We start from the raw sequence: 54,462 nt of genomic DNA, 5'->3' as shown, positions 1-54,462 counted from the left end.
GGTGCACCAGCGCCAGAACGGTGCCCGCTTTGTCACGCACGGGCCAATTCACCGGGCGCCAGTAGCGCTTTGTCCACTGCCCCTCGGGATCGATCACATCGTAGCGTTGGACGTTCATGATTTGCCGAGAACCGGAGGCGCGCGCCTCGGTCAGCGATTGCCTAAGGTTGGCGACGCCGTCTGCGCCGGGAACAGCAGGATTGTCCGGAAAGGCCTGGAACATGTCGCGTCCGGCCAGACTATCGCGCTGCCGCATGGTCGCCGCGAGGTACGCGTCATTTGCATCGATGATCTCGAACTCGGGCGTCATCAGGAGGAACGGCGTCGGTGCCCCGGAATAGACCTCCCGGTAAATCAGCTGGGCCATCCGGCGCTTCCCGTTCGATGTCCGAAAGTGGCGTTGCGCGCTCGCAGTGGTCATGATCCAATACTCGGTGCTGCTTCTATCAGCCTGCCCGCGCCACATTTTCTAGTCAAACGGGAATGTCGGCACTCCACCCACTTGCGGACACCGGCGGCAGTCAGCCGATCGCCTCCAGCATCATCTCCAGCGCGACGCGCGTCGCCTCTTCGCGCACCTTGCCGCGTCCCACGTTTCCAAAATGCTCCTCGCGGTGGAACGCCGGGCGGCCGCGGCGGGCGCAGCCGAAATGGACCAGGCCGGGTTCGTCGTCGGGACCCGCCGGCCCGGCAAAGCCGGTGACCGACGCGACCACGTCCGCCCGGCTGTGCGCCAGCGCGCCTTCGGCCATCGCGAGCGCCACTTCCTTGCTGACCGCGCCGTGCGTGTCGATCAGCGGGCGCGGGATGCCCAGCATGCCGGCCTTGGCCTCGTCGGTATAGACGACGAAGCCGCGCTCGAATGCGTGGCCCATTCCCTCCACGTCGGTCAGCAGCGAGGCGATCAGGCCGCCGGTGCAGCTCTCCGCCGTGGCGAGTGTCAGCTCCCGGTCGCAGGCGCGCGTCAGCAGCCGAATCGCCAGCTCTTCCACCTCGGGCGGCAGCGCGCCGCTCAGCGTCTCCGCGCCGGCCATCAATTCCTACTCCGTTCGCTTCGAGCGCAGTCGAGAAGCGCCTGCTCCGAGCTGACGGTTTCTCGACTTCGCTCGAATCGAACGGATGAAAACGAAGGCTGCATTCCTTTCAGTCGATCAGCTCGACCGCAACCGCCGTCGCTTCGCCGCCGCCGATGCAGAGCGAAGCGACGCCGCGCTTCAGCCCGCGATTCTGCAGCGCCGCGATCAGCGTCGCCATGATCCGCGCGCCCGAAGCGCCGATCGGATGGCCGAGCGCGGTCGCGCCGCCGTTCACGTTCACGCGCTCGTGATCGATGCCCAGATCGCGCATCGCGATCATCGCCACGCACGCAAAGGCTTCGTTGACCTCGAACAGGTCCACCTCGTCCGCCGACCAGCCGGCTTTGGCGAGCACCTTGCGGACGGCATCGACGGGCGCGGTCGTGAACTTCGCCGGCTCGTGCGCATGGGCGGCGGTCGCGACCAGCCGCGCCACCGGCTTCAGCCCGCGTTCGGCGGCGACGCTCGCGCGCGTCAGCAGCAGCGCCGCCGCGCCGTCGGAAATCGACGAGGCGTTGGCGGCGGTGATCGTGCCGTCCTTGGCAAAGGCGGGCTTCAGCGACGGGATTTTGGACGCATCGCCCTTCAGTGGCTGCTCGTCCTTGTCGATGACCTCGACGCCCTTGCGGCTTTTCACTTCAACCGGCACGATCTCCCGGTCGAAGCCGCCGCTCGCCTGCGCCGCCTGGGCGCGGGTCAGCGATGCGACCGCGTAATCGTCCTGCGCGGCGCGGGTGAACTGATATTCGCCCGCGCTTTCCTCGGCAAAGCTGCCCATCGCGCGGCCGGGCTCATAGGCGTCCTCGAGCCCGTCGAGGAACATCGAATCCATGATCCGGTCATGCCCGATGCGCGCCCCGGCGCGGTGCTTGGCGAGCAGATAGGGCGCATTGGTCATGCTCTCCATGCCGCCCACGACCAGCATGTCGACCGAGCCGGCCGCAAGCGCCTCCGCGCCCATGATCGCCGCCTGCATGCCGGACCCGCACATCTTGTTGACCGTCGTCGCCTCGACCGAGCGGGGAAGCCCGGCCTTCAGCGCCGCCTGCCGCGCCGGCGCCTGGCCCAGGCCAGCCGGCAGCACGCAGCCCATGTAAATGCGCTCGACATCGTCGCCCTCGACGCCCGCGCGCTCCACCGCTGCCTTGACTGCGGTCGCCCCAAGATCGGTCGCGGATGCCCCAGAGAGGCTCCCCTGGAACGATCCCATCGGCGTGCGGGCATAGGACAGGATAACGATCGGGTCGGCGGTCATGATTCTCTCACTCAAATGGATGCTCCCCATATCCGTTCGCTTCGAGCGAAGTCGAGAAGCGTGTCTCGACTTCGCTCGACACGAACGGCACTAGGACGAAATGTGGGGTGCGGCAGGCCTCGCAGGAAAACAGGGACAGTCCCTATTTAAAAATCGGGACTGTCCCCATTTCTTGCACTGCCCGGCTTCTCGCGCGCCAGCCGACCCCTGCAAAGCCAAGGATCATCAGCGCCCATGCCGCGGGTTCGGGGACGGTGGCTCCGACGAGGCTGAACGCGGCGTTGAACGGGCCCTGGCCGGTAATATCCGTCCCGATCCGCAGCCAGTCCGGTGCCAGGTCCTCGTTGCGGATCCAGCTCTGCAGGTCCGGCGTGAACGGGGTTCCGGGCGCCACGATCGGCTTGGGCGCGGACAGCCACAGGAAATTTCCGCTGCCGTCGATGCCTACCTGCGGCACGAAGAAATAATGGCCGGCCTCCAGGATCAGCGGCGTCGCGAAGGTGAACGAGAACTGGACCTCCTCTCCGCGAACCGCCCCTTCGCCGCCCGTGAACTGGTTGGGCGCGGCGTGGATACCGTTGATGACCGAGTTGGCCGCGGTCGCGTCGGCAGCAAGCAGGGCCGGCGTGAAGCTCAACTCGCCCGCTGCCGAGTCGCGCGATGCGAGCGCGTTGTCGGACGGCGAGTTGTTCCGAGTCGGCACATGGCGGGAAGGCGGATTGGTCGAATCGAGCGGGAACACCCGATAGATCTCGACAGTCACATCGTTGATTCCGCTCAACGAAAAGCCGTCCGGCAGCAGGCCGGTGAAGGTGCCGCCGGTCAGCTGCGTCTTTCGCGACAGGATGAAATCGTCCGCGCTCTCGGTCTCGATCTTGCCGGCGCTGGCTTGCCGCGTCGCCGTCGCGATCCGGTCATCGGGATTTCCGGTGCTGAAGAAAAAGCTGTCGGCTTGCGCATTTGCGGAAAACAACAGGCCCGCAGCAATGGACGTCAACGCGTAAAGGAAGTCTCGCCTCATGACACGATCTCCTCTGGCGGAAACAATTCCCCTCGCTCGCAACGCTACGGCTGGATTGTGACTCCTTTTCGGTTGCGCGTCGAGCGTCGCGTTGCGGGCTCGACACCGCCGCTTGGCGGCGGCAGGAGAGGGCGATGTGGGGGCTCGCCGGTTTCTTCCTGGGTGCGATCGCGGGGAGCTTTCTCGCCACTGCCGTGATCCGCTGGCCGGCAGGGCGGCAAGTGACGCGCGGCCGATCGGCCTGCGACCGGTGCGGCCGCATTCTCGGCCCGCTCGACCTGATCCCGATCGCGTCCTTCCTGATCCGCCGCGGCCGCTGCGCGACCTGCGCCGGCGCGATCGACCGCCGGCATCTGATGGTCGAAGTCGCCGCCGCGCTGATCGGCGCGATCTCGTTCGCGATCGCGCCCGGGGCGGTCGGTGTCGCCGGCGCGCTGTTCGGCTGGATGCTGCTGCTGCTGGGCGCGCTCGACGTCGAGCATTTCTGGCTTCCCGACCGGCTGACCTGGCTGCTCGCGCTGATCGGCATCGCGCTCGGCGCGGCCGGCCTGCCGCCGGTCCCGAACGACCGATTGATCGGACTGGTGCTCGGCTTCGCCGGCCTGTGGCTGGTCGGCGCGCTCTACAAGGCGATCCGCAACCGGGAAGGCCTGGGGGGAGGGGACCCGAAGCTGCTCGGCGCGATCGGCGCCTGGCTCGGCTGGGCGGCGCTCCCCTATGTGCTGCTGCTCGCCGGCCTGGTCGGCATCGGCGCGGTGCTGATCGCAAAAACGCGGGGCGAGGACGTCAGCGCAACGACCCGCGTGCCGTTGGGAGCGCTGATGGCGGTGGCAGCGTGGCCGGTGTGGCTGTTCCAGAACGGAATGCCGTAAACACGGGTCACGAATTCAGCGCCTCAGTCCCGCTGCCGCCCGCGCACCCGCCTCGACGTCGGCCATGCTCATGCCCGGCTTCACCAGCCAGCTCCCGCCGACGCACAGCACCGCCTCCTCGGCCAGCCATTCGGGTGCGGACTGAAGCGTGATCCCGCCGGTCGGGCAGAAGCGCACATCCCCGAACGGCCCGGCTAGCGCCTTCAGCGCCTTCAACCCGCCGCTCGCTTCGGCGGGAAAGAATTTGAACCGGTTCAGTCCCAGTTCCAGCCCGCGCATGATGTCCGACGCGTTCGCGATGCCGGGCAGGAAGCAGGCGCGGCGCGCGCTCGCCGCCTGGGCCAGCCGCTTCGTCAGGCCGGGGCTGACGATGAACCGCGCGCCGGCATCCAGCGCAAGATCGAGCTGCGCTTCGTCAAGGACCGTGCCCGCGCCGACGATCGCGCCCTCGATCCCGGTCATCGCCGTCATCACTTCGAGCGCGCGGCGCGTGCGGAGCGTCACTTCCAGCACATTGAGGCCGCCTTTGACGAGCGCGGTGCCGATCGCGACCGCCTGGTCGGGGTCGTCGAGCACCAGCACCGGGATCACCGGCGCGGTCCGCATGATCGTTTCGATGTCGTCCATTCGCCCTGCTCCTGCGGCGTGTGCCCTTGCGATTAGCGGGATTTTCACTTCCGCCAAGTAGAAGACTGACTCATATTAGGTTTCGCGAATCCGCGGGGGATTCGTTTCCGTTCGTTTCGGTCGGGGGGCCGATAAGCCTTGCGTTTGTTGCTGTTCCTGTTCGGCCTGCTGGCCTCGGTTCCCGTCTCTGCCCGTCCTCTCGTCGCGATCGTCGACAGCGGCATCTCGCGCACGCCTCAGCTCGCGAACGTGCTGGTGGGCGAATACGACATGGCGGGGAAGCGTCCCCTTTATCACCCGCGCTACGATCACGGCACGATGGTTGCGACCATCCTCAACCGCGAGGCGCAGGGCGCGGTCGATATCGTCTCGATCCGGATCGACGATGCCGCCGGCTGCCCGTCGGACCGCTCGCCGCCGTGCCAGCCCTCCTCGCGCCCGATCGTGGCGGCGATCGACAAGGCGGTCAGCCTTGGCGTGGATGCGATCAACCTGTCGCTCGCGCTCGCCGACGATCCGGCGATCACCGACGCGGTGCGCCGTGCGTCCGACAAGGGCATCATCGTCGTGATGGCCGCCGGCAATGACGGCCGCAACCATCCGGACAACACCGCGATGGCACGCGCCGGCTTTCCCCGCGCGGTGCTGGTCGGCGCAACCGACGAAGCCGGCAATCCGTGGACCGGCAGCAATCGGCCGGATGCCGACGATTATCTCTATGTCTGGCGCCGCGGCGTCGACGTGCCGACGATCTCGGCGACCGGACAGAGGGTGTTCGGCACCGGCACCTCCTTCGCCGCGCCGATCGAAACCGCCCGCCGCGTGCTGGCGAAGACGCACGAGATGGCGGCGCTCGCGGGCACGCACTAGGGTGTTCACCTGAGCAGCGGGCTCTGGCTCGCAAGGTCGTTGCGGATCGTCGTCGCCGCGACGCCGCCTTCGCCCATCGCGTGGCTGATCTGGTCCAGACCCTTCACCACGTCGCCGGCCGCATAGACGCCCGGCACCGATGCGCGCTGATGCGCGTCGACCTTGATGCAGCCGTCCGGCGCCAACGCGACGCCCAGCATCTTCGCCAGCCCCGAATGCACGTCCGATCCCAGCGCCGGATAGACGCTGTCGAACTGGTGTTCGCCGGCCGCGGTCACCAGCACGATCGCGTCCCGCTCCAGCCGGACATCGGTGACCGGCCCATCGGCCGCGCCGATCCCGAATTCCTCCAGCCGGTGCCAGTCCTGCGCATCCAGCTTGCGCTGCCTTGTGTCCGGCGCGACCAGCGTCAGGTCGGCCGTGAAGCCGCGCAGGAACATGGCTTCGGCAACGCCGTGGCTGTCGTCGCCGATCACGCCGACCTTCTTGTCGGTCACTTCATAGCCGTCGCAGATCGGGCAATAGCGGATCAGCCCGCGCGCCAGCGCCTCGTCGTGCAGCGCCTCGTCCATCGGCGGCCGCCGGTTGGTGACTCCGGTCGCCAGCAGAACCGTGCGGGCGTTGACCGGCCCGCACCCCCATTCCGCCTCGAACCCGCCGCCGATCGCCGCGAGCCGCGTGACCCGGCCTGTATCGATCGCCGCCCCATATTTCTGCGCCTGCGCCGTCATCCGCGCGATCAGCTCCTCGCCGCTGATCCCGTCCGGAAACCCGGCATGGTTGCGCGTGCACGGGATCAAGGCGGCCCGACTGTTCCCCGCATCGACGACGCGGATCGAAAGGTGGAAGCGCGCCAGGTAAATGGCCGCGGTGAGGCCCGCCGGCCCCCCGCCGACGATCAGGCAATCGAGCATGTCAGGCATCCGAGCGCGAAGACCTGAGAACGGCGGAAGTTCCTTGAACATCCAGGCGAGAGATGTATATCCCAACTAGATATACGAGGATCGGCCATGGTCGAGTTTACAACGAGAGTTTTTAAATCAGGAAACTCGCTTGCGATCCGGCTGCCAAAAGCTCTGGGTTTTCGCGTCGGCGAAGACGTGAAGTTCGCACCTCACAGAGACGGCAGTTTTTCCGTCTGGCGGGAGAGCGACGCTGCCAAGGTTCTGGATAGTCTGTATGGCGCATTTTCGCCGGGGTTCATGGCCGGCGGCCGAGGCGACATTGAGCAGGAAAATCGGGATTGGAGCAGGTCTGGTCGAGATCGCGCGGCCTGATCATGTACCTTCTGGATACAAACGCCTGTCTAGATTTCACGCTGGCCAGAAGCGACAAGTTGCGGGCTAGAGTGCGTGCGCAGGAAGCGCGTGACATGGCAATCTCCTCTGTTACGTTGGCCGAGCTTCGCTTTGGCGCGCAACGGCCCGAAGCCGATCCGGAAGATGAACGCCGGTTAGACGTATTCGTCAGCGTGCTTACAACCTACCCCTTCGACGATACTGCCGCTGAGGCCTATGGGCGATTGGGCGGGAAGGTTGCCGTTCGCCGGAATAGTTTCGACCGGCTCATTGCGGCGCATGCGCTTTCGCTCGGCGCCACGCTGGTCACGAACAACGAATGGGACTTCGCCGGCATCCCCGGTCTCCGCGTCGAGAACTGGACCAAGTGACCTTCGCCGCCACCGTCCTCACCCTGTACCCGGAGATGTTCCCCGGTCCCCTCGGCGTCAGCCTTGCCGGGCGGGCGCTGGCGGAAGGCGTGTGGTCGCTGGACACGGTGCACATCCGGGATTTCGCCGCCGACAAGCACCGGACGGTGGACGATACCCCGGCCGGCGGCGGCGCCGGAATGGTGTTGCGGCCCGACGTGCTGGCCCATGCCGTCGACCATGCCCGCGCGCGGCAGCCCGACGCGCCGGTGCTCGCGATGAGCCCGCGCGGCAGCCCGCTCACCCAGGCCCGGGTGCGGGCGCTGGCGGCGGGGCCCGGCGTCACCATCCTCTGCGGCCGCTTCGAAGGGTTCGACGAGCGTATTTTCGAGGGGCGCGACGTCGAGCCCATCTCGATCGGCGACTATGTCCTGTCCGGCGGCGAAGTGGGCGCGCTGGTGCTGCTCGACGCTTGCATTCGACTGCTCCCCGGCGTAATGGGCGCGGCTTCCAGCGGGATCGAGGAGAGCTTTGAAAGCGGGCTGCTCGAATATCCGCATTATACCCGACCAGTCGACTGGGAAGGGCGCACGATCCCCGAAGTGCTGCGATCGGGGGATCATGCGAAGATCGCCGCCTGGCGGAAGCACCAGGCGGAGACAGAAACACGGCTAAGGCGGCCGGACCTTTGGGAGCGCTACAGGAGCGCTCGGGTCGATCGCCCTCTGGCGCGCGGCGACGATTAAGGGACGAAGACCAATGAACCTGATCCAGCAGCTCGAGGCCGAGCAGATCGCCAAGTTCAACGAAGCGAAGAAGATTCCCGAATTCCGCCCCGGCGACACGCTGCGCGTCGGCGTGAAGGTGGTCGAAGGTGATCGCACCCGCGTCCAGGCCTATGAAGGCGTCTGCATCGCTCGCGCCAACAAGGGCATGGGCTCCAGCTTCACCGTCCGCAAGATCAGCTTCGGCGAGGGCGTCGAGCGCGTCTTCCCGCTTTATTCGCCAAACATCGAATCGATCGACGTGGTCCGCAAGGGCGTCGTCCGCCGCGCCAAGCTCTATTATCTGCGCGGCCGCACCGGCAAGTCGGCCCGCATCGCCGAGCGCCGCGACACCCGTCCCGAGAAGACGGCGGCCGAGACTGCCGCGGCCGAATAATTCGGGCGAGTAGCGAAAAGGAGGGCCGGCGGCGCAAGCTGCCGGCCTTTTTCATGCCATTCGTTCGGCTGAGCGAATTCCGAAAGGCGCCGAAGCTCAACTGCCCCCCAGCAGCAGCACGCCGCCCAGCAGCACCGCGCATCCCGCCAGCCGCGGCGCGCCGACGCGCTCGTGCAGGATCAGCATGCCGAACAGCGCGCCGATCATCATCGACATCTCCCGCGCGGGCGCGACGATGCTGACCGGCGCGCCCAGGCTCAACGCGCCCAGCACCAGGATATAGCCGAACGGAGAGAGGAGCCCGACCGCGATCGCCAGCGGCCAATGGCCGCGCATCGCCGCGACGGCGGCGGCGCGATTGCGCAGCACCGCGGGCAGCAGCAGGAAGAAGCGGAGCGTGTTCGAGCACCAGTCGAGCACCACCGGCGGGATCAGCAGGGCTTTGACGCCATACGCGTCGACCAGCGTGTAGCCGGCGATCAGCCCGCCGGTCGCGCCGCCCCAGCGTACACCGTCGCGCGCCGCCGGCCGATGAAAGGCGGCCAGCCGCCCGTCGGTGGCGATCAGCGCGATCCCGATCACCACCGCGATCAGCCCGGCCGCCCGGAAATAGGTGACGTGCTCGCCCAGCAGCAGGAAGGCGCCGATCGCCGACAGCATCGGTCCGGTCCCGCGCGCGACCGGATAGACCACCGACAGGTCGGCAAGCTGATAGCCGCGCTGCAGCGCCAGGCTGTAGGCCAGGTGGATCAGCCCGCTCGCCAGCAGGCAGCCGAAGACGGGCGCGCCGATCGGCAACGCCCCTTTCGCGATCAGCCAGATCGCCCACGGCGCATAGGCGATGCAGGCGACGAGGTTATACGCGAAGATGAATGCGGCCCCCGCATCCGCCGCCCGCTTGGCGAGCAGGTTCCACGTCGCATGACAGATCGCCGCCAGGATGACGAGCGCGAACGAGGCGAGAGGCATTGCGGGCGACTGGACCCGACTTCCTCAATCCTGTCCAGCGATTTGCCCGCGGGTGCTGGCAGAGAGAACGGCCCCAGGGGCAAATTTGCTGGCGAACAGAAGAACATGATGGAATAGGGGCTCCGTCATTCGGGAGCTGCCGCCAAGGCACTCGCAAAAATGGGGAGGATAAACATTGCGCAAATCGACCTGGCTGTGCGCCGTAGTTGCTCTTTCGTTTCCGGCGCCGCTGTTGGCCCCTGCCGTCGCGCAGACCACGCAGGCCGCACCTGCAACTGAGGACGCGCGGCTCTATGCGTTCCTCGATCAGGAATTTGCCGAGCAATTGCGGCAGGAGCCGCAGCTCGCGACGCGACTGGGCATAAAGGAAGGCGAAGACAAGCTCGACGACATCAGCGATGCCGCCGAACTCCGCCAGCTGGAATGGCGTCGTGGCAGCGTCGCGCGCATGAAGGCCCAATTTGACCGCGCCAAACTGTCGCCCGATGCGCAGATCAACTACGACATCTGGGCGCTCGAACTTGATCGCGCGGAGCTCAGCTACCGCTATCGCCGCTTTGCGCCGCCCTTCTACTCGTTCCTCTATTCGGTCCATTCGCGGCTGCCGGACTTCATGATCAACACGCACACGGTTCAAAACGCAGCCGACATGCACGCCTATGCCTCCCGGCTACGCGCCATGCCGGCGGTTCTGGACGTGGCGATCCTGCAAAGCCGCGCGTCCGACAAGGCGGGCGTGCATGCCCCCAAGTTCGAGATCGAGCGCGTGATTGCCGGCAGCCAGGCCATCATCACCGGTGCGCCGTTCGACAACCGGGCTGCATCGCCGCTCTGGGCGGACGCCCAGGCCAAGGTCGGGAAGCTCAAGTCCGGCGGAAAGGTCTCGGCTGACGAGGCGGATGCGCTGCTGGCCGAAACGCGCACCGCGCTGCTCTCGATCAAGCCGGCCTACGAACGCGTGATCGCCTGGGCAAAGAGCGACCTGCCGACGGCGCCGAGCGGCCGCGTGGGCATGGTCTCCATTCCGGGCGGCGCGGAATGGTATGCCGCCGCGCTGAAGCTCAACACGACCACCGATCTCACCGCCGACCAGATCCACCAGATCGGGCTTTCCGAGGTCAAGCGGATCGAGGGCGAGCAGGACGCGCTCGCCCGGCAGGCCGGCTTCAAGGATCGGTTCGCCTATTATGCCGATCGCCAGCAGCGCCATCCGCCGGTGCCGTGGACCGACGAAAACCGCGCTGAATATCTGCGCAAGGCCAATGCGGTGATCGCTCATAACCGCACGCTGCTGCCCAAATATTTCGGGAAGCTGCCGGTCCACGCGATGGAAGTCGTGCGCGAACCGTCGTTCAGCGAGGTCGCCGGCGGCGCCGCCCATGCCGCGGGGCCTAGCCCTGACGGCGTCCGGCCCGGCCGCGTCTATGTCCATCTGCTCGGCACCACCGACGATCCCGCGCCGGATGCGATGGTCGACCTGATGTGCCACGAAGGCGTGCCCGGACACGTCACGCAGGGCGATATCCAGGTCGGGCAGCACGGCGGGCCGAAATTCCGCCAGGTGGCCCGCTACGTGGCGTTCAGCGAAGGCTGGGGCCTCTACTCCGAAGCTTTGTGCAAGGAGATGGGCGCCTATCCCGATCTCGCCAGCGATTTCATGCGGCTGGAAGCAGAGCTGTTCCGCGCCGCGCGGCTGGTGGTCGATACCGGCATCCACGCCAAGGGTTGGACCGAGGATCAGGCGGTCGACTATATGGTCAAGACCGGTCGCGCCTCGCCGGACCAAGCGCGGTCGGAGGTTCGCCGCTACATCACGCTGCCGGGCCAGGCGACCGGCTACAAGATCGGCATGCTCAAGATCATGGAGCTGCGCCACAGGGCCGAGCAGCAGCTTGGGCCCAGGTTCGATATCCGCGCCTTTCACGATCTGCTGATCGGCTCGGGCTCGCTGCCGCTGCCGATTCTCGAGCGTCGCGTGGACGATTGGATCACCGCGCGCAAAGCGTAAGCCTCTGCCTCCCCGGCGGAACGGACACCCCGTTCCGCCGGGCACCGGTTCAGCGCGTCGTTGATCAGCGTCGGCGCGAGACCAGGATCAGCACCACGCCGACGATGGCCAGGATCCCGCCGCGGGTGGCCCAGGGGCGCTGATCGAGCATGAAGCTGGACGCCGGCCAATGGACGAGCCCGGTGCCCTGCCCGATCCACAGCAACCCCATCAAAACAGCGGCAACACCCACGATCGCGATGATTGTCCTCATTGCACCCCCCATCAGCTCCCAACGCACAGCTTCGCAGCTCGCCCCTGGCCGAGCAACGGCGGGAATGGACCCATGGCGGACCAAGCCCCTCTCCCGCTTGCGGGAGAGGGAGGGGCCCACCGCAAAGCGGTGGGAGGGTGAGGGTCTGGGCTCTCACGGTCGCTGCGCTTCGCTCTGGCCTCCTCACCCCGCTCGCGCTGGCGCGCGAGTCGCCCTCTCCCGGTCGGGGAGAGGGGCTGGCCGCTAACCACCCATTGCGGATCTTAGCTGAACCCGGCACATCCCGCTGACCCATGCTTTTTCCGCCATCTGGCCCCGATCCACATATCCTGCGGCGCGCCGCCATGGCGTCTCGGGCCGCGGGCCGTGCCGAGGACGCCGAGCGGCTGGAGCTTGCCGCGATCGACGCCTCGATCGCGAACCCGGTGCTGATCGAGGCGGGTGCGGCGCTCGTCGCGAACGATCTGCGCACCGCCGAGCGGCTGCTGCGCCCGCATCTTCGCGACGATCCGTTCGATGTCGCCGCGATCCGGATGATGGCGGAGCTGGCCGGCCGTCTCGCCCGGTATCGCGACGCGGAGGCGCTGCTCAGGCGGGCGCTGGAGCTGGCGCCCGGCTTCCGCCCGGCACGCTCCAATCTGGCGACCGTGCTGCACCGCCAGAACCGCTCGGCCGAAGCGCTGGCTGAGCTCGACACGCTGCTCGCCGACGATCCCGCCAACCCGACCCACGAGAATTTGAAGGCCGCGGCGCTCGGGCGGATCGGCGAGTTCGACGAAGCCATCGAGCTCTATGAAAGTGTCCTCGAAAAGGCGCCCGATCAGCCGAAAATCTGGATGAGCTACGGCCATGTGCTGAAGACGGTCGGCCGCCAGCCCGACTCGATCGCCGCCTATCGCCGCGCGATCGCGATCCGTCCCGGCCTCGGCGAGGTCTGGTGGAGCCTCGCCAATCTGAAGACGGTCAAATTCTCCGACGACGACGTCGCCGCGATGCGCGCGGCGCTCGACGGCGCCGGCCTTTCCGATGACGACCGCCTCCACCTTCATTTCGCGCTCGGCAAGGCGCTGGAGGACCGCGGCGAGGCGGAGCCGTCGTTCCGCCACTACGCGCAGGGCAACGCGATCCGCCGCCGCCAGCTTCCTTACGATCCCGCCGATACCGACGCGCAGGTCGCGCGCGCAGAGGCGATCTTCACGCCGGAATTCTTCGCCGCCCGCGCCGGCTGGGGCTGCCCTGCGCCGGATCCGATCTTCATCCTCGGCATGCCGCGCGCGGGCTCGACCCTGATCGAGCAGATCCTCGCCAGCCATTCCCAGGTCGAAGGCACGATGGAGCTGCCCGACATTCCCGCGCTCGCCGCGCGGATCGGCTCGGGCGACACGCCGATAGACAAGCTTACCGCCGCCGAGGTGCGCGCGCTGGGCGAGGAGTATCTCGATCGCACCCGCATCCAGCGCAAGACAGGCCGGCCCCTGTTCATCGACAAGCTGCCGAACAACTGGATGCATGTCGGCCTGATCCGGCTGATCCTGCCGAACGCGACGATCGTCGACGCGCGCCGCCACCCGCTCGCCAGCTGCTTTTCCAACTTCAAGCAGCATTTCGCCCGCGGCCAGAGCTTCACCTACGGGCTGGAGGATGTCGGCCGCTATTATGCCGCCTATGTCCGGCTGATGGCGCATTTCGACCGTGTGCAGCCCGGCGCCGTCCACCGCGTCATCTACGAACGGCTGGTCGACGACACGGAGCGCGAAATCCGCGCCCTGCTCGACGCCCTGGGCCTGCCGTTCGAAGAGTCCTGCCTCCGCTTCTGGGAAACCGAGCGCGCCGTCCGCACCGCCAGCTCCGAACAGGTCCGCCGCCCGATCAACCGCGAGGGCTTGGAGCCCTGGAAACCCTTCGACCCCTGGCTCGCTCCGCTGAGGACGGCTCTGGGCGATGTGCTGGATGTCTATCCAAATTCCCCTCCCTTCTAGGGAGGGTTTGGGGTGGGTATCGGCCGAAGGCCGAGCAAATCACCGCCGCTGGAAAGGAGTGAAGGTCAACGCAGCCGCGGCTTCCGAACGCGACCGGCGCGCGTCGCGATCACCTCCGGCGCAAACCCCAGTCGTCTCTCGGCAGCGGCGACGATAGCTGCGGCCACACCATCGGCATTCTCCCGCACCTCATTGTTCCAGAACCGGATCACGTGCCATCCGAGCGCCCCAAGGTGCGCGGTCCGCGCTTCGTCATATGCAGAATCGGCGTGCTGGCTCCCATCAAGCTCGACCACGAGCCGTGCCTGCCGACAAGCCAGATCGGCGACATACAGGTCGCTGATTGTAAGCTGCCGCGTGAAGCCCGGTCGAAAGCGGGACAAGCGGCGCCAGATCATCCGCTCTTCCGGCGTCGCTTCTTGACGCAGCCGGCGGGCAAACGACGTCTTTGCGGGGTCGACGCGCTTCATGCGATCTCCTTAAGCTGTGGCATTTAGCTCGGCCTTCGGCCGAACCCACCCCCAGCCCCTCCCTTGCAGGGAGGGGAGCCTCTCCAACCGTTGCATAAGCGCAACAGCCGTTCAGGAAAGCGCGCGGGCGCCTACGCTGGCTCTTTTACCATGCCCTGAAACCGGTGAAGCTCCGTTCCGGGATATTGGGGGAGGACAGTTCGTGCGTCGGAAGACTTTCACTCCGGTGATGGCGGCGTTGCTCGGCAGTTCGATGCTGGCCGCGCCCGCGCTTGGCCAGGACCAGGCGACACCACAGGCGACACCACAGGCGGCGACCGGCGGCAACGAAGCGATCGGCGACATCATCGTCACCGCGCAAAAGCGCGAGGAAAGCCTTCAGAACGTGCCGATCAGCGTGCAGGCGCTCGGCACGCAGAAGCTCGAGCAGATGAACATCTCGAACTTCAACGACTATACGCGCCTGCTGCCCAGCGTCGCGTTCCAGACGTCGATCCCCGGCACCGCGACCGTCTATATCCGCGGCGTCGCGAGCGGCGGCGACGGCAACCATTCGGGCTCGCTGCCCTCGGTCGGCTTTTACCTCGACGAACAGCCGATCACGACGATCGGCGGCACGCTCGACGTCCACATCTACGACATCGCCCGCATCGAGGCGCTGTCGGGCCCGCAGGGCACGCTCTACGGCGCATCGTCGGAAGCGGGCACGGTCCGCATCATCACCAACAAGCCGACGACCGCCGGTTTCGAAGGCGGCTTCGACGTGGAGGGCAACACCGTCCACAAAGGCGGGCAGGGCGGCAAGATCGAGGGCTTCGTCAATGTGCCCTTGAGCGAGACGGTCGCGGTCCGCGCGGTCGGCTTCTACCAGCACGACGCCGGCTATATCGACAACATCCCCGGCACCCGCACCTTCATCAAGGGCTCCAACCCTGACGGGTCGATCAACCCGAACGGCCTGTCGATCAGCAATTCGAACCTGGTCAAAAAGGACTATAACGACGTCGACACCTATGGCGGTCGCATCGCGCTCGGCATCGACCTGTCCGACGACTGGACGACGACCTTGTCCATCTTCGGTCAGGACCAGAAGGCGAATGGCTCGTTCGGCTATGACCAGAGCCTGGGCGACCTGAAGGTCCAGCGCTTCTTCCCGGAGTTCAACAAGGACAAGTGGATCCAGGCGGCGCTGACCGTCCAGGGCAAGATCGGCAATTGGGACCTGACCTATGCCGGCGCCTATCTCGACCGGAAGCGCAACAGCTCGTCGGATTACACCGACTATGCCGAAGCCTATGACCAGCTCTACGCGAATTACGACCTGGGCGACGGCAATTTCCTGCACGGCCTGAGCGAGGTGTTCTACTACCAGGACAACGCCGGCAACACGATCCTGCCGCTGCAGCACATCGACGGCAGCGACCATTTCAAGCGCATCAGCCAGGAACTGCGCGTCTCGTCCCCGGCCGAAAACCCGTTCCGCATCGTCGGCGGTCTGTTCTATCAGCGCCAGTCGAACATGATCCACCAGGATTACAAGATCGACAATCTGGGCGCCCAGGTGTCGGTCAACGGCCTGCCCGGCACGCTGTGGCTGACGCAGCAGAAGCGCGTCGACCGCGACTATGCGATTTTCGGCGAGGCGAGCTGGGACATTCTCCCGACCGTGACGCTGACCGGCGGCCTCCGCGGCTACAAATTCGACAACACGCTGGGCGGCTTCTTCGGCTTCGGGCGCAATCCGGCTGCCGATCCGGACGACGGACGGCCGTTCACCGCCACGCCGTTCAACGCTGCGGCCAGCTCGCGCACCGGCGTCGCCGGCTGTTACACGACCGACGGCCGCACGCTCCGCGAGGTGATCAACAACAGCAGCGACCCCGTCACGCTGTTGCCGCCGATCACCCGAGGCAGCCCGTGCACCAACCTCGCCGATTTCAAGAACGGAACGCTGGTGCCGAAACGCACCAAGGACACCGGTTTTCTCTACCGCGCGAACGTCACCTGGAAGCCGGCCGAGGACAAATTGTTCTATGCGACCTGGTCGAAGGGCTTCCGTCCCGGCGGTATCAACCGCCGCGGCACGTTGCCGCCCTATGCGCCCGATTTCCTCGTCAACTATGAAGTCGGCTTCAAGACGACCTGGAACAATGTGTTCCGCTGGAACGGCGCCTTCTTTTGGCAGGATTGGAAGCATTTCCAGTTCAGCTTCCTGGGCCAGAACAGCTTCACCGAAATCCACAACGGCCCGAATGCCCGGATCAAGGGCATCGAGACCGATTTCGCCTGGAACCCGGTCGCCGGCCTGACCCTGTCGGGCAGCGGCGCCTATACCGATGGCAAGATCAGGCGGAATCTCTGCCTGTTCGACGATCCGACCTTTACCTGCACCACGCCCGGACCGGGCGGCGAGGCCAATCGCGTGTCCTCGCCCAAGGGAACGCGGCTGCCGATCACGCCGCGGTTCAAGTTCAGCGCGACCGGTCGCTACGAATTCCAGGCGGGAACCGACGTCAAACCCTATTTCCAGGCGACGGTCACGCACTCGAGCTCGGCCGCATCCGATATCCGCCAGAGCGTCGACGGCCCGAACGGGTTCATCTTCAACCCGGCGCTGCAGCTCGGCCGCCTGCCGGCGTGGACGACCGCCGATTTCGCGATCGGCGCGAAATGGCAGCATTTCACGACGGAGCTGTTCGTCCAGAACGCGTTCGACGAGCGCGCGCAGATCACGCGCTTCGTCCAGTGCGGCAGCTGCTATCCGTCTGCGGACGGGTTCCAAGGCTTCAGCCGGTCCTACGCGGTCGTGCAGACGCCGCGCACGATCGGGATCAGGGCAGGGTATCGGTTCTAGGTCGAAAGCTGAGTCCTGGCTTGAATCGGCGGACCCCGCTCGTCCCGAGCGAAGTCGAGGGGCGCTGCTCCGGACCCAAGCCCCTCTCCCGCTTGCGGGAGAGGGAGGGGGCCGCCGCGAAGCGGTGGGATGGTGAGGGTCTGCGACTCTCACGCTCGCTGCGCCTCGCTCTGGCCTCACTTCACTCGCCGCGACTCGCGAGCCCCTCCTCTCCTTATGGAGAAAGGCTTTGTCGGCAATCGGCTCAAAGGGGACCTGAGCTTCTCTCCCCTTGCGGGAGAGAATAGCTTTGCTTGGCAGCTTGCTGCCTAGCAAAGCTTAGAGAGGGGTGCGGCGCTTTGCGCCGCGCGAGCCTGCGGCTCGCCCCCCTCTCCCCGCTCGGCTGCGCCGAGTCGCCTCTCCCGCAAGGGGAGAGGGAAACGTCCGGTTTTCACCCTTCGCGGACATGGATCAGTGCGGAGCGACTCCGCAGAACTTGTTGATCCAGCGATCGAAGGATGGCGCGATGACATCCGCACTGTGATCGTCATGATCGAAGAACACGACCGGCAACTTGTCCGAAGCGTCGGTCTGAGTCGGGAAGCAGAATAGGTTTCCCGTACAATCGGTGGCGAAAGCAATCAGACCGTCGGGCAACCCCAAGTCGCGCCAATCCTCAGTGACGGTCACCATCTCGGCTGGCGTAAGGAAGTCACTCACGTCCCTCAGTCCGAGTTGGCGATTCACGATAGCGTTCAGTAACTCGATGGTTGGACGCGGCAGGCCGAACTCAAGCAGGGCGTTCCGGTAGTCGGCGGGGAGTCGCGTTTGGAGGCGTCCTTCCGCGCGTGCAAGTTCGTCTTCTGTGACAACGTCAGCGATGGAGCTGGGATGCATCCACAGCGAAATGAAGCGGCCTAGGCTCATCGTTTCTGCTTAGCCGCTCGTCCTGCACTTGAGAAAGGTGCGAACTTCCGCAAACCACCCAATTCAGACAAAACCCTGTCCTACGCGCCCCACTCTGTGCCAAACCGCGCCGTGTCGGCAGACCGGCCGTGGGGAAGGGAAAATGTTCGTGATTCCATGTGAATGTCGTCCATGTCGTCCAGATCGTCCAGATCGTCCATTTCGCGCATGACGCGCGCTTTGCTCGCCGCGCTCGCGGCGCTGTCGCTTTCCGCTCCCGCCATGGCCCAGCAGACACTCACCCTCGAACGCATCTTCGGCAATCCGCCGCTTGCCGGCCCGACACCGCGCCTGCTGAAGCTGTCGCCGGACGGCCGCTGGCTGACCTCGCTGCGCAATCGTCCGGACGAAAAGGAACGGTTCGATCTCTGGGCGCTCGACACCAGAACGGGCGCCGAGCGGATGCTGGTCGATTCGAAAAGCTTCGGCACCGGCGCGACGCTGTCGGAAGCCGAGCGGATGCAGCGCGAACGCGCCCGCATCGCCGACCAGAAAGGCATCGTCGCCTATGACTGGAGCGGCGATTCCCAGACTCTTCTCGTGCCCCTCGACGGCGATCTCTACCTCGCTTGGCTGGACGGCAAGGTCCGCCGCCTGACCGACACCAAGACCAGCGAGCTCGACGGCACCGTCAGCCCGAAGGGGCATCTGGTTTCGTTCGTCCGCGACCAGAATCTGATCCTGCTCGATCTCGCGACCGGCAAGGAGCGGCCGCTGACGCAAGGCGGCGGGGGCACCGTCAGCTGGGGCACGGCGGAGTTTGTCGCGCAGGAGGAAATGCACCGCAATCGCGGCCATTGGTGGTCGCCCGACGATCGTCTGATCGCGGTCGAACGGTCGGACGAAGCGCCGGTCGCGATCGTCACTCGCGCGGCGATCGGCGCCGACGGCACCCGCGTCTATCAGCAGCGCTACCCCAAGGCCGGCACCGACAACGCAAAGGTCGATCTCTACGTGTTCGACGTCGCGACCGGCAAGAACGTGAAGGTCGATCTCGGGCCCGATCCCGACATCTACCTCGCCCGCGTCGACTGGACCAAGGACGGCAAGATGCTGCTCGTCCAGCGCGAAAGCCGCGACCAGAAGCGGCTCGACATGCTGCGTGTGGACCCCGCGACCGGCAAGTCCGCAATCCTGTTCACCGAAACGGCAAAGACCTGGATCAATCTCAACGACAATCTGAAGCCGCTCAGCGACGGCAGCCTGATCTGGACATCGGAGCGCGACGGTTTCAGCCACCTTTATCGCTGGAAGGACGGCGCCTGGACCCAACTGACCAGCGGGCCGTGGGACGTCCGCGACGTCGCCGGCGTCGATGAGGCGAAGGGGCTCGCTTATATCGTCGCCAATCGGGAGACGCCGATCGAATGGCAGCTCTATGCGGTGCCGATCAATACGCCCGGCACGCCGAAGCAGCTGACCGATTCGGGCTTCAACAACGCGGTCGAAATGGACAAGGGCGCGACCCACGCGATCGTCACCCGCTCCAGCACCGCGCAGCCGCCGCAGACCTATCTCGCCGATGCGAACGGGCAGGGCCGCCGCTGGGTGGAGGAAAACAAGCTCGCCGGCGATCATCCTTATGCGCCGTTCATGGCGTCGCACGTCGCGCCCAGGTTCGGGACGATCAAGGCGGCGGACGGCGTCACCGATCTCTATTACAAGCTCTATGTCCCGACCGGCTTCTCCGGCCCGCGCCCGGTGCTGCTCTGGGTCTATGGCGGCCCCGGCACCGGCGGCCAGGCGCGGAACGAATGGACGCGCGACCTGCCGGTCCAGCAATATCTGGTCTCGAAAGGCTGGGTGATCTTCTCGGTCGACAATCGCGGCACCGCCGATCGCGGCAAGGCGTTCGAGGATGCGATCTACCACGCGATGGGAACGGTCGAGGTCGCCGACCAGCTCGCAGCCGTCGACTGGCTGAAGAAACAGCCGTTCGTCGATCCGAAGCGCATCGGCGTCTATGGCTGGTCCTATGGCGGCTACATGACGCTGAAGCTGCTGGAGGCTGCGCCCGGAACGTTCGCGGCCGGCGTCGCGGGCGCCCCGGTCACCCGCTGGGAGCTTTACGACACCCATTACACCGAACGCTATCTCGGCGATCCGCGCAAGGTGCCGGAGGTCTATCAGCATGCCGACGCGCTGCCGAATGCCACCGCGATCCGCGATCCGCTGCTGCTGATGCACGGCATGTCGGACGACAATGTCGTGTTCGACAACTCGACCGCGCTGATGGCGAAGCTGCAGGTCGCCGCGATCCCGTTCGAGACGATGGTCTATCCCGGCTTCGGCCACGGCGTCCGCGGCCCCGGCGTCAGCGTTCACCTTTGGCGGACGATCGAGAATTTCCTCGATCGTCAGGTGGAGCAGGCACGATGACCACGCCGCCGCGGATCGACGGCCTCGTGCCGGACGCGCTCCAGCCCCAGAGCTTTCGCATCTTCCTCGAAGACTTCGACCTGCCGGTCGATATCGGCTTCCACGATTTCGAGGTTGGCACGCCGCAGCGGCTGCTGGTCAGCGTCGACGTCTACGTCTCGGCTGCCGCATTCGCGAACGAGGACAGCGCCGCGGCCGCCTGGAATTACGATTTCCTGCGCACCGAGATCCTGCGGATGACCCAGGGCCGCCGCTTCAACCTGCAGGAAACGCTGGCGCGGGAAATCTACATGCTCGTCGCTGCTCGCCAGGGCGTCACCGGCCTCAAGGTCTCGACCCGCAAGCCGGATATTTACCCCGATTGCGCCGGCGTCGGGGTCGAGATCAGCTCGTTTTGATCGGCTGGTTGCGCGTGCAGGGGCCGAGCTGCTCGATCACGAAGCCATAATCGTCGCGCGCGGATCGGGCTGCATCGGCGTCCAGGTCGCCGGTCGCGCCGGCCGGAAGCTCGCGCGGCAGGCCGCAGGCGAGGCGGTACCAGAGCAGGCTGTCCTTGGGCGGCGGCTTGGCCGCCTGGTCGACGATCTCGCCCAGGGCGACCGACCATTGCCGCTCCTGCCCGGGCCGGCTGAGGATGCTGAGCGAAATCGGCCGGTGCTCGCGCGTGGACAGGAAAATCTGGGTCTCGCCTTCGCCGGGAATCGTGCCGTCGACATGGAAGGCGCTGGTGATGCCGGTGATCGGCGGCGGCGCGTCGCTGCGCAGCGCTTCCGTCAGGATCGCGCGGACACGCTGCTCCAGTTCGGGCGTCAGCGGCATCTGCGCGTCGGGGGTGATCAGCTGCAGCTCGCCGGGCTTGCCGGGCACCGGCCGCGCCAGCAGCAGCACTTGCTGGCCCTTCAGCTTCGGCACCTTGCCCCGCGCATCGAGCGGCACGTCGGCCAGATAGCTCAAGGTCGGCGGCAGCCCGCCGGCGCCGCGAATCAGGGTGTTCGCGCTCGCCTCCACGTACACCCGCGCATGCCCGGGCGCGACGCCCGGCGCCTGCTCGGGTTTCAGCCGAATCGCTTCCGTTATGGTGGCGATCACCGCCACCGGAGCGATCAAAGCGCGGTCGGCGAGGTCGGCATAGCTGTATGTCGGGGCGGGCGAGGGCGTCTGAGCGGAGCTGTCCACCGCTGTCAGCATCACGCATGCCGTAGCGGCAATTAAGGTCGGGATACGCATCATTTCTCGCGCGTTACAGCCTGTCGGACCGGTACGACTACTCTAAAAATCCCGCTGTGGGACCACAGGTTCCGCAGCGGCGACAAAGCGTTTGCGTCATGAAAGCCTGAGCGATAGATAGCCGGGCTTCTGCCTAAAGCATAACAACAGGGGCGGAATGGACTGTACTGCGGTACCGGGTCGGCGCTCCCTTCGCTCCGCCCGTGCCGAGAGAGGGAGTTTCATTACTGAATGGCCTACGCTGACAAACAAGGCTTGAACGGTAGTAAGCTCGCGTCGATCGTTATCGTGATCCTGATCCACGCAGTGCTTGGCTATGCGTTCGTGACCGGCCTTGCGTTCAACGTCATCAAGAAGGTCGCCTCAGACCTCAAGACGTTCGACGTGCAGGAGGAGCCGCCGCCCCCCGAGGAGCCGCCACCTCCACCCCCGCCCGAGCAGAAGGTTGAGCCGCCGCCCGTGGTGACTCCGCCGCCGATCGTCCAGGCGCCGACCGTACAGGCGCCGGTGATCATCGCCCGTCCGAATCCGCCGCCGGTGTTCGTGCCGTCGCCACCCGCGCCGCCGCCTCCGCCGCCGCCGCCCGTGCCGACGGTCTCCAAGGCCGCGGGCCCCAAGGGTGATCCTTCACGCTTCGTGACGACGGATGACTATCCGCCGCGTGCGCTGCGCGAGGGCGCCGAGGGTACGACCCGGATTTCCTGGGACATCAACACGGAAGGCCGTGTCGAGAATTGCCGGGTGACGTCTTCGAGCGGCAACGCCGATCTCGACGATGCCGCCTGCCGGGCGATGACCCGAAAGGGTCGTTTCACGCCGGCGCTCGATCAGAGCGGCAACCCGATCAAGAGCACCCAGTCCCGGAACGTGAAGTGGGTCATTCCGAAGTAATGGCGGTGCTGCGGATGCGCAGCGTCGGATGTCTGAACTATTCTAGAGGATTTTACGCATGATCACTCAAATCGCTTTCCTTCAGGAAGCCGCGGCCGCCGCGCCGAAGGGCGAGAACCCGTACGGCCTCCTCCCCGCGCTCCAGCAGGGCGGTGTCATCGCCTGGTCGGTGTTCCTGATCCTGGTCTTTATGTCGATCTTCTCCTTCTACATCCTGTTCACCAAGCTGTTCGAGCAGCAGAAGATCATCAACCAGGGCCGCAAGATGCGCTCGGGCTTCTGGAACATGACCAGCCTCAAGGAAGGCGCCAACAAGCTCGAGAAGAACTCGGCCTATCGTCAGATCGTCGACGACGCGCTGATCGCCCAGGAGCAGCATGGCAAGCTGACCGATCCGGTCGAGGCGCATGACTGGATCCACGGCTCGATCAATCGCAGCCAGGGCCTGATCAACTCGAAGCTCGGCGCGGGCCTGGCGTTCCTCGCCACCGTGGGTGCGACCGCGCCGTTCATCGGCCTGTTCGGTACCGTCATCGGCATCTACCGCGCGCTGATCAAGATCGGCCTGGCCGGCCAGGCGTCGATCGACGCCGTCGCGGGTCCGGTCGGTGAGGCGCTGATCATGACCGCGCTCGGTCTGGCCGTCGCCGTGCCGGCCGTGCTTGCCTACAACTGGCTGCAGCGCCGCAACAAGTCGATCGCGGAAGACCTCGCGGCCTTCTCGAACGACGTGCTCGGCTATGTGATGTCGGGCGGCAGCGTGAAGCCGTCGAACCTGCGTCCGGCCGGTGCGCCTGCCGCGGCGACGACCGCGAAGCCGGCTGCGAGCACGACCAAGCCGGTGACCGGCTCGACGACTGCCGGCCAGACCGGCGGCGTGCAGAACAAGGCCTAACTACGGACTGGCGGGCGCTTCCCCTTCTTAGGCGCCCGCCACCCACCGTCGGAGCTTTCCGGCGGCAAGACAGGACAGGATCCTATGGCAGTTGCAGTCGGGGGTAGTGACGAAATCCCCATGTCCGACATCAATACGACGCCTCTCGTGGACGTCATGCTGGTGTTGCTCATCATCTTCCTGATCGCGATTCCGGTCGTGATCCAGACAGTGCAGGTCAAGCTCCCCAAGGTTCGTTTCGACCCGACCACGACCAAGCCCGAGAACGTCTCGCTGACGGTCCGCGGCGAAAAGGACGGATCGTGCGGCGTCTATTGGGGTCTGACCAAGGTCAATGCGAGCGAACTGCTCAACCGGGCGGTCGCCAAGCTTCGGCGTGAGATCGAGCGCCAGGGCGGCGTCAATGCGCCCGGCCTGGAGCTTCCGGAAGCCCATATCCGCGGCGACATCAACACGCCGTATCGGTGCATCGGCGGGGCGATCTACACGATGCAGCTGGCCGGCTTCAGCCGCGTCGGCTTCATTTCCGAACCGCCGCCGGGCGGCGCCGTGCAGCGCCTGTAAGGAGTAGACCTCATGGCAATGAGTGGTGGCCGCGACGACGGCGAGCCGATGATGGAAATGAACACGACGCCGTTGATCGACGTCATGCTCGTGCTCCTCATCATGTTCATCATCACCATCCCGATCCAGACCCACGCGGTGAAGATCGATCTTCCGGTCAATAGCGACAAGAACACGCCGCCGCCGATTGATCCGATCAAGAACACGGTTTCCGTCGATCCGATGGGCACCGTGACCTGGAACGGAACCCCGATCGACCTGGTGACGCTGCGTCTCTATCTCGACCGCACCCGCGCGATGAGCCCGGAGCCGGAGCTGCACGTGCAGCCCGATCCCCAGGCGCGCTACGCGATCGTCGACAACATTCTGGCGATCATCAAGCGCTCGGGCGTGACCAAGATGGGCTTTGTCGGCAACGAGCAATATCGCGCGTTCTGACCTTCGCCTGATCGAATGCATAGGGCGGGGCCGAAAGGCTCCGCCCTTTTTGTTTCACCCCTCTCCCTACAGGGGAGAGGGCGACTCGTGCCTGCGGGCGCGAGCGGGGAGAGGGTGTTGTGGTACAGCGCCAACCACCCTCTCCTAGCTCCGCTAAGCCGCTTCGCGACTAAGCTCCGCTGTTCCTCTCCCCTCAAGGGAGAGGAATGAGTATCGCAGTCCAGTGACCGACCTCCCGATCCACGCCGTGCTGCCCGACCTGCTCGCCGCTCTGCGCGACGGCAGCAGTGCGGTCGTGGTTGCGCCGCCGGGCGCGGGCAAGACGACCGCGATCGCGCCGGCGCTGCTTGGCGAGTCCTGGTGCTCGGGCGAGGTCCTGCTGCTGTCTCCCCGCCGCCTCGCCGCGCGCGCCGCGGCCGAGCGGATGGCCGAGCTGGCCGGCGAGCCGGTAGGGCGCACCTTCGGCTTCGCGACCCGCATGGATACGAGGCGCTCGGGGGCAACCCGGGTGACGGTTCTCACCGAAGGCATTTTCGTCAACCGCATCCAGGCCGACCCTGAGCTCGCCGGCGTTTCCGCCGTGCTGTTCGACGAAGTGCATGAGCGCAGCCTCGACAGCGATTTCGGCCTTGCGCTCGCGCTCGACGCGCAGGCGGCGCTGCGTCCGGACCTTCGGCTGGTCGCGATGTCGGCCACTCTCGACGGCGCCCGCTATGCCGCACTGATGGACGGCGCGCCGGTGATCGAGAGCGCGGGCCGCTCGCACCCGCTAGAGCTCCGCTATCTCGGCCGCTCGCCCGAGCTGCGAATCGAGGACGCGGTGGCCTCGGCCATCCGCGGCGCGCTCCGCAACGAGGACGGCGGTATTCTCGCGTTCCTGCCCGGCGTCGCCGAGATCGAGCGCACCGCGGAGCGGCTCGGGCCGCTGGCGGACGGCGTCGTCCTGCACAAGCTTCACGGCCAGATCGATCCGGCTGCCCAGCGCGCCGCGATTGCGCCCGCCGGTCCGTGCCAGCGCAAATTGGTGCTGGCCACGTCGATCGCCGAGACCAGCCTGACGCTCGACGGCGTTCGCATCGTCGTCGATTCCGGCCTCGCGCGCCGCCCGCGTTACGATCGCGCGGCGGGGATGACGCGCCTCGTGACCGAGCGCGCCAGCCAGGCCGCCGTCACCCAGCGCGCCGGCCGCGCCGCGCGCCAGACCGCCGGCGCGGCCTATCGCCTCTGGGAAGACGCTGCGACCGCCGGCCTGCCGCGCTTCGATCCGCCCGAAATCCTGGAAGCGGACCTGTCGCCGCTGCTGCTGGCCGCGAGCATCTGGGGCGTCGCCGATCCGCGGAGCTTGCGCTGGCTCGATCCGCCGCCCGACGCCGCCATCGCTGAGGCTCGGACCCGCCTTGCCGCGCTCGGCGCGTTCGACGGGGAAGGGCGCCCGACGCCGCACGGACGTCGCATCGCCGAGCTGCCGATGCCGCCCCGTATCGCGCATATGCTGATCGAGGCCAAACGGCTCGGCATGCTCGACCTCGCGGCCGAGGTGGCTGTGCTGCTGTCCGAACGCGGGCTTGGCGGTACCGACGCGGATCTGGAGCTGCGCCTCCAGCGCTGGCGCGGCGAACGCGGCAAGCGCGCGGAGGCGGGCAGGGGACTGGCGAAGAGGTGGGCGGCGATGATCCGGAAACAGGATCAATCGCTCGTCCCGAGCGAAGTCGAGGAGCGTGGGCGTGATGCTTCCGAGAAGCGCCCCTCGACTACGCTCGGGACGAGCGGGCTGGGGGCCGCTGTCTGTCTCGCATTTCCCGATCGCGTCTCCAAGCGGCGCTCCGCCGATGGCGCGGACTGGATCAGCGCGGGCGGTCGCGGCTTTCGTCTCGATCCGGCCTCGCCGCTTGCGCGCGCCGAGTGGTTGGCCGTTGCCGAAGTCCAGGGCGCCGCCGCGGGCGCGCGCATCTTGTCGGCGGCACCGCTCGACGAACGCGACGTCGAGGCCCTGTTCGCCCATCGCATCGAAACCGCGCGCCACGTCCGCTTCGACCGCGCGACCGGCGCCGTCAGCGCGACGCGCGAGCGGCGGCTGGGCGCCATCCGCCTGTCGTCCGGGCCCGACGCCGATGCCGATCCCGCCGAAATCGAGGCGGCGTTGCTTGAGGGCGTCCGCTTGCACGGCGTGAATCTGCTGCCCTGGCCGGCTTCGGCGGAGGCGTTCCGCCAGCGCGCGGCTTTCGCCGGCGAAGATCTTGGCGATGCGCAGCTGCTCGCCAGCCTCGACGAGTGGCTGCCGCCGCTGCTGGCCGGCAAGCGGCGCCTCGACGCGATCGCTCCCGGCGCGCTGGTCCAGGCGTTGGAGGCGCTGATCGGCTGGGACGGGAAGCGCCGCATCGACCAGCTCGCGCCGTCGCACTTCACCTCGCCCGCAGGGAGCACGCACCCGATCGATTATGGCGCCGAAGCCGGGCCCACGGTCGAGCTCCGCGTCCAGGCGCTGTTCGGTCTCGCCGACCATCCGACGGTCGGCCGCAACCGGGTGCCGCTGGTCCTGAGCCTGACCTCGCCGGCCGGCCGGCCGATCCAGACCACGCGCGACCTGCCGGGCTTCTGGCGGGGCAGCTGGGTGGCGGTCGCCAAGGAGATGCGCGGCCGCTATCCCAAGCACCCTTGGCCCGACGACCCCGCAAGCGCGGCGCCGACGCTCAGAACCAAGGCGGCCGATGCGCGACGGACTTCGTCATCGCGGCCTTGACCCGAGGTCCGCCTTACTCTTTGGGGAAGGAAGGTGGATGCCGGATCAAGTCCGGCATGACGAGGATTTGACATGGCCGACGCACGTATCTTTCAGCGCCCCAAGAACGCGACCCAATCCGGCCGCGCCCGCACCGACGAATGGGTGCTTGAATTCCTGTCGCGCGAGAAGATGCCGGTCGATCCGCTGACCGGCTGGAACGGTCTCGCAGACATGCAGGCCGAAGTGAAAGTTGTCTTCCCGACACTCGAAGCGGCCAGGGTTTATGCGGACAAGCACGGCGTCAGCTACCATGTCGTGCCCGCGCCGCAGCCGAAGCTGAAGCTTCAGGCCTACGCGGATAATTTTAGGTAGGATTCCCCTCTCCCTACAGGGGAGAGGGCGACTCAGGCCTGCGGGCCTGAGCGGGGAGAGGGTGCTGGGCTCCGAAGCGTCACGCCAACCACCCTCTCCTGGCTTCGCTAGGCAGTCCTTCGACAAGCTCAGGACTGCCAAGCTACGCCGATCCTCTCCCCTCAAGGAAGAGGATTGAAGAGGCCAGCAGCAACAGCAGCTTCACATCGACGAAGCAGCCCTCCGCCCGCTTGCACGCAACGAAGGATGGCACTTCCGCCACCGGGACCCGGTGCACGGTGATCCCTTCGTGTGCCTCGCCGCCGCCGTCGCCGACCTTGGTGAGGCCATGCGCCTTCACCAGCGTGAACGTCTCCGAGACCATGCCGGGCGACGAGGCGAAGCGGCCGATCACTTCGATCCGTTCGGGGCGATAGCCGGTCTCCTCCTCCAGCTCGCGCGCGGCGGACTCTTCGACCGTCTCGCCCTTGTCGACGTCGCCGACCAGGCCGGCCGGCAGCTCGATGCATGGGCCGCCCAGCGGAACCCGGTTCTGCTCGACCAGCAATGCGTACCCGTCGTCGATCGCGACGATCACGGCTGCGTGGATGTTGTTCGCGCGGCCGACGAATTCCCAGCGGCCCTTGCGCTTCGCCTCGATATATTTGCCTGCCCAGACGGTTTCGATCGGCGCGTCGTTGTCGCTCATAGCTGGATCAAACGGTCGGGCAGCTCATTCGGATCAGTGCCGGTGTGCGGAAAATGCGTCGCGAGCACGTCGCCAATCTTTCCGATCGCCGCGGCAATGCCGTCGCCCGGCCGTCCCGCGCGAACGCCGTCCAGCAGCGCAACCATCGCCTCGCCCCATTCCTCGCCGCCGATCTTCGACTGGATGCTTTCGTCGGCGACGATCTCGGCCCGCCGCTCGGCCAAGCTCAGATAAACGAGCACGCCGGTTCGCGTCGCGGTGCGGCGTTCGGTGCCGACCTGGAACAGCATGATCGCCCGCCGCCGCACGCGCCGCGCCTTGGTCGCATGCGGGGCGAGGGCAAGCTTCACGCGCGGGATGCGAAAGATCAACCAGCCGATCACGAACGCGCCGGCCGTCTTCAGCAGCAGATAGGTGGTGATTAGCCGGAGCGACGGCTCGCGGGCCCAGGGGTCGATCAGCGTCGCGACCCAGTGGAGCATGCCGGGAAAAGTCGCAAACCAGGCGAGCGGCAGCAACGCCAGCAGCAGCGCCCAGTGCAGCGTCACATCGGCATAGCTGTCTGATTCCGGCGCGATCACGGCTGAAATCTCGCCATCGGTGCGTGCTTCGGCCGCGCGGATCGCCCGCGCGACGAGGGCGTGATCGTCGGGTGTCAGCATCACCATCCTCCCGACGCGCCGCCGCCGCCGAACGAGCCGCCACCGCCGCCCGAAAAGCCGCCGCCGCCCCATCCGCCGCCGCCACCACCGCCGCCCCAGCCGGAACCGCCGCCGCTGCTCCAGCCGCCGCCGCGACGGCCGCTGCTCGCGATCTCGCTCGCGACCCACAGCCAGACCGGCCAGTTGCTGCCGCTTCCATAGCGCCGCGCACCCCAGGGGCCGGCACGCCGGCCACGCCCGCGCCGCATCGACGAGAAGATGAACACAGCGACGATGATCCAGAAGATCAGCCCGATGGGAATTCCGCCACCGCCCGATCGGTGCTGGCTGGACGCGTGCGTCCGGTCGAACTCCTGGATCGCCTTTGCCTGCGCAGCCTTGGCCTCCTCGTCCGGCATCGAAAGCTGCTGGATGATGGCGTCGGCGCCAGCGTCCAGTGCCCCCGGAATATCGCCGTTGGCCTTCAGGATCGGCATCATCTTGGTGTTGATGATCACGCTTGCCAGCGCATCGGTCAGCACCGGCTCCAGCCCATAGCCGACCTCAATCCGTGGGCCGCGCTGGCCGGCCGGATTATTCGGCGCGATGAACAGGATCACTCCGTTGTCGACGTCCTTCAGCCCCACGCCCCAGGCGCGGCCGAGGCGGTATCCATAATCCTCGAGCGGATAGCCCTGCACGTCCGCGATCGTCGCGACGACGAGCTGACGCCCGGTCTGTTGCTGGAACGCCTGCAGCTTCTGCGTCAGCGCTGCTTCGCGATCGGGCGGGATCACGTTCGCGTCGTCGACGACCAGTCCGGTGAATTTGGGAAAGGTCTGGGCGAGGGCAGGGGAGGCGAACGCGCTGAACGCCGCTAGAAAAAACGCAAGCCACCAGAGCGGTTTGGGCTGAGCTTGTCGAAGCCCTCCCTTTCTCTGCTGCCAGCCAGAAGCGAAAAGGGAGGCCTTCGACAAGCTCAGGCCGAACCGGGCTGAGATCACCAGTTCAACTCCAAACCAAATTGGTCACTTCCCGAAATCGACCGTCGGCGCGACGTCGGCGTTCGGCGTGGTCGCCTGGAACGGCACCAGCGGCTTGGCGCCGTGCACCAGCTTAGCGCCGATCATGTCCGGGAAGGTGCGGATGCGGGTGTTATACGCGCGCACCGCCTCGTTATAGTCGCGGATCGCGATGTTGATGCGGTTCTCGGTGCCTTCCAGCTGGCTCATCAGCGTCTGGAAATTCGCCTGGCTCTGCAGCTGCGGATATTGCTCCTGCAACCGCTGGAGCGGGATGATGCTGGCGGACAGCCGCGCCTGCGCCTCGTTGAAGCGCGCCATCGCCGCCGGGTCGCTCAGCTGGTCGCCGGTCACGTTGATGCGGGTCGCGTTCGCGCGCGCCTCGGTCACGTCGGTCAGGATCTTCCCTTCCGATGCCGCCGCGCCCTTCACCGTCGCGACCAGGTTCGGGATCAGGTTGGCGCGGCGCTGATAGGCGGCCTGCACGTCCGCCCATTTCTCCTTGGCGACCTCCTCGGAGGCGGGCACCGAGTTGATGCCGCAGGCGGAAACAGACACGGCCAGCACGGGCGCGGCAAAGGCGGCGAACAGGCGAGAATTCATGCGTTCCTCCAGGTGTATTGCGCCGGGAATACACCAGCCGTGCCACGCCCGCAATCGCCCTTGCTTTCATGGCCGTAACGATGGAGCGTGAGCCTGCGTTCCGCAGACGGGGAGGGAGGGTGATGTTCAAGGAATTCCGGGAATTCATCAACCGCGGCAATGTGCTCGATCTGGCCGTCGCCGTGATCATCGGCGCCGCGTTCGGCAAAATCGTCACGTCGCTGACCGACGACATCATCATGCCGGTGATCGGCAAGGTCTTCGGCGGCCTCGATTTCTCCAGCTATTTCATCGCACTCGGCCCGGTGCCGCCGCAGTTGCGCGGCTCGACCGACTATCTCGCGCTCAAAAAAGCCGGCGTGCCGCTGCTCGGCTATGGCGAGTTCGTGACGCAGGCGGTCAATTTCCTCATCCTGGCCTTCATCATCTTCCTGCTGGTCCGCGCCGCCAATCGCGCGTTCCGCAAGGCTCCGGAAACGGTGGCAGAAGCGGCGGACGTCACGCTGCTGCGCGAAATCCGCGACTTGTTGAAGGCGCGCGCCTGATGGCCTATATCGGTCGTCGCCGGCTTGCCGGCTATGGCGATAAACTGCGGCGTGTCATAGGCGCAGCGGACCCGGGGGCAGTACCCGGCGGCTCCACCAGAAGCTCGTTTCGACGGGTTCCTGACGGGGCCGAACCAGGATCGACGTGTGTTGAAAAGCGCAGCTTTCGCTCGGAATGGGACCACCGTGACGGCCCATACACAAGTGCCAACGATAACGAGGCGCTCGCGATTGCGGCCTAACCCAGGACCTCACGGTCTAGGTTAGTTCTGACAAAAGCGCGGTCCGGGCCGCACCGGGCAACAGAAGCGGATTCCAGCGGTACGGGAGGCACCGGGCAACAGAAGCCTCCCACTTCCTCGGCTAACCTGGATCAGGGAACTTCCGGCCCGCGTCGCGCGCTCTGTTGCGGCAATTCACGTGGAGGCGGAAATGGTTAGGCTGTCCGCACTACTGATCTCCCTGGCTCTGCTCGGCGCATGCAGCAGCAGCGGCAGGGACAAGATCGCCGACAAGGTCGAGGACAATGCCGACAATCGTGCCGCCGCGATGGATCAGGCGAGCGACGAGATGACCAACGCGCTCAGGGCAGATGCCGTCCAGCAGCAGGCGAACATCGTCCGCAGCGCCGGCGAGGACCGTGCGCAGGCGATCCGGGATTCCGATCTCGATGCCAACGCCTTGACCAGGGAACAGAAAAACGCGCTGATCGCCGGACGTCCGACGGGAACGCAGGCCGGGCATCCGCGTTAAACCCTGGTCACTCGCAGAAGAGACAAGAACCCGAGACCTTTCGGGTCGCAAGGTGGCCGGCGTTCCAACAGGGGCGCCGGCCATTTTCATGTCCCGAGCCGGGCGGTTGAAAGATACGCTTTCTTCATTGGATGGACGCTAGCTGCCGACGCATGTCTGCTGCTGCCAGTCCGCACATGCCGTCGCTGACGCTTTGGGGCGACCATGTCGCACGCGGCTTCAAGCTGCTGCTCGAAGCGCATGGGCGCGGTGACCCGGAAGGCTTTCTGGACTGTGCGGCTGCCGCAGCCGAGTTGCAGAGCGCGGCGGCGCATCTGGCGATCGGCATTGTCGCCGCCGCCTGGGACGAGCTTTCGTCCTTTGAACTGCCCGTGCTGGCGCTCGGCGATCGGGATGCGTTCCTGATCACCAGCATCACCGGCAATGTCGCGCGAGTCCATTATCCGCTGCTCGGCGAATTCACGCTGCTGCGCCCCTGGGTGGAAGACCGCTGGTCGGGCGATATCGCATTTTTCGGCCCCGCCGCGCTGCTGTTGGCGAAGCACGTCGGATGAGGAGCGGCCTGGTCTCGTTGCGCGACGCCGCCCGGTCGAAGCCGCGCCTGCGCATCCTGTTCTGGGCGCTGGCGATCTGCATCGTGCTGGGCGCGATCGAGGCCGGCGAGCCGCTGGACGACATTTTCAAAGCCGCGCGCGATACATTGCGCAACCGGCCCGCAAGCGGCGAAATCGTCGTCGTCGGCGTCGATGACCGGACCGGTGCCCGCTACGGCGGCTTCTCTTTCTCGCGCCGCATCGACGCGAAGCTGATCGACTCGCTGTTCGCCGCCGGTGCGCGGCGCGTCTTTTTCGATCGCGTCTATGCAGACGAGACGAACCCCCGCGACGATGCCGCATTCGCGGCGGCGCTTGCGCGTCATCACGGCCGCGTCTTCCTTGGGGCGTTCAGCCCGCCGGCTGAATCCGAGGGCCGGGTCGAGACCTTGCCACGCCCGCTCTTTCGCAAGGTCGCGCCCTACCGCTCGCTGAACGGCGGCAACACCCCCTTCATGCTCTCGGCGAAGCTGACGCTCGCCGATCGCTTCGAGGGCAAGCTTGTTCCCTCGGTCTCTAGCGAGATCGCTCGCTTGCCCGCACTTGAAGAACGCTATTACCGGCCGGACTGGTCGATCCGGATGCGGACGATCCCGACCTACAGCTTCGTCGACGTCGTCGACGGCACGCTGCCCAAAGGCGCGCTTGCGGGGAAGGACGTGCTCGTGGGTCCCACGTCGCCGACGTTGCGCGACGTTTATCCGATCCTGTTCCAGGGCCGGTTCGCGGGCGTCTATTTTCACGCCATCGGCGCCGAGACGCTTCGGGCGGGAACGCCGCAGGATTGGGGATGGCTGCCGCCGTTCGGCTGCGCGTTTGCCCTGTCCTGCCTGTTCCTGCTCGCCCGCCGCCAATCGACGCGGCTGCTGACCATCGCGCTCGCGCTGGCGACCTTTGCGGGCCTGCCGGTCTTCCTCGCCTCTCGGCTGATCGAGGTCGATGTCTTTCCTGCCGTCCTGCTGTTCTCGATCATAAGCTATCGCGGCATGAGCCTGGCCCGGGTGGAGACGACACGCCGCACGAATGCCGCGTCGGACCTGCCGAACCTGGTCGCCCTGGTCGAAGAGGCCGGGGACGCCCCGACCGTGATCGCGATCAAGCTCCGCAATCTTGCGGAGATTCTCGCCAGCTTCCCCAACGATGTCGAGCGCGCCCTGATCCGCGAGATCGAGCGCCGGTTCCGTGTCGCCGGCGACGCCGACACGCTGTATCACGGCGAAGACGGGCTCTATTGGGCGTGTCGCCGGCCGGTTTCCGACGAATTGCTGCAGCACCTTCGCGGCCTGCACAAGCTGCTCGCCCAGCCGATTCAGCTCGGTGACCGTAGCGTGGACCTGCTCACGTCCTTCGGCATCGACTGCAGCATCGACCGGCCGCTGAAGAGCCGGATCGCCAGCGCCACGCTCAGCGCCGAGGAGGCCGCGCGCGCGAACGAGATCTGGAAGCTCTACGATGCGCAGCGCTCGCACGCCGCATCCTGGCAGCTGTCGTTGATGGGCCGTCTCGATTTCGCGATCGACAGCGGCGAGATCTGGGTCGCCTATCAACCCAAGGTCCTCCTCGCGACGCGGGAGATTGTCGGGATGGAAGCGCTGGTGCGCTGGAACCATCCGATGGTCGGGCCGCTCAGCCCCGACCAGTTCATCGCCGCCGCCGAGACCCACAACAAGATCGCTGCGCTGACCTATTTCGTACTCGATCGCGCCCTGACCGATCTCGCGCGCCTGCAGGCGGCGGGCCATGCGCTCGGCGTTTCGGTCAATCTGTCGCCCAAGATGCTGGAGGAGCGCGACCTGGTCGAGCGGGTGGCTGAAGCGCTCGCCCGGCATGGCGTGGACGCCGCCGACGTGACGCTGGAGATCACCGAGATCGGCGACCTGCTCGGCATTCCCGGATGCATCCAGACGATGCAGCGGCTGGTCGCGACCGGCGTGAAGCTGTCGATCGACGATTACGGCACCGGCAACGCCACGCTCGAATATCTGGCCCGGTTGCCGTCGCACGAAGTGAAGATCGATCGCACCTTCATCACCGACCTCGACGAAAATCGCGACAATCTGATCCTGGTGCGCGCGACGCTGGAGATGGCCCACCGGCTGGGTCGCAGCGTCGTCGCGGAGGGCGTCGAGAACGAGGGCGTGCTTCGCCTTTTGAAGAAGCTCGGCTGCGATGTTGCCCAGGGTTATCTGCTCAGCCGCCCCATTCCGCTTCCGGACCTGATCGTACTGCTGGAGGACAGCGCCGCGCCCGATCGGGTCCGGCTTGTCATATCGTAAACGCAACGTTAACCTTAACAACAGGGTCACGAGTCGCGTGCCCTGTTTGAAGGGGAAACGTTATGGCGAAGAAGTCGGTATCGAAGCGGCCGCAGCCGAATGGCCGTGGCGTCTGGGAACTCATCGGCGGGTTCTTCGGCTGGCGTTAAGCCTCCAAGGCATCCAGACAGGGGCTCCGCTGCGGCGGAGCCTTTTTTTGGCTTCGGCGCGGATGGCCTGCAACGCCGCATCATGGTTGAAGCAAAAGCCGCTCAGCCGTCGCTCCGATGGTCTCCAGCTTCCGTGCGCTGGCTCGCGTGCACGTCATCCCAGATCGCGCTGCTGCCACGTCGCGCTCGACGTTTTACCGACGCCACGTCGGATCTTGAAATCGCACCTTCGGAGGAGCAAAGTCCGTGCATGGGGACCGCGATCTCCCCACGAGGCGGCAGGCTGAAGAATCGCGTCCTGACTGGATTTGAAAGGACGCTGCCATGCCTGCACTTGGTGCCATCAAAGCCGATAAATTGAGCCGCCTGATCGGGACGCCTGGAGCGCCCATGCTGATCGATCTTCGTGCGGCGGGGGATTTCGTCCCCAGCGCCATGCGCCGCGATCCGGAGCGAGTCGCCGAATGGGCGGGAGCGCTGGTGGGGCGCTCTGTCGTCGTGATCTGCGACGACGGTGTGGCCAGCTCCGGCGTTGCTGCCTGGCTGCGCCATGCGGGCGCTGATGCCGAGCTGCTGGAAGGCGGCGTCCAGGCATGGGGTGCGGTCGGCCTGCCTTTGGTGCGCGAGAGTGTGCTGCCACCCCGCGACCCTGCCGGCGCCACGCGCTGGATCACGCGCGCGCGGCCAAAGGTGGACCGGATCGCCTGCCCATGGCTGATCCGGCGCTTCGTCGATCCAGGGGCCGCCATCCTGTTCGCGGCACCCAATGACGTAGCCGCGGCAGGAGAACGGCTCGATGCGGCGCCGTTCGACGTCGAAGGCGTATTCTGGAGCCATCGCGGCGAGCTCTGCACCTTCGACGCAATGGTCGAGGAATTTGGCCTCAGCGGCTGGCCCGGGCTCGATCGGCTGGCGACCATCGTGCGCGGCGCGGACACGGCACGGCCGGAAATCGCGCCGCAGGCAGCGGGCCTGCTCGCGGCTTCGCTCGGCCTGTCGCGCATCTTCGCCGACGATCACGCGCAGCTCGAGGCTGGCATGCTGCTCTATGACGCCTTTTATCGCTGGTGCCGGGATGCGGTCGAAGAGACGCACGACTGGGTGTCGCACACGCCGCGCAGCGCGGCGCACGTCTGATCCTCGGGCGAAAGGGCATTGCCATGCGAGAGGATCTGGAGGCGAGCATGTGGCTCGCTCATCATCATGCCTTTGGGCAGTGGGTTGGCAGCGTGGTCGACACCATTGCCCGATCGTTTCATCACGAAGAAGGCGTCCTGTTGCTCGGCCGCCGCGACATTGCCGGACTGATCGGCCCCGCCGATTGGGTTGCGGCAGTGGAGGCCGGCTTTCGAGCGGCGGCGGAGGGTCGCGCCGCAGCGCCTCTGCCGATGGAGATCGGAGGCTCGGGCGGCGCCTTTCATGCGAAGGGTGCCGCGTTGCAGCTTGACCGGCACTATGTCGCGCCCCAAGCGCTTCCGTTCCGCCGCCCTGGACGTGCCGCGTTGCAGCTTGACCGGCACTATGTCGCGCTGAAGCTCAACGGCAATTTTCCTGGGAACGCCGATCGGGGGCTGCCGACAATCCAGGGTGCGATTCTGCTGTGCGACGGGGAAACCGGAGCATTGCTGGCAATCATGGACTCGATCGAAGTGACGCTGCGCCGGACGGCGGCGGCGACAGCGCTCGCGGCGCGCCATCTCGCCCGGCCGGACTCGCGGACGCTGCTGGTCTGTGGATGTGGAGCGCAGGGACGAGCGCAACTAAGGGCGCTGCGCGAAGTGCTGCCGCTGGCCCAATGTTTGGCTTGGGATCGGGACTTTGGGCGGGCGCAACAATATGGGCGCGAAGAAGGCGCCGAAGCCGTTGCAGACCTGCCGAAAGGCGACGCGGCGGACGTTGTCGTCACCTGCACGACGGCGACAGAGCCATTCCTGGGTCCGGATCAAGTCGGGCCGGGAACGTTTGTCGCCGCGGTGGGAGCGGACAGCTCCGCGAAAAACGAGGTCAAGCCGGCGCTGTTCGAGGCGGCGCTGGTGGTCGCAGACGTGCGAGCCCAGTGCGCGGTGATGGGAGATTTGCGTCACGCCCTCGCGGCGGGTGTGGACCCCGGCTGCGTTCATGCCGAACTCGCCGAGCTGGTCAGCGGCGCCAAGCCGGGACGAACCTCGCCTGAGCAGATCACCTTGTTCGATTCAACGGGGACGGCGCTGCAGGATGTCGCGTCGGCGGCGGTGATCTACGAACGTGCCCTGGCGCGAGGAGGGATGCGATGCATAGCGCTCGCGGCGTGAGGCACGTTGTTTCGCTTCGCGAGGCCTTCTGGACCTGGGCGCGGGTGGCCGCGATCTCGTTCGGCGGCCCCGCCGGGCAGATCGCGGTGATGCATCGCATTCTCGTTGAGGAGAAGCGCTGGATCGGTGAGCATCGGTTCCTGCATGCGCTCAATTACTGCATGCTGCTCCCCGGTCCCGAGGCACAGCAGCTCGCGACCTATGTCGGCTGGCTGATGCACAAGACGCGCGGCGGCATCATCGCGGGCGGACTGTTCATCCTGCCCGGCATCGTGTCGATCATGGCTTTGAGCTGGCTTTACGTGCTCTACGGCCGGATCGGGATCGTGTCGGCGCTGTTCTTCGGATTGAAGGCGGCCGTGCTCGCGATCGTGCTGCAGGCGGTGGAGCGGATCGGCAGCCGCGCGCTCAAGAACAGAAGCATGCGATCGCTCGCCGCCGCCGCGTTCGTGCTGATCTTCTTTTTGGGGGTGCCGTTTCCCGTCATTGTCCTCGGCGCGGGATTGATCGGTTATGTCGGGGGGCGGGCTGGCAATACCGCCTTTGCGATCGGCGGCAGCCACGGGTCCAAGCCCGGCGCGATCATCGAGGAAGCCGATACGCTGCTCGGCGAAGATCTGCCGGACCATGCATGCCCGACGGCGAGGCATTCGCTGGGCGTAGCGGCGCTGTGGCTCATGCTCTGGCTCGCCCCGGTCGCCGCGCTCGTGCTTCTGCTGGGCCCGGACGACACGTTCAGCGGGATCGCAATCTTCTTCTCGAAGATGGCGATGGTGACGTTCGGCGGCGCCTATGCCGTGCTCGCCTATGTGGCGCAGCAGGCGGTCGATCACTATCACTGGCTCCAGCCCCGCGAGATGCTCGACGGGCTGGGCATGGCAGAGACCACGCCGGGGCCGCTGATCATGGTGCTGCAGTTCGTCGGATTCCTTGGCGCCTACCGCGACCCCGGCGGCCTCTCGCCGCTGCTGGCCGGCACGCTCGGCGGGCTGCTTGCGACCTGGGTCACCTTCACGCCCTGCTTCCTTTGGATATTCCTCGGCGCGCCGTTCATCGAGCGGCTGCGCGGCAACCGCGCCCTCGCCGGCGCGCTCTCCGCGATCACCGCCGCTGTCGTCGGCGTTATTCTGAACCTCGCCATCTGGTTCGCGATCCATACCGTCTTCAGGCAGACCGTGGCGACCAGTGCTGGCCCGGTGCGTTTCGACATGCCGGTGCTTGCGAGTTTCGATCCATGGGCGTTGTTGCTATCGATCGGAGCTGTGATCGCCATGTTCCGCTTCCGAACCGGCATGATCCCGACGCTTGCGGCGTCGTCCGCCGCCGGCATCGCGCTTCACGTGCTGGGGGCGATTTGAGGAACGATCGACCATTACAGGGAGAAAATCGGGATGCCGTCATATCGCCTGATCCTCGCCGCCGCCGCGCTGGCGGTCGCTTCCGGCGCCGCTGCGGCCGAACCCTGGGAAGACGCGATCGCCGCTGCGCTTGGCAAACCGGGCGCCGAAATGCCTGGCGGCGTGTATCGCGTTGGGCTTCCTCGCAGCGATCTCAAGGTCACGATCGACGGCGTCGTGCTGAAGCCTTCGCTGGCGCTTGGATCATGGGTGGCGTTCATGCGCGACGGCGCCGGAAACGAAACGATGCTGATGGGCGATCTCGTGCTGACCGATGCCGAGGTGAATCCGGTCATGAAGCGGCTGGTGGACGGCGGCATCGAGATCACCGCACTTCACAACCACCTGCTGAGCTCCACGCCCCATACCATGTACATGCACGTCGCAGGACAGGGTGACGGCGCGAAGCTCGCCGCGACGCTTCGTTCCGCGCTGGCGCTCAGCAAGACGCCGTTCCCGGCGGCCAACGCGAGCGCGCCTGCTCCTGCCGCCGCGCCGTTCGATCTCAATACGGACGGTATCGACCAGGCGCTTGGGCACAAGGGCAAGGTGAACGGCGGCGTCTATGCCGTGAGCATTTCCCGCGCCGAAACGCCGCGCGAAGGTGGGATGGCGCTTCCGGATGCGATGGGCTCCGCGATAGGCATCAATTTCCAGCCGACCGGCAACGGCCGCGCTGCGATTGCGGGCGACCTTGTGCTGACGGCCGACGAGGTCAATCCAGTGCTCCGCACGCTGCGCGCGAACGGGATCGACGTCGAGGCGCTCCACAATCACATGCTGGATGATGAGCCGCGTCTGTTTTTCATGCATTTCTGGGCCAATGACGATGCGGTGAAGCTTGCGAAGGGCATGCGCGCCGCGCTCGACCAGATGAAGCTTCGACGTTGATCCACGGCCGCCTTGGCCCGGTCGAAATTCGCAAAAGAAAAGGCCCCGCGGTCGCCCGCGAGGCCTGATCTTCTGGCTTGGCGCCGGAGGGGCGAGACTTACTCGTCGCCGCCCTTCAGGAAGGCCGGCGCGAATTCGGGCTCGGGGCCTTCGTCGCGGCCGCCTTCAGGGCGGTCACGACGGGGGCCGCGGTCGCCACGGTCGCCGCGCGGGCCACGATCGCCGTCGCGGCGGGGGCCACGACCACGGTCGCCATCACGACGCGGGCCGCGATCGCCGCGGTCCCCGCGCGGGCCACGGTCACGGTCGCCGCCTTCGCGCGGTTCGCGGGGCGGACGGGTGTCTTCCAGCTCGGCACCGGTTTCCTGGTCGACGACGCGCATCGACAGGCGGACCTTACCGCGGCCGTCGATCTCCAGCACCTTGACCTTCACTTCCTGGCCTTCGGAGAGGACGTCGCCGACGTTCGCGACGCGCTCGTTCTTGATCTCCGAGACGTGGACGAGCCCGTCCTTGCCGCCCATGAAGTTCACGAACGCGCCGAAGTCGACGATGTTGACGACCTTGCCATTGTAGATTTTGCCGACTTCCGGCTCCTCGACAATGCCACGGATCCACTGGCGAGCCGCCTCGATCTGGCCGAGGTCCGACGAGCTGATCTTGATCACGCCCTCATCATCGATGTCGACCTTGGCGCCAGTGGTCGCGACGATCTCGCGGATCACCTTGCCGCCGGTGCCGATGACGTCGCGGATCTTCGACTTGTCGATCTGCATGGTCTCGATCCTCGGCGCATGGGCCGACAGCTCGGAGCGGGTCTCGCCCAGCGCCTTCGCCATTTCGCCGAGAATGTGGGCGCGGCCTTCCTTCGCCTGAGCGAGGGCGGTGCGCATGATTTCCTCGGTGATGCCGGCGATCTTGATGTCCATCTGAAGGCTGGTGATGCCCTCGCTGGTGCCGGCGACCTTAAAGTCCATGTCGCCCAGGTGATCCTCGTCACCCAAGATGTCGGACAGGACGGCAAAGTCTTTGCCTTCCAGGATCAGGCCCATCGCGATGCCGGAAACCGGGCGCTTGATCGGCACGCCGGCGTCCATCAGCGCGAGGCTGCCGCCGCACACCGTCGCCATCGACGACGAGCCGTTGGACTCGGTGATGTCGGAGGTGACGCGGATCGTGTACGGGAACTCGTCCTTGGTCGGCAGCACCGCGTGCAGCGCTCGCCAGGCGAGCTTGCCGTGACCGATGTCGCGGCGGCTCGGCGCCCCGAAGCGGCCCACTTCGCCGACCGAATAGGGCGGGAAATTATAGTGCAGCATGAAGTGCTGGTAGGAGAGGCCGTTCAGACCGTCGATCATCTGCTCGGCGTCCTTGGTGCCGAGCGTGCAGGTGGCGATGGTCTGGGTCTCGCCGCGGGTGAACAGCGCGGAGCCGTGCGCGCGCGGCAGGAAGTGAACCTCGGCCTCGATCGGGCGGACGGTCTTCGTGTCGCGGCCGTCGATGCGGCGGCCATCCTTCAGGATCGCGGTGCGGACGATTTCCGCCTCGAGCTTCTTGACCAGCTTGATCGCGGCCATCTGCTCTTGCGGGGTCTTGTCGGCCATCGCGGCCTTCGCCTTGTCGCGCGCGGCGTTCAGCTGCGCGGCACGGTCGGACTTCTGCGTGGTCTTGTAGGCCTTCGCGATATCGTCGCCGATCAGCCTCTTCAGCTCGGCCTTCATCGCGGACTTGTCGTCCTGCTCGGCGAGCTCCCACGGGTCCTTCGCGGCCTGTTCGGCCAGGTCGATGATCGCGTCGATGACCTGCTGCGACGCCTTGTGCGCGAACATGACCGCGCCCAGCATCACGTCTTCCGACAGCTCCTTGGCTTCGGATTCGACCATCATCACCGCGTCGTGCGTGGCGGCGACGACCAGGTCGAGCTCGCCTTCGGCGATCTCGGCGTCGGTCGGGTTCAGCTGATACTCGCCATCCTTGTAGCCGACGCGGGCGGCGCCGATCGGGCCCATGAACGGCACGCCCGAAAGGGTGAGAGCGGCGGACGCGGCGATCATCGCCAAAATGTCCGGCTCGTTCTCGCCGTCATAGCTCATGACCTGAGCAATGACGTTGATCTCGTTGTAGAAGCCTTCCGGAAAGAGCGGCCGGATCGGGCGGTCGGTGAGGCGGCTGACGAGCGTCTCACGCTCGGTGGCGCCGCGCTCGCGCTTGAAGAAGCCGCCCGGGATGCGCCCGGCCGACGAGAATTTTTCCTGATAGTGAACGGTCAGGGGGAAGAAATCCTGGCCTTCCTTGACCGACTTCGCGGCCGTGACCGCGCAGAGGACGACGGTTTCGCCGAGGGTCGCGATCACCGCGCCGTCGGCCTGGCGGGCAACCTTGCCCGTTTCGAGTGTCAGGGTTTTTCCGCCCCACTCGATCGATACTTTCTTGGTGTCGAACATTTGATTTCCTTCATCCGCGGGACCTTCCCGCGGGGCCTGTGATGAGCCTGAATGGCCCAGCCGCCGAGCGCCTCATTGCGCGTGGCGGATAGAGAAACGGCCGCCTGTATCGGCGGCCGTTCCGGTTATTTGCGAAGGCCGAGCTTCGCGATGAGATCGGTGTAGCGCTGCGCGTCCGTTTTGCGGAGATAATCCAGCAGCGAACGGCGCTTGTTGACGAGCATCAGCAGACCGCGGCGGGAGTGATTGTCCTTGGCGTGGGTCTTGAAGTGCTCGGTGAGGTTAGCGATGCGCTCGGTCAGGATCGCGACCTGCACTTCGGGGGAACCGGTATCGCCCGAGCCCCGGGCATTGTCATTGATCAGCGCCTGCTTGCGCTCTGCGGTAATCGACATCGTTGTCCTTTCGTCTAGAGGTTGAAGCCGCGCACGACCCGGAGCGTTCCGGACTTAGCCTCCGCCAGCGCGACGGGTGTCGAGCCCAGCATCGCAAAGCATTGGCCATCGGGAGCGGCGATCCCGACCAATTGCTGCCCGTTGCGGAGCAGCCCTGCCTGATCGGGGGTGAGGGAAAGAGCCGGGATGTCGTCCAGCCCCGCCCTCAACGGCAGGAGAACCTGTTCAAGCGCGTGGCCCTTAGCGAGATCGTCCAGCTTGTCCAGCGAAATCGCGTGATCGAGAGTGAAGGGACCGGCCTTGGTGCGGCGAAGTATGGTCACATGCCCGACGGTGCCAAGCGCCTGCGCAATATCTCGCGCCAGCGAGCGGATGTACGTTCCTTTCGATACATGGGCGCTCAACGTGATGCTTTCCAGCTCTTCCTTCGCGTCTTCGCGGCTTCGCGCGAACCCATTTTGTTCACGCGAAGACGCAAAGACGCGAAGATCATGCACCGTCACTCGGCGCGCGCCGAGTTCGACCTCCGAGCCGGCCCGAGCGAGATCATAGGCGCGTTCGCCATCCACCTTGAGCGCGCTAAAGGCAGGTGGAATCTGTTCGATCGAGCCCGTGAAGCGGGGGAGGATCGCTTCCATCTGATCTGCGCTCGGTCGAACATCGGATGAGGCGATGATCTCGCCTTCGGCATCCAGCGTATCGGTTTGCTCGCCGAAGCGGATCGTGAATTCATAGACCTTGTCGCTGTCGAGCAGGCGCCCGGCGAGCTTGGTCGCTTCGCCGATCGCGACCGGGAGCACGCCGCTCGCGAGCGGATCGAGCGTGCCGCCGTGGCCGACCTTCAGCTTCGGATAGCCGCCGGTCCGCAGCGCCCGCTTGACCGCGCTCACGGCCTGGGTCGAGCCCAGGCCCAGGGGTTTGTCGAGAATGATCCAGCCGTGCACCCGGGGCGCTTAGCGGCCCGCCGGCGCACAACCAACCGGTTTAGGAGTGGTGCTTCGCCTTCTTTGGCGGCGGACCGCTTTCGACAAGGCTTTTCAACGGGCAGCGCTGGCCGCGAACAATCAGCGTGCCGAAGCGGTCGAGCGTGTCGGGCCCGCGGGTCTCGAAGCCGATTGCCTGGGCAAAGCCGAGATCGGGGCAATAGCCCATCAGCTCGGCACGATACCAGTGGCGGTTCTGGCCTTCGATGTAGAGCGTGTCCCGATCGACCGCATCGAAGTTCCGAATGCCGCCGTGATTGACGAACGGGATGCTGGCCTGCTTTTCGGCTGGCTGCGCGGCGGCGAGCGCGGGCGTGACCGCCGCCAACGCGACCGCGAGACTCAGAATTTTACGCATGCTCCCGTCTAGCGGGAGGGGGCTGAACCAGGGCTGACCAGCGGCGTCGGTGTGGGCGCGGGGCCCGCGGTTGCTGCAGGGGTAGGCCTCGCCCCGGCAGCAGCGGTGCGCGCGCGAAGCGCCTCGGCGCTGATGCCGACGCCCTTGATCCGCTTTTCGGGCTCGCCGAGGGGCGGCACTTCGGCACCGCCGACGGTCACGCGCAATGCGTTCGGACGGCCGGTCATGATCGTCGGGCCGTTGGCATCGGTCGGGACCGTATAGGTTTCGCCCGCCTTCATTTCCTTTTCGAACATCCGCTGGCCGGTCGCGTCGCTGATCCGGAGCCAGACCGTGTCGGTCGCGGTCAGCACGACCGGGCCGCTCGTCGGCGTCGGTACGGCCGCCGCGACCGCGGCTGGACGAGGCGCGACAGGGGCGGGGGAAGCGCTGGCGACAACAGGAGCCGGGGCGGCGCCGTCGCGCCAGGTCGCGCGCCACAAGCCATAGCCGCCCAGGATCAGCAGAGCGATGATCGCCGCCGTCCAGGCCAAAGCCCGCGGCGGCACGCGCGCCGGATCGGCCGGTTCGAACGCCTGATATTCGAGGCGAGTCCGCCCGCCATGCTCAAGCTGGCTGCGCACGGCGGCCGCCACGGCGACCTCGTCCGCATCGACGGCGCGTGCATAGGCCCGGGCGAACCCTACCGCGTAGGTCATCGAGGGAAGCGCATCGAAATCGTCGCGCTCGATCGCTTCCAGATGACGCTGCGGAATGCGGGTCTTTGCCGCCACGTCCGCCAGGCTCAGTCCGGCCGCTTCGCGTGCCTGGCGAAGCTCGGTGCCTGCCGTTGCGCCGCTGGTCGGCTCAGTTTCGGTCATCATTGCGCGCCCCTTTTCCTAGGCTTGTCACCGGAGCCTGATCGGCTTGTCAACTCAGGCGAGTTCCACGGCGTGCGCGTTCGCCCAACTCAAGAGGGTCTCGCGCAGGTTCGCGGGCGGGCGGACCAGCCAGCCGTCCATTTCCGCCCTCAGCTTGGCAAGGTCGAGCGACCGCACCATCGCCTTGATCGGGCCGACGGCGATCGGCGTGATCGACAGCCGCTCGATTCCCAGCCCGAGCAGCGCCATCGCTTCCAGCGTGCGGCCGCCCATTTCCCCGCAGACGGTCACCGGGATGCCGCGTTCCTTGGCCGGCTGCGACACCCGGCGCAGGAAGCGCAGGATCGCCGGGCTCAGCCAGTCGTAGCGCTCCGCGAGCTTCGGGTGCGCGCGATCGGCCGCGAACAGGAACTGCGTCAGGTCATTGGTGCCGATCGACAGGAAATCGAGCCTGGGCAGCAGCAGGTCGAGGCATTCGGCAAGGGCGGGTACTTCCAGCATCGCGCCGTAACGGATCTGCGCCGGCAACGGGCGGTGGCGCGAGGCGATCCAGTCGCGCTGAGCATCGAAGATCTTCTTCGCCGCGTCGAATTCCCATGGCTCGGAGACCATCGGGAACATGACGCTCAGCGTACGGCCGGCGGCCGCTTCCAGAAGCGCGCGGGCCTGCGCCTTCATCAGTCCGTTGCGTTCGAGCGCGACGCGCAGCGCGCGCCAGCCCATTGCGGGGTTCTCCTCGCCCAATTCCTCGGCGCGCATGTAAGGGAGGGCCTTGTCGCCGCCGATATCGACGGTGCGGAACACCACCGGGCGATCGCGCGCGGCGTCGAGCACGTCGCGATAGAGCCGCTGCTGCCGTTCCCGCTGAGGCAGGGTCGCGGAGACCAGGAACTGGAACTCGGTCCGGAACAAGCCGATGCCGTCGGCGCCGGTCAGGTCCAGCGCGGCGGCATCGTCGCGGAGACCTGCGTTGACCATGACCGTGATGCGCTGGCCGTCCTTCGTGATCGGCGGCAATCCGCGCAGCGCGGCGTAGGCGGCGCGGCGCTTGGCGCTCGACGACAATTTGGCCTCGAACGCCTCCTCCATCGAGGGGCTGGGCCGGACATAGACGGCGCTCTGGCTGGCATCGAGCAGCAGATGGTCGCCTTCGCCGATCAGCCGTCGCACGTTGTGCACGCGTCCCAGCACCGGCACGCCCATCGCCCGGGCGACGATCGTCACGTGAGCGGTCAGCGATCCTTCCTCCAGGATCACGCCCTTCAGGCGGCGACGGTCATATTCGAGCAGCTCGGCGGGCCCGAGATTGCGCGCGATCAGGATCGCATCCTGCCTGAGGCCCATCTGTGCGGCCGTGCCGAGCTGGCCGGAAACGATGCGGATCAGCCGGTTCGACAGATCCTCCAGATCGTGCATCCGGTCGGCGAGCAGCGGATCGTCGATCTGGCGCATCCGCATCCGCGTGCGCTGCTGCACGCGCTCGATCGCCGCTTCGGCGGTCAGACCGCTGTCGATCGCCTCGTTGATCCGCCGCGACCAGCCTTCGTCATAGGCGAACATTTTGTATGTCTCGAGCACTTCGTCGTGCTCGCCGCCGACGCCGAACTCGGCCTGCGCCGCCATCGAGTCGATCTGCTCGCGCATCTTCGTGAAAGCCGAATAGACGCGCCGCCGTTCGGCCTCGATGTCCTCGGCCACGGTATGTTCGATCGTGATCCGCGGCTGGTGGTAGACTGCGATGCCGCGCGCCATCCCGTCCACCAGCTTCTGGCCGCCCATCCGCAGCGCCGCGGTCGAGGCGGGGCGGGCCTCCACCGCCGGGCCGTCGATCAGACCGGCATTGGCGATCAGTTCCGACAACACCATCGCCACCGTCTGAAGCGCCTCGATCTCGACATCTTCGTAGCGCCGGGGTTCGGTATGCTGGACGCAGAGCACGCCCACCGCCCGCTCGCGGCGGATGATCGGGACGCCCGCGAAGCTGTGGAAGCGCTCCTCCCCGGTTTCCGGCTTGTACGCGAAATCGGGATGGGCGGCGGCTTCGTCGAGGTTAAGCATCTCGACCCGCTCGGCGATGCTGCCGACCAGTCCCTCGCCCAATGCGAGCTTGGTGACGTGGACCGCTTCTTCCTTCAGCCCGCGGGTCGCGAACAGCTCGAGCGCGCCGTCGCGGAGCAGGTATACGGAGCAGACTTCGCTCGACGTCGCTTCGCCGATGATGCCGACCACCTGGTTGAGCTTGGTCTGGGCGTTGGCGCGCGATGCCATCAGGTCATGGAGTCGTGTCAGGATCTCGCGCGCGGATGAAGCGGTGCTGACGGCCATGGGGTGCTGCTAGCAAATGCCTGGCAGCACGTCCTAACAAAATGAACAGATCAGGCGCTGAGGTCGTAACGTTCCACGATCGTGTAGCTCGCGCCTTCGTGGCCGAGCCGGCTTTCGTACAGGGCGAAATCCGTCACCTCGAAGGGATCGCTGCGCAATCCGGCGTGGCGCGCCAGGAACGCGTCGAGCCCACCGCTTTCCCGGCCGAAACGTGCCAGCGTGATGTGCGGCAGATAGGCGCGCCGTTCCGGTTCGAGGCCGGCGCGGACGATTGCCTGGTCGATCTTGCGATGCAGATGCCTGAGCGCTTCGTGCGGCCTGACGCCGGCCCAAAGCGCATTCGCGCGGCCGCGGCTGCCGAACTGGCCGACGCCGTCGAGCGCGATCGAGAAGGGCGGCTGGTGGACGGTGCCGAGAGCGGCTGCCACATCCTCCGCCACACGGCCGTCAACCTCGCCGATGAAACGCAACGTCAGGTGAAGCTGCTCGTCATCCTGCCAGCGCGCGCCTTTCACCCCCTCCATCAAATCGATCAGCGCGCTTCGGATCGTGGCAGGTGGGCGGATGGCGGCGAACAGGCGGTGCATGATTTCTCTTTAGGGCGCTTTGTAACAAAGTGTCGCCCTGTTCGGTTTCGCTTGAAACGCACTCTGGATGTAACGATATTCGACCCATCCGGCATCAGGCCGGGCAAAGGAGAATGTTTTCGATGGCAAACTGGACTGACCCCCGCGCGACCGTTTCGGCGCCGTCGTCGGTCGGAGCCCGCGCCGACTATGATGCCGGCCTGCGGAGCTACATGCTGTCCGTCTACAACTATATGGCATCGGGCGTGCTGCTGACCGGCATCGTCGCGCTGCTGTTCGCATCGTCGAGCTTCATCGTGCCGGTGCTCAACAGCCCGCTGCGCTGGCTCGTCATGCTCGCCCCGCTTGCGTTCGTGATGGTGATGAGCTTCGGCATCAATCGCATCTCGGAAGGAACGCTGAAGGCGCTGTTCTGGGCCTATGCGGCGGTGATGGGCCTGTCGATGGCCTCGATCTTCCTGGTCTTCACCGGCACCTCGATCGCGCAGACCTTCTTCGCGACCGCGGCCGCGTTCGCCGGCCTGAGCCTGTACGGCTACACGACGAAGCGCGACCTATCGGGCTTCGGCACGTTCCTGATCATGGGCGTGGTTGGTATCCTGGTCGCGATGGTGATCAACATCTTCCTGCAGTCGAGCGCGATGGCGTTCGCGATCAGCGTGCTGGGCGTGCTGCTGTTCGCCGGCCTGACCGCATACGACACGCAGCGGATCAAGAGCATGTATTCCTACGTCGCCGGCACCGATTTCGCCGGCAAGGCGGTCGTGATGGGCGCGCTGCAGCTCTATCTCGACTTCGTGAACATGTTCATGTTCCTGCTCCAGCTGTTCGGCGGTCGCCGCAACTAAGCTGAGGCAAATCCGACAATGGGCCCGGCGGGGAAACTCGCCGGGCCCTTTTCATTTGGGCTGCAGCCGTTCGTGGTGGCGGATCACCTCGTCGATGATGAAGCGCAGGAATTTCTCAGAGAATTCCGGATCGAGATTGGCCCCGGTGGCGAGCCGGCGGAGACGGGCAATCTGCTCTTCCTCGCGGCCGGGATCGGCGGGCGGCAGACCCTGCGCCGCCTTGTAGGCGCCGACCGCCTGGGTGATCTTGAATCTCTCCGCGAGCATGCAGACGAGCGCGGCGTCGATATTGTCGATACTCTGGCGATAACGCGTCAGCTGGTCGTCGGTCATGCGGCCTCCCTTGCCGTGCATCGTTTCCATGCCGAAGCGACGCTTGCAAGCGCGGACGCGGCGCGCCACATGGCGCGCGCATGAGCGCCACCCTTCACCGCATCGACGCCGGTCCGGCGCCCTCCCTCGATCCGATGCTCCGCCTCGTCGCCCACGACATGAACGCGGTGAACAGCGTCATCCTCGATCGGATGCAGTCGGACGTGCCGCTGATCCCGGAACTTGCCGGTCACCTGATCGCGGGCGGCGGCAAGCGGATGCGGCCGATGCTGACGCTCGCCTGCGCGCGGCTGCTCGATTATCCGGGCACACGGCACCACAAGCTCGCCGCCGCAGTCGAGTTCATCCACACCGCGACCCTGCTGCACGACGACGTCGTCGACGGCTCCGATCTGCGCCGCGGCCGCCGCACCGCCAACATCATCTGGGGCAATCCGGCGAGCGTGCTCGTCGGCGATTTTCTGTTCAGCCGCTCGTTCGAGCTGATGGTCGAAGACGGCAGCCTAAAGGTGCTGCGCATCCTCTCCAACGCCTCGGCGGTGATCGCGGAGGGCGAAGTCAACCAGCTCACTGCGCAGCGCCAGGTGGAGACCAGCGAGGAACGCTATCTCGACATCATCGGCGCAAAGACCGCGGCGCTGTTCGCCGCCGCCTGCCGGATCGCGGCGGTGGTCGCGGAACGGCCCGAGGCGGAAGAGCTCGCGCTCGACGCCTATGGCCGCAACCTGGGCATCGCCTTCCAGCTGGTCGACGACGCGATCGACTATTCCTCGGACGAAGCGACGATGGGCAAGGGCGTCGGCGACGATTTCCGGGACGGCAAGGTGACGCTGCCCGTCATTCTCGCCCACGCCCGGGGTTCGGCCGCCGACAAGGCATTCTGGCGCGACGCGATGATGGGTCACCGCGTTTCCGACGCCGATCTTGCACACGCCACCGGCCTGCTCCGCGCGACGGGGGCCATCGACGACACGATCGAACGCGCGCGTCACTACGGCCAGCGCGCGATCGACGCGCTCGGCGGCTTCGGTGCGAGTGCCGCAAAGGCTGCGCTCACCGAAGCCGTCGGCTTCGCAGTGGCGCGGGCTTATTAAGCGGTAAACACGCTCCACCCGGTCCGTTCGGCCAGGCGTTCCAGCGCGAGGCTGCCGAGCTTGGAGTTGCCGCGCTCATTGAGGCCGGGCGACCAGACGGCGATCGACGCCTTGCCCGGAACGATCGCAAGGATACCGCCGCCGACTCCCGATTTGCCGGGAATGCCGACGCGAAAGGCGAATTCGCCCGATCCGTCATAATGGCCGCAGGTGAGCATCAGCGCGCTGATCCGGCGCGCGCGTTCGGGCGTGATCACCGGTGTGCCGCTGCCAGGATGAATGCCTTCGGTCATCAGGTAGCGACCGGCCTTGGCTAGCTGGCAGCAGCTCATCGTCAGTGCGCACTGGTGGAAATAGACCTTGCACGCGTCCTCGACCGCGTTTCCGAGATTCCCGAACGCCTTCATGTAATTGGCGAGCGCGAAATTGCGGAAGCCGGTGCCCGCCTCGGAATGGGCGACCTCGCTGTCAATCTCGACGCCGTCATCCTCGGCGAGGAAGCGGACGAAGCGCAGCAGGTCGCCGATCGTCTCACGCGCGTCATGGCCGGCCAGCAGCGCGTCGCTGACGACGATGGCGCCGGCATTGATGAACGGGTTGCGCGGGATGCCGCGTTCGCTTTCGAGCTGCACGATCGAATTGAAAGCGGAGCCGGACGGCTCCCGGCCGACCCGGTGCCACAGCGCCTCACCGATGCGGTCGAGCGCCAATGTCAGTGCGAACACCTTGGACACGCTCTGGATCGAGAACGGCGTCTCCGCATCCCCCGCCGCGTGCACCGTGCCGTCGGCGGTCACCACCGCGATCCCGAATTGATCAGGGCTGACGCGTGCAAGAGCGGGGATATAGTCTGCGACGTGGCCGCGGTCGGTTTCGGCCGCCATTTCGGACGCGATCTCGACGACCATTTTTGACAAGTCCATCCAGATACTCCCCCGGTTTGGGCTGAGCTTGTCGAAGCCCTCCCTTCCTTCTTCCGCTCGGTGCAAAAGAACAAGGGAGGCCTTCGACAAGCTCAGGCCAAACCAGGTTCAAGATGCCTGGTCGCGTCGCTTCGAGGCTTCAGAGCTTGCCGTCTGCGTCCAGCGCGTAGCCGGCGCTACGGACCGTGCGGATGATGTCCGGCCGGCCGCCGGCGTTGATCGCCTGGCGCAGGCGCCGGATGTGCACGTCGACGGTCCGAAGCTCGATTTCCGCGTCCTGACCCCAGACGCTGTCCAGCAGCCGCTCGCGCGAGAAGACCCAGCCGGGATGCTCCAGGAAATGGCGGAGCAGGCGGAACTCGGTCGGGCCCAGCGCCACGGGCGTTCCGCCGCGCCGCACCTTGTGGCTCACCGTGTCCATCTCAACGTCGGCATAGCTCAGCTGCTCGCCGGCGAGCGCGGGGCGCACGCGCCGCAACACCGCACCGACGCGCGCCACCAGCTCGCGCGGGCTGAACGGCTTCGTCACATAATCGTCGGCGCCGGTTTCGAGGCCGCGGACCCGATCCTCTTCCTCGCCGCGCGCGGTCAGCATGATGATCGGCACGTTTTGCGTCGCGGGCATGCGGCGGAGCCGGCGGCAGACTTCGAGGCCGGAGGTTCCCTCGATCATCCAATCCAGCAGCACCAGGTCGGGCGGGCTCTCCTCCGCGAGCAGCAGCGCTTCCTCGCCATCGCCGGTCTGGCGCACCTCGAAATTTTCACGGCTGAAATGCCAGATGAGCAATTCGGCGAGCGCCGCGTCGTCCTCGACCAGCAGCATCCGGGGCTGGGTCACGCTCAGACCGCCGGCTCGCCGCGTTCGCGATCGGGCATATATTCGCCGCGCGCCGCGAAATAGACCATCTCGGCGACATTGGTCGCATGATCGCCGATGCGTTCGAGGTTCTTGGCGATGAACAGCAGGTGCGCCGCCTCTCCGATCGTCGCGGGATTCTCCATCATGAAGGTCAGCAGCGTGCGGAAGATGCTGTTGTAGAAATCGTCGACGGCCCGATCGCGATTGCTGACCTCGACCGCGGCTTGCCAATCGCGGGCGGCAAAGGCGTTCAGCACGTCGCGGAGCATGTCGCTCGCCAGTTCCGCCATTGCCGGCAGGACGGACAGCGCTTCGATCTTCGACGAGCGGGAGATTTGCGGGACCCGCTTGGCGATATTCTTGGCATAATCGCCGATCCGCTCGATAACGCCGGCGATCTTCAGCGCCGCGACCGTCTCGCGCAGATCGTCGGCCATCGGCGCCCGCAGCGTCATGATCTGCACGGCCAATCGCTCGATCGCGATCTCCAGCTCATCGATCCGCTTGTCTTCGGCGACGACCGTTCGCGCGAGGTCGAGATCGCGGCGGGACAGCGCCTCGACCGCCCGGTCGATCGCCGATTCGGCGCGACCGCCCATTTCGGAGATCAGGCCCCGCAGTTCGACGATCTCATCGTCAAAGGCTTTCAACGTGTGGTCTGTCACTGCGGCCCCTCAACTGGCTTTCGCGACCCCTGTTACATCAGCATTGCAGTTTCATGACAGGCGCGCCGGTGGAAGCAGCACGCTAATATTGGTGCCCTTACCTGGCATCGAGCGGATATCGAGCCGGCCGCGGTGCCGCTCGACGATGTGTTTCACGATCGCGAGTCCCAGGCCCGTGCCGCCGACCGAACGACTGCGCTCCTTGTCGACGCGATAGAAGCGTTCGGTGAGGCGAGGCAGATGCTCCGGTGCGATGCCCTCGCCTTCGTCTTCGACGGAGAGGCGGATCATCGATCCTGGCCCGCGGCCGGTGCTGATCGTCACGGGCGTGCCGGGGCGGCCATATTTCATCGCGTTGCCGACCAGGTTGTGGAGCAGCTGCGACAGCTGTGCGCGATCACCTGCGACGGGCGGCAGGCTCTCGTCAATATCGCAGACGACGTCGCGGCTGCGGGGGTCGGCGGCATCGCGCACTACGGCATGAACCTCCCGGACCACTTCGCCCAGATCGACCGCGGTTTCCGGCGCGCGAAATTTCTCCGCCTCGATCCGCGAGAGAGACATGAGATCTTCGATCAGCCGGTGCATGCGCCACGCTTCGTCGTGAATTACTCGAAGGAAACGCTTGCGTGTCGCCGGGTCCGACAGCGCAGCGTCGTCGTCCAGTGTCTCAACATATCCCAGGATGGCGGCAAGGGGCGTGCGCAATTCGTGGCTCGCATTGGCGACGAAATCGACCCGCATCCGCTCGGCCGCGTGACCTTCGCTTCGATCGACCAGGTGGACCAGAGTACGATCGTCGCCCAACCCGGCGATGTTCATCTGCCAGCGACTGTCGCGCCCGCCCAGACCGACCAACTCGATCGGATCGCCGCCCGGCATCTCGGCCGAACTGGTCAATCGTTCGGCTGCGGCCGGGTGACGGATCGCAATCCGCACGTCTTCGCCGACGATGTGAGAGCCCAGAAGCTTGCGGGCAGCCTCGTTCGCCGCCTCGATCCGGCCGCTCCGGACGACAAGGACCGGGTCTCCGAATGCCTCGACCAGCTCGAAGGCGCTCGGCTGCGCGGGGGCGGGCGACGCGGGCGCCGGAGCCCGTTCGGTCGATCCTCTCCGCAACGCCCCAACTAGGCTGGCGAAGGGGCGCCGCACGCGTTCAGCTCCGCCCTGCCAGCTTGGCGAGGGTGGGAATGAGGGCATCATAATGGTCGATCACCGCATCGGCTGCGAGCTCCTCGACCGGGCCCATCAGGAAGCCGAAGCTGACCGCAATGCTGGGTATCCCGGCATTCTTTGCGGCGAGCATGTCGTAGATCGAGTCGCCAAGGAACGCCGCCGTTCCGCCGCCTGCGCGCACGATCATCTCGCGGATCGGCATCGCGCTCGGCTTTGCATTGCCCTTGCCCATCGTGTCGCCTCCGATCACCGCGGCGAAGCGGCCGAGCAGGCCGACTTCGTCCAGCAGCTTTACCGCGAAGCTCTCGAACTTGTTCGTGACAATCGTAAGACGAACGCCGTCGGCCTCGAGCCGGTCGAGCGCATCGATCAGGCCGGGGTAGGGGACGCTGCCTTCCGAAATATTCTTGCCGTAGAAATCGAGGAGGATCGGATAGAGCCGGCGCATGTCTTCCGGATCATAGCCGCCGGACGCTTCGAGCCCCTTTTCGAGCATGCGCTTGGCGCCGCCGCCGATCATCGGCCGAACTTCATCGATATGGAGCGGCGGCCGCTCCGCCTTCGCCAGCGTGTAATTGACGGCCCGCGTGAGGCTCGCGCTGGTGTCGAGCAGGGTTCCATCAAGGTCGAAACCGACAATATCGAATGCGCGTCCCATAGCCGGGCCTTGCCCCGTGAGGGGCGGCCGTGGCAAGCGCGCCGGCGTGACCAGTCGTCCTCTCGCCGCCATCGTCCTTGCTGCGGGCAAGGGCACGCGCATGAAATCCGACCTGCACAAGGTGCTGCATCCGATCGCCGGCCGACCGATGCTGATGCACTTGCTGGCGAGCCTGCAGGAACTGGCGCCCGAACGGACCGTCGTCGTGGTCGGCAGCGGCCGCGAGCAGCTGGAAAAGGCGCTGGCCGGGCGCGGCATCGACATCGTCGTGCAGGACCCGCAGCTCGGCACCGGACATGCGGTGCAGCAAGCGGAGGCGGCGCTGGCCGGCTTCGATGGCGATGTGCTGATTCTGTACGGCGATGTTCCGTTCGTCAGCGCGGCGACGATGCGCCGCCTGGTCGATCGGCTCGATGGGAGTGATGCGCCCGCCGCCGTTGTGCTCGGCTTCCGCCCGGACGACCCGGTCGCCTATGGCCGCGTGATCGCCGATATCGGCGGTCGCGTCGTGAAGATGATCGAGTTCAAGGACGCGTCGCCCGAGGAGCGTGCGGTCACGCTCTGTAATTCGGGGCTGATGGCGGTCCGCTCGCGCGACCTGTTCGCGCT

At 66.4% G+C, this 54,462-nt stretch carries 56 protein-coding genes, 1 other RNA gene and 1 pseudogene (2 of these 58 running past the window's edge); 29 read left to right on the top strand and 29 right to left on the bottom strand.

From position 1 onward, the window contains the following. The 4 genes from SCH01S_RS06420 to SCH01S_RS06405 all read right to left on the bottom strand — a co-directional run. On the bottom strand, positions 1-367 hold the 5' portion of the coding sequence (locus tag SCH01S_RS06420; RefSeq protein ID WP_052733813.1) for a PAS domain-containing protein. The gene continues 164 nt to the left of window position 1, outside the view; the window shows 367 of its 531 coding nt (coding positions 1-367); it begins with the start codon at positions 365-367; the stop codon falls past the left edge of the window. A gap of 154 nt (positions 368-521) precedes the next feature. After that, on the bottom strand, positions 522-1,034 hold the full coding sequence (locus SCH01S_RS06415; RefSeq protein ID WP_046347948.1) for a CinA family protein: 513 nt from the start codon (positions 1,032-1,034) through the stop codon (positions 522-524). A gap of 109 nt (positions 1,035-1,143) precedes the next feature. Further along, the gene (locus SCH01S_RS06410) at positions 1,144-2,331 is read right to left on the bottom strand and encodes a thiolase family protein (protein ID WP_046347947.1); all 1,188 of its coding nucleotides are present in this window, start codon (positions 2,329-2,331) and stop codon (positions 1,144-1,146) included. Positions 2,332-2,473: 142 nt separating this feature from the next. Next, positions 2,474-3,352 (bottom strand): PEP-CTERM sorting domain-containing protein, encoded by an 879-nt coding sequence (locus SCH01S_RS06405; RefSeq protein WP_046347946.1) that lies wholly within the window; start codon positions 3,350-3,352, stop codon positions 2,474-2,476. Between the two features lie 134 nt (positions 3,353-3,486). Between SCH01S_RS06405 and SCH01S_RS06400 the strand changes: the two genes are divergently transcribed. Next, positions 3,487-4,224, top strand: coding sequence for a prepilin peptidase (locus SCH01S_RS06400; protein WP_046347945.1), 738 nt, complete (start codon positions 3,487-3,489; stop codon positions 4,222-4,224). A gap of 15 nt (positions 4,225-4,239) precedes the next feature. On the opposite strand, the gene eda is transcribed toward SCH01S_RS06400, so the two are convergent. Beyond that, complete coding sequence (gene eda / locus SCH01S_RS06395; protein WP_046347944.1) at positions 4,240-4,851, bottom strand: bifunctional 4-hydroxy-2-oxoglutarate aldolase/2-dehydro-3-deoxy-phosphogluconate aldolase; 612 nt, start codon at positions 4,849-4,851, stop codon at positions 4,240-4,242. 138 nt (positions 4,852-4,989) lie between these two features. On the opposite strand from eda, the gene SCH01S_RS06390 reads away from it, so the two are divergent. Beyond that, entirely contained in the window at positions 4,990-5,721 is a 732-nt protein-coding gene (locus SCH01S_RS06390) for a S8 family peptidase (protein ID WP_084689423.1), read from the top strand. A 5-nt stretch (positions 5,722-5,726) separates the two neighbouring features. On the opposite strand, the gene SCH01S_RS06385 is transcribed toward SCH01S_RS06390, so the two are convergent. Next, a complete protein-coding gene (locus SCH01S_RS06385; protein WP_046347942.1) occupies positions 5,727-6,635 on the bottom strand; it encodes an NAD(P)/FAD-dependent oxidoreductase in 909 nt (302 codons plus the stop codon). Between the two features lie 96 nt (positions 6,636-6,731). On the opposite strand from SCH01S_RS06385, the gene SCH01S_RS16045 reads away from it, so the two are divergent. The 4 genes and pseudogenes from SCH01S_RS16045 to rplS all read left to right on the top strand — a co-directional run bounded on the left by SCH01S_RS16045 (position 6,732) and on the right by rplS (position 8,530). Continuing rightward, positions 6,732-6,998 carry an AbrB/MazE/SpoVT family DNA-binding domain-containing protein gene (locus SCH01S_RS16045; protein WP_084689422.1) on the top strand — a complete coding sequence of 89 codons (267 nt, stop codon included), beginning with the start codon at positions 6,732-6,734 and terminating at the stop codon, positions 6,996-6,998. 2 nt (positions 6,999-7,000) lie between these two features. Further along, the gene (locus SCH01S_RS06380) at positions 7,001-7,390 is read left to right on the top strand and encodes a type II toxin-antitoxin system VapC family toxin (RefSeq protein WP_217995418.1); all 390 of its coding nucleotides are present in this window, start codon (positions 7,001-7,003) and stop codon (positions 7,388-7,390) included. Beyond that, positions 7,387-8,132, top strand: a pseudogene (gene trmD, locus SCH01S_RS06375) (tRNA (guanosine(37)-N1)-methyltransferase TrmD). The gene SCH01S_RS06380 and the pseudogene trmD overlap by 4 nt, the downstream one beginning before the upstream one ends. Continuing rightward, the gene (gene rplS / locus SCH01S_RS06370) at positions 8,129-8,530 is read left to right on the top strand and encodes a 50S ribosomal protein L19 (protein ID WP_046347940.1); all 402 of its coding nucleotides are present in this window, start codon (positions 8,129-8,131) and stop codon (positions 8,528-8,530) included. The pseudogene trmD and the gene rplS overlap by 4 nt, the downstream one beginning before the upstream one ends. Before the next feature lie 96 nt (positions 8,531-8,626). On the opposite strand, the gene SCH01S_RS06365 is transcribed toward rplS, so the two are convergent. Continuing rightward, complete coding sequence (locus SCH01S_RS06365; protein ID WP_046347939.1) at positions 8,627-9,499, bottom strand: EamA family transporter; 873 nt, start codon at positions 9,497-9,499, stop codon at positions 8,627-8,629. A gap of 232 nt (positions 9,500-9,731) precedes the next feature. Between SCH01S_RS06365 and SCH01S_RS06360 the strand changes: the two genes are divergently transcribed. Further along, entirely contained in the window at positions 9,732-11,507 is a 1,776-nt protein-coding gene (locus SCH01S_RS06360) for a DUF885 domain-containing protein (RefSeq protein WP_245612175.1), read from the top strand. 64 nt (positions 11,508-11,571) lie between these two features. On the opposite strand, the gene SCH01S_RS06355 is transcribed toward SCH01S_RS06360, so the two are convergent. Beyond that, positions 11,572-11,760: a hypothetical protein gene (locus SCH01S_RS06355; RefSeq protein ID WP_174436026.1), complete on the bottom strand. Its 189-nt coding sequence runs from the start codon at positions 11,758-11,760 to the stop codon at positions 11,572-11,574. A 344-nt stretch (positions 11,761-12,104) separates the two neighbouring features. Between SCH01S_RS06355 and SCH01S_RS06350 the strand changes: the two genes are divergently transcribed. Further along, entirely contained in the window at positions 12,105-13,739 is a 1,635-nt protein-coding gene (locus SCH01S_RS06350; protein WP_245612174.1) for a tetratricopeptide repeat-containing sulfotransferase family protein, read from the top strand. 65 nt (positions 13,740-13,804) lie between these two features. Here the strand turns inward: SCH01S_RS06350 and SCH01S_RS06345 are convergent, their stop codons facing one another. Next, positions 13,805-14,209, bottom strand: coding sequence for an endonuclease domain-containing protein (locus SCH01S_RS06345; RefSeq protein WP_046347937.1), 405 nt, complete (start codon positions 14,207-14,209; stop codon positions 13,805-13,807). A gap of 202 nt (positions 14,210-14,411) precedes the next feature. On the opposite strand from SCH01S_RS06345, the gene SCH01S_RS06340 reads away from it, so the two are divergent. Next, a complete protein-coding gene (locus tag SCH01S_RS06340; RefSeq protein WP_369385527.1) occupies positions 14,412-17,063 on the top strand; it encodes a TonB-dependent receptor in 2,652 nt (883 codons plus the stop codon). Positions 17,064-17,513: 450 nt separating this feature from the next. Here SCH01S_RS06340 and SCH01S_RS06335 read toward each other — a convergent pair whose 3' ends face one another. Together SCH01S_RS06335 and SCH01S_RS17330 are read right to left on the bottom strand one after the other, a co-directional pair. Beyond that, the gene (locus SCH01S_RS06335) at positions 17,514-17,969 is read right to left on the bottom strand and encodes an SMI1/KNR4 family protein (RefSeq protein WP_046347935.1); all 456 of its coding nucleotides are present in this window, start codon (positions 17,967-17,969) and stop codon (positions 17,514-17,516) included. 80 nt (positions 17,970-18,049) lie between these two features. Further along, positions 18,050-18,178 (bottom strand): hypothetical protein, encoded by a 129-nt coding sequence (locus SCH01S_RS17330; RefSeq protein WP_281174965.1) that lies wholly within the window; start codon positions 18,176-18,178, stop codon positions 18,050-18,052. Between SCH01S_RS17330 and SCH01S_RS06325 the strand changes: the two genes are divergently transcribed. Next, positions 18,177-20,387: a S9 family peptidase gene (locus SCH01S_RS06325; RefSeq protein WP_046347933.1), complete on the top strand. Its 2,211-nt coding sequence runs from the start codon at positions 18,177-18,179 to the stop codon at positions 20,385-20,387. The genes SCH01S_RS17330 and SCH01S_RS06325 overlap by 2 nt on opposite strands. Next, positions 20,384-20,785: a dihydroneopterin aldolase gene (locus tag SCH01S_RS06320; protein WP_046347932.1), complete on the top strand. Its 402-nt coding sequence runs from the start codon at positions 20,384-20,386 to the stop codon at positions 20,783-20,785. Before SCH01S_RS06325 ends, SCH01S_RS06320 begins: the two co-directional genes overlap by 4 nt. On the opposite strand, the gene SCH01S_RS06315 is transcribed toward SCH01S_RS06320, so the two are convergent. Beyond that, positions 20,772-21,575: a hypothetical protein gene (locus SCH01S_RS06315; protein ID WP_245612173.1), complete on the bottom strand. Its 804-nt coding sequence runs from the start codon at positions 21,573-21,575 to the stop codon at positions 20,772-20,774. The two genes, SCH01S_RS06320 and SCH01S_RS06315, sit on opposite strands and share 14 nt — an antisense overlap. A gap of 270 nt (positions 21,576-21,845) precedes the next feature. On the opposite strand from SCH01S_RS06315, the gene SCH01S_RS06310 reads away from it, so the two are divergent. From SCH01S_RS06310 to SCH01S_RS06285, 6 genes are all read left to right on the top strand, one after another. Beyond that, positions 21,846-22,505, top strand: a complete 660-nt coding sequence (locus SCH01S_RS06310) for an energy transducer TonB (protein ID WP_046347931.1) — start codon at positions 21,846-21,848, stop codon at positions 22,503-22,505. A 58-nt stretch (positions 22,506-22,563) separates the two neighbouring features. Continuing rightward, on the top strand, positions 22,564-23,400 hold the full coding sequence (locus SCH01S_RS06305) for a MotA/TolQ/ExbB proton channel family protein (protein ID WP_046347930.1): 837 nt from the start codon (positions 22,564-22,566) through the stop codon (positions 23,398-23,400). Between the two features lie 84 nt (positions 23,401-23,484). Further along, a complete protein-coding gene (locus SCH01S_RS06300; protein ID WP_046347929.1) occupies positions 23,485-23,964 on the top strand; it encodes an ExbD/TolR family protein in 480 nt (159 codons plus the stop codon). A 12-nt stretch (positions 23,965-23,976) separates the two neighbouring features. Continuing rightward, complete coding sequence (locus tag SCH01S_RS06295; RefSeq protein WP_046347928.1) at positions 23,977-24,402, top strand: ExbD/TolR family protein; 426 nt, start codon at positions 23,977-23,979, stop codon at positions 24,400-24,402. Positions 24,403-24,625: 223 nt separating this feature from the next. Beyond that, the gene (gene hrpB, locus SCH01S_RS06290) at positions 24,626-27,142 is read left to right on the top strand and encodes an ATP-dependent helicase HrpB (protein WP_046347927.1); all 2,517 of its coding nucleotides are present in this window, start codon (positions 24,626-24,628) and stop codon (positions 27,140-27,142) included. A gap of 72 nt (positions 27,143-27,214) precedes the next feature. After that, a complete protein-coding gene (locus tag SCH01S_RS06285; RefSeq protein WP_046347926.1) occupies positions 27,215-27,496 on the top strand; it encodes an NADH dehydrogenase ubiquinone Fe-S protein 4 in 282 nt (93 codons plus the stop codon). Between the two features lie 142 nt (positions 27,497-27,638). Here the strand turns inward: SCH01S_RS06285 and SCH01S_RS06280 are convergent, their stop codons facing one another. Genes SCH01S_RS06280 through SCH01S_RS06265 form a run of 4 tightly spaced genes read right to left on the bottom strand, consistent with a single transcriptional unit; the run spans position 27,639 to position 30,450 of the window. Continuing rightward, positions 27,639-28,184 carry an NUDIX hydrolase gene (locus SCH01S_RS06280; RefSeq protein ID WP_046347925.1) on the bottom strand — a complete coding sequence of 182 codons (546 nt, stop codon included), beginning with the start codon at positions 28,182-28,184 and terminating at the stop codon, positions 27,639-27,641. Further along, on the bottom strand, positions 28,181-28,846 hold the full coding sequence (locus SCH01S_RS06275) for a TPM domain-containing protein (protein WP_245612172.1): 666 nt from the start codon (positions 28,844-28,846) through the stop codon (positions 28,181-28,183). The genes SCH01S_RS06280 and SCH01S_RS06275 overlap by 4 nt, the downstream gene beginning before the upstream one ends. Beyond that, positions 28,846-29,829: a TPM domain-containing protein gene (locus SCH01S_RS06270; protein WP_369385526.1), complete on the bottom strand. Its 984-nt coding sequence runs from the start codon at positions 29,827-29,829 to the stop codon at positions 28,846-28,848. The genes SCH01S_RS06275 and SCH01S_RS06270 overlap by 1 nt, the downstream gene beginning before the upstream one ends. Positions 29,830-29,853: 24 nt before the next feature. Next, a complete protein-coding gene (locus SCH01S_RS06265) occupies positions 29,854-30,450 on the bottom strand; it encodes a LemA family protein (RefSeq protein WP_046347923.1) in 597 nt (198 codons plus the stop codon). Positions 30,451-30,572: 122 nt separating this feature from the next. On the opposite strand from SCH01S_RS06265, the gene mscL reads away from it, so the two are divergent. The 9 genes from mscL (at position 30,573) to SCH01S_RS06225 (ending at position 39,345) form a co-directional block, all read left to right on the top strand. Next, positions 30,573-30,995 (top strand): large conductance mechanosensitive channel protein MscL, encoded by a 423-nt coding sequence (gene mscL, locus SCH01S_RS06260; protein ID WP_046347922.1) that lies wholly within the window; start codon positions 30,573-30,575, stop codon positions 30,993-30,995. After that, positions 30,974-31,312: a transfer-messenger RNA gene (gene ssrA, locus SCH01S_RS16040) on the top strand. Before mscL ends, ssrA begins: the two co-directional genes overlap by 22 nt. 115 nt (positions 31,313-31,427) lie before the next feature. After that, positions 31,428-31,748, top strand: a complete 321-nt coding sequence (locus SCH01S_RS06255; RefSeq protein WP_046347921.1) for a hypothetical protein — start codon at positions 31,428-31,430, stop codon at positions 31,746-31,748. Between the two features lie 152 nt (positions 31,749-31,900). Further along, positions 31,901-32,302, top strand: coding sequence for a hypothetical protein (locus tag SCH01S_RS06250; protein ID WP_157032830.1), 402 nt, complete (start codon positions 31,901-31,903; stop codon positions 32,300-32,302). Then, on the top strand, positions 32,299-34,617 hold the full coding sequence (locus tag SCH01S_RS06245) for an EAL domain-containing protein (protein ID WP_046347919.1): 2,319 nt from the start codon (positions 32,299-32,301) through the stop codon (positions 34,615-34,617). The genes SCH01S_RS06250 and SCH01S_RS06245 overlap by 4 nt, the downstream gene beginning before the upstream one ends. A gap of 473 nt (positions 34,618-35,090) precedes the next feature. Beyond that, positions 35,091-35,903, top strand: a complete 813-nt coding sequence (locus tag SCH01S_RS06240; RefSeq protein WP_046347918.1) for a chromate resistance protein ChrB domain-containing protein — start codon at positions 35,091-35,093, stop codon at positions 35,901-35,903. A gap of 23 nt (positions 35,904-35,926) precedes the next feature. Further along, a complete protein-coding gene (locus SCH01S_RS06235) occupies positions 35,927-37,057 on the top strand; it encodes an ornithine cyclodeaminase family protein (protein WP_084689421.1) in 1,131 nt (376 codons plus the stop codon). After that, a complete protein-coding gene (gene chrA / locus SCH01S_RS06230; protein WP_046347917.1) occupies positions 37,036-38,415 on the top strand; it encodes a chromate efflux transporter in 1,380 nt (459 codons plus the stop codon). The genes SCH01S_RS06235 and chrA overlap by 22 nt, the downstream gene beginning before the upstream one ends. A 33-nt stretch (positions 38,416-38,448) precedes the next feature. Beyond that, complete coding sequence (locus tag SCH01S_RS06225) at positions 38,449-39,345, top strand: DUF1259 domain-containing protein (protein ID WP_046347916.1); 897 nt, start codon at positions 38,449-38,451, stop codon at positions 39,343-39,345. Positions 39,346-39,443: 98 nt separating this feature from the next. On the opposite strand, the gene pnp is transcribed toward SCH01S_RS06225, so the two are convergent. The 7 genes from pnp to thpR all read right to left on the bottom strand — a co-directional run bounded on the left by pnp (position 39,444) and on the right by thpR (position 47,297). Then, positions 39,444-41,789, bottom strand: coding sequence for a polyribonucleotide nucleotidyltransferase (gene pnp / locus SCH01S_RS06220; RefSeq protein ID WP_046347915.1), 2,346 nt, complete (start codon positions 41,787-41,789; stop codon positions 39,444-39,446). Positions 41,790-41,914: 125 nt separating this feature from the next. Beyond that, complete coding sequence (rpsO, locus tag SCH01S_RS06215; protein ID WP_046347914.1) at positions 41,915-42,184, bottom strand: 30S ribosomal protein S15; 270 nt, start codon at positions 42,182-42,184, stop codon at positions 41,915-41,917. Between the two features lie 14 nt (positions 42,185-42,198). Further along, the gene (truB, locus tag SCH01S_RS06210; RefSeq protein WP_046347913.1) at positions 42,199-43,128 is read right to left on the bottom strand and encodes a tRNA pseudouridine(55) synthase TruB; all 930 of its coding nucleotides are present in this window, start codon (positions 43,126-43,128) and stop codon (positions 42,199-42,201) included. Between the two features lie 40 nt (positions 43,129-43,168). After that, complete coding sequence (locus SCH01S_RS06205; protein WP_046347912.1) at positions 43,169-43,525, bottom strand: DUF6491 family protein; 357 nt, start codon at positions 43,523-43,525, stop codon at positions 43,169-43,171. Positions 43,526-43,533: 8 nt separating this feature from the next. Then, the gene (locus SCH01S_RS06200) at positions 43,534-44,388 is read right to left on the bottom strand and encodes a helix-turn-helix domain-containing protein (protein WP_046347911.1); all 855 of its coding nucleotides are present in this window, start codon (positions 44,386-44,388) and stop codon (positions 43,534-43,536) included. 51 nt (positions 44,389-44,439) lie between these two features. Then, the gene (ptsP, locus tag SCH01S_RS06195) at positions 44,440-46,710 is read right to left on the bottom strand and encodes a phosphoenolpyruvate--protein phosphotransferase (RefSeq protein WP_046347910.1); all 2,271 of its coding nucleotides are present in this window, start codon (positions 46,708-46,710) and stop codon (positions 44,440-44,442) included. A 50-nt stretch (positions 46,711-46,760) separates the two neighbouring features. Next, the gene (gene thpR, locus SCH01S_RS06190; protein ID WP_046347909.1) at positions 46,761-47,297 is read right to left on the bottom strand and encodes an RNA 2',3'-cyclic phosphodiesterase; all 537 of its coding nucleotides are present in this window, start codon (positions 47,295-47,297) and stop codon (positions 46,761-46,763) included. A 122-nt stretch (positions 47,298-47,419) separates the two neighbouring features. On the opposite strand from thpR, the gene SCH01S_RS06185 reads away from it, so the two are divergent. Then, positions 47,420-48,145: a Bax inhibitor-1/YccA family protein gene (locus SCH01S_RS06185; RefSeq protein WP_046347966.1), complete on the top strand. Its 726-nt coding sequence runs from the start codon at positions 47,420-47,422 to the stop codon at positions 48,143-48,145. A 51-nt stretch (positions 48,146-48,196) separates the two neighbouring features. On the opposite strand, the gene SCH01S_RS06180 is transcribed toward SCH01S_RS06185, so the two are convergent. Then, on the bottom strand, positions 48,197-48,478 hold the full coding sequence (locus SCH01S_RS06180; protein ID WP_046347965.1) for a chorismate mutase: 282 nt from the start codon (positions 48,476-48,478) through the stop codon (positions 48,197-48,199). Between the two features lie 80 nt (positions 48,479-48,558). On the opposite strand from SCH01S_RS06180, the gene SCH01S_RS06175 reads away from it, so the two are divergent. After that, complete coding sequence (locus SCH01S_RS06175; protein WP_046347908.1) at positions 48,559-49,572, top strand: polyprenyl synthetase family protein; 1,014 nt, start codon at positions 48,559-48,561, stop codon at positions 49,570-49,572. On the opposite strand, the gene SCH01S_RS06170 is transcribed toward SCH01S_RS06175, so the two are convergent. From SCH01S_RS06170 to SCH01S_RS06150, 5 genes are all read right to left on the bottom strand, one after another. Then, positions 49,569-50,495 carry a glutaminase gene (locus tag SCH01S_RS06170; RefSeq protein ID WP_046347907.1) on the bottom strand — a complete coding sequence of 309 codons (927 nt, stop codon included), beginning with the start codon at positions 50,493-50,495 and terminating at the stop codon, positions 49,569-49,571. The genes SCH01S_RS06175 and SCH01S_RS06170 overlap by 4 nt on opposite strands. A gap of 139 nt (positions 50,496-50,634) precedes the next feature. Next, positions 50,635-51,318: a phosphate regulon transcriptional regulator PhoB gene (gene phoB, locus SCH01S_RS06165; protein WP_439645804.1), complete on the bottom strand. Its 684-nt coding sequence runs from the start codon at positions 51,316-51,318 to the stop codon at positions 50,635-50,637. 17 nt (positions 51,319-51,335) lie between these two features. Then, complete coding sequence (phoU, locus tag SCH01S_RS06160) at positions 51,336-52,019, bottom strand: phosphate signaling complex protein PhoU (protein WP_046347905.1); 684 nt, start codon at positions 52,017-52,019, stop codon at positions 51,336-51,338. A 51-nt stretch (positions 52,020-52,070) separates the two neighbouring features. Next, the gene (locus SCH01S_RS06155) at positions 52,071-53,171 is read right to left on the bottom strand and encodes an ATP-binding protein (protein WP_245612171.1); all 1,101 of its coding nucleotides are present in this window, start codon (positions 53,169-53,171) and stop codon (positions 52,071-52,073) included. Positions 53,172-53,175: 4 nt separating this feature from the next. Further along, positions 53,176-53,853, bottom strand: a complete 678-nt coding sequence (locus SCH01S_RS06150) for an HAD-IA family hydrolase (protein WP_046347904.1) — start codon at positions 53,851-53,853, stop codon at positions 53,176-53,178. Positions 53,854-53,899: 46 nt separating this feature from the next. Between SCH01S_RS06150 and glmU the strand changes: the two genes are divergently transcribed. Beyond that, a protein-coding gene (gene glmU / locus SCH01S_RS06145) for a bifunctional UDP-N-acetylglucosamine diphosphorylase/glucosamine-1-phosphate N-acetyltransferase GlmU (protein ID WP_084689427.1) crosses the window boundary here: on the top strand, positions 53,900-54,462 show its beginning. Its footprint extends 793 nt past the window's final position; the window shows 563 of its 1,356 coding nt (coding positions 1-563); it begins with the start codon at positions 53,900-53,902; its stop codon lies beyond the right edge, outside the window.

The organism is Sphingomonas changbaiensis NBRC 104936 (genome assembly GCF_000974765.1).
In the GTDB taxonomy this organism is placed as follows: Bacteria; Pseudomonadota; Alphaproteobacteria; order Sphingomonadales; family Sphingomonadaceae; genus Sphingomonas_B; species Sphingomonas_B changbaiensis.
Note: the sequence above shows the minus strand (reverse complement) of the source record. Positions and strands in the feature narration are given on the sequence as shown.

Excerpts from the sequence above, each read along its gene's own strand:
- SCH01S_RS06415 (WP_046347948.1), bottom strand. The coding sequence starts at position 1,034 with ATGGCCGGCGCGGAGACGCTGAGCGGCGCGCTGCCGCCCGAGGTGGAA.
- SCH01S_RS06410 (WP_046347947.1), bottom strand. The coding sequence starts at position 2,331 with ATGACCGCCGACCCGATCGTTATCCTGTCCTATGCCCGCACGCCGATG.
- SCH01S_RS06405 (WP_046347946.1), bottom strand. The coding sequence starts at position 3,352 with ATGAGGCGAGACTTCCTTTACGCGTTGACGTCCATTGCTGCGGGCCTG.
- SCH01S_RS06400 (WP_046347945.1), top strand. The coding sequence starts at position 3,487 with ATGTGGGGGCTCGCCGGTTTCTTCCTGGGTGCGATCGCGGGGAGCTTT.
- eda (WP_046347944.1), bottom strand. The coding sequence starts at position 4,851 with ATGGACGACATCGAAACGATCATGCGGACCGCGCCGGTGATCCCGGTG.
- SCH01S_RS06385 (WP_046347942.1), bottom strand. The coding sequence starts at position 6,635 with ATGCTCGATTGCCTGATCGTCGGCGGGGGGCCGGCGGGCCTCACCGCG.
- SCH01S_RS16045 (WP_084689422.1), top strand. The coding sequence starts at position 6,732 with ATGGTCGAGTTTACAACGAGAGTTTTTAAATCAGGAAACTCGCTTGCG.
- SCH01S_RS06380 (WP_217995418.1), top strand. The coding sequence starts at position 7,001 with ATGTACCTTCTGGATACAAACGCCTGTCTAGATTTCACGCTGGCCAGA.
- rplS (WP_046347940.1), top strand. The coding sequence starts at position 8,129 with ATGAACCTGATCCAGCAGCTCGAGGCCGAGCAGATCGCCAAGTTCAAC.
- SCH01S_RS06365 (WP_046347939.1), bottom strand. The coding sequence starts at position 9,499 with ATGCCTCTCGCCTCGTTCGCGCTCGTCATCCTGGCGGCGATCTGTCAT.
- SCH01S_RS06355 (WP_174436026.1), bottom strand. The coding sequence starts at position 11,760 with ATGAGGACAATCATCGCGATCGTGGGTGTTGCCGCTGTTTTGATGGGG.
- SCH01S_RS06350 (WP_245612174.1), top strand. The coding sequence starts at position 12,105 with ATGGCGTCTCGGGCCGCGGGCCGTGCCGAGGACGCCGAGCGGCTGGAG.
- SCH01S_RS06345 (WP_046347937.1), bottom strand. The coding sequence starts at position 14,209 with ATGAAGCGCGTCGACCCCGCAAAGACGTCGTTTGCCCGCCGGCTGCGT.
- SCH01S_RS06335 (WP_046347935.1), bottom strand. The coding sequence starts at position 17,969 with ATGAGCCTAGGCCGCTTCATTTCGCTGTGGATGCATCCCAGCTCCATC.
- SCH01S_RS06325 (WP_046347933.1), top strand. The coding sequence starts at position 18,177 with ATGACGCGCGCTTTGCTCGCCGCGCTCGCGGCGCTGTCGCTTTCCGCT.
- SCH01S_RS17330 (WP_281174965.1), bottom strand. The coding sequence starts at position 18,178 with ATGCGCGAAATGGACGATCTGGACGATCTGGACGACATGGACGACATT.
- SCH01S_RS06320 (WP_046347932.1), top strand. The coding sequence starts at position 20,384 with ATGACCACGCCGCCGCGGATCGACGGCCTCGTGCCGGACGCGCTCCAG.
- SCH01S_RS06315 (WP_245612173.1), bottom strand. The coding sequence starts at position 21,575 with ATGCTGACAGCGGTGGACAGCTCCGCTCAGACGCCCTCGCCCGCCCCG.
- SCH01S_RS06310 (WP_046347931.1), top strand. The coding sequence starts at position 21,846 with ATGGCCTACGCTGACAAACAAGGCTTGAACGGTAGTAAGCTCGCGTCG.
- SCH01S_RS06305 (WP_046347930.1), top strand. The coding sequence starts at position 22,564 with ATGATCACTCAAATCGCTTTCCTTCAGGAAGCCGCGGCCGCCGCGCCG.
- SCH01S_RS06300 (WP_046347929.1), top strand. The coding sequence starts at position 23,485 with ATGGCAGTTGCAGTCGGGGGTAGTGACGAAATCCCCATGTCCGACATC.
- SCH01S_RS06295 (WP_046347928.1), top strand. The coding sequence starts at position 23,977 with ATGGCAATGAGTGGTGGCCGCGACGACGGCGAGCCGATGATGGAAATG.
- SCH01S_RS06285 (WP_046347926.1), top strand. The coding sequence starts at position 27,215 with ATGGCCGACGCACGTATCTTTCAGCGCCCCAAGAACGCGACCCAATCC.
- SCH01S_RS06280 (WP_046347925.1), bottom strand. The coding sequence starts at position 28,184 with ATGAGCGACAACGACGCGCCGATCGAAACCGTCTGGGCAGGCAAATAT.
- SCH01S_RS06275 (WP_245612172.1), bottom strand. The coding sequence starts at position 28,846 with ATGCTGACACCCGACGATCACGCCCTCGTCGCGCGGGCGATCCGCGCG.
- SCH01S_RS06265 (WP_046347923.1), bottom strand. The coding sequence starts at position 30,450 with ATGAATTCTCGCCTGTTCGCCGCCTTTGCCGCGCCCGTGCTGGCCGTG.
- mscL (WP_046347922.1), top strand. The coding sequence starts at position 30,573 with ATGTTCAAGGAATTCCGGGAATTCATCAACCGCGGCAATGTGCTCGAT.
- SCH01S_RS06255 (WP_046347921.1), top strand. The coding sequence starts at position 31,428 with ATGGTTAGGCTGTCCGCACTACTGATCTCCCTGGCTCTGCTCGGCGCA.
- SCH01S_RS06250 (WP_157032830.1), top strand. The coding sequence starts at position 31,901 with ATGTCTGCTGCTGCCAGTCCGCACATGCCGTCGCTGACGCTTTGGGGC.
- SCH01S_RS06245 (WP_046347919.1), top strand. The coding sequence starts at position 32,299 with ATGAGGAGCGGCCTGGTCTCGTTGCGCGACGCCGCCCGGTCGAAGCCG.
- SCH01S_RS06240 (WP_046347918.1), top strand. The coding sequence starts at position 35,091 with ATGCCTGCACTTGGTGCCATCAAAGCCGATAAATTGAGCCGCCTGATC.
- SCH01S_RS06235 (WP_084689421.1), top strand. The coding sequence starts at position 35,927 with ATGCGAGAGGATCTGGAGGCGAGCATGTGGCTCGCTCATCATCATGCC.
- chrA (WP_046347917.1), top strand. The coding sequence starts at position 37,036 with ATGCATAGCGCTCGCGGCGTGAGGCACGTTGTTTCGCTTCGCGAGGCC.
- SCH01S_RS06225 (WP_046347916.1), top strand. The coding sequence starts at position 38,449 with ATGCCGTCATATCGCCTGATCCTCGCCGCCGCCGCGCTGGCGGTCGCT.
- pnp (WP_046347915.1), bottom strand. The coding sequence starts at position 41,789 with ATGTTCGACACCAAGAAAGTATCGATCGAGTGGGGCGGAAAAACCCTG.
- rpsO (WP_046347914.1), bottom strand. The coding sequence starts at position 42,184 with ATGTCGATTACCGCAGAGCGCAAGCAGGCGCTGATCAATGACAATGCC.
- SCH01S_RS06205 (WP_046347912.1), bottom strand. The coding sequence starts at position 43,525 with ATGCGTAAAATTCTGAGTCTCGCGGTCGCGTTGGCGGCGGTCACGCCC.
- SCH01S_RS06200 (WP_046347911.1), bottom strand. The coding sequence starts at position 44,388 with ATGATGACCGAAACTGAGCCGACCAGCGGCGCAACGGCAGGCACCGAG.
- ptsP (WP_046347910.1), bottom strand. The coding sequence starts at position 46,710 with ATGGCCGTCAGCACCGCTTCATCCGCGCGCGAGATCCTGACACGACTC.
- thpR (WP_046347909.1), bottom strand. The coding sequence starts at position 47,297 with ATGCACCGCCTGTTCGCCGCCATCCGCCCACCTGCCACGATCCGAAGC.
- SCH01S_RS06185 (WP_046347966.1), top strand. The coding sequence starts at position 47,420 with ATGGCAAACTGGACTGACCCCCGCGCGACCGTTTCGGCGCCGTCGTCG.
- SCH01S_RS06180 (WP_046347965.1), bottom strand. The coding sequence starts at position 48,478 with ATGACCGACGACCAGCTGACGCGTTATCGCCAGAGTATCGACAATATC.
- SCH01S_RS06175 (WP_046347908.1), top strand. The coding sequence starts at position 48,559 with ATGAGCGCCACCCTTCACCGCATCGACGCCGGTCCGGCGCCCTCCCTC.
- SCH01S_RS06170 (WP_046347907.1), bottom strand. The coding sequence starts at position 50,495 with ATGGACTTGTCAAAAATGGTCGTCGAGATCGCGTCCGAAATGGCGGCC.
- phoB (WP_439645804.1), bottom strand. The coding sequence starts at position 51,318 with ATGCTGCTGGTCGAGGACGACGCGGCGCTCGCCGAATTGCTCATCTGG.
- SCH01S_RS06150 (WP_046347904.1), bottom strand. The coding sequence starts at position 53,853 with ATGGGACGCGCATTCGATATTGTCGGTTTCGACCTTGATGGAACCCTG.